We start from the raw sequence: 55,511 nt of genomic DNA on the forward strand, positions 1-55,511 counted from the left end.
TCGATAAAGCAGTTGGCGGTGGAGCCGGTGCCGACACCGACGACGCTTTTGTCGTCGAGTCTGGGAAGGATTAAATCGACAGCGGCCTGGGCCACTGCCTGTTTGAGTTGATCCTGGGTCATGCGGGCTCCGGAACGGGCGGGGAGTTATCGAGGGCGGCGAGTATAACCCAACAAAACCTCGGGATTCGTGTGGTCGTACGGCCAAAGGCCGGGTTAGACTCACCGGTCCTGTCCCACTCGCCCAGTGATTGCCGCCGATGCTTGAAGACTACGTCAAAAAGATCCTCACCTCGCGCGTTTACGACGTTGCCGTAGAAACCCCGTTGCAGATCGCCCCGCAGCTTTGCGAACGCCTGGACAACAAGGTCTGGCTCAAACGCGAAGACTTGCAGCCGGTGTTTTCATTCAAGATTCGCGGCGCCTACAACAAGCTCACCCAGCTCAGCAGCGAGGAGCGCGCACGCGGCGTGGTCACCGCGTCGGCGGGCAACCACGCCCAGGGCCTGGCCCTGGCGGCCAAGGTGCTGGGGGTCAAAGCCACCATCGTGATGCCCAAGACTACGCCCGAGATCAAGGTCGAAGGCGTGCGCTCCCGGGGCGGTATCGTGGTGCTGCACGGCGACTCCTTCCCGGAGGCGCTGGCCTACTCGCTCAAGCTGGTCGACGAGCAAGGCTACGTCTACATCCACCCCTACGATGATCCGCACACCATTGCCGGGCAGGGCACCGTGGCGATGGAAATTCTGCGTCAGCACCCGGGGCCTCTGGACGCGATTTTCGTACCGGTGGGCGGCGGCGGGCTGATCGCCGGCATCGCGGCGTACGTGAAATACCTGCGCCCGGAGATCAAGGTCATCGGCGTCGAGCCGGACGATTCCAACTGCCTGCAAGAGGCCATGGCCGCCGGCGAACGCGTGGTGTTGCCGACCGTGGGGCTGTTTGCCGATGGCGTGGCGGTGGCGCAGATCGGCCATTACACCTTCGAGATCTGCAAGGATTATGTGGATGAAGTGATCACCGTCAGCACCGATGAAATCTGCGCGGCGATCAAGGACATCTACGACGACACCCGCTCCATCACCGAGCCCGCCGGCGCACTGGGCGTGGCCGGCATCAAGAAATACGTGGAGACTCGCGGCGTCAGCGGGCAGACGTTCGTTGCCATCGACTCCGGCGCCAACGTCAATTTCGACCGCCTGCGCCATGTGGCCGAGCGCGCCGAACTGGGCGAGGGCCGCGAAGCCATTATCGCCGTGACCATCCCCGAACGGCCGGGCAGCTTCAAGGCGTTTTGCGAGGCTGTGGGCAAGCGCCAGATCACCGAGTTCAACTACCGCTACCACTCCGGCCGCGAGGCGCACATCTTTGTCGGCGTGCAGACCCACCCAGACAACGACCCGCGCAGCGCACTGATTGCCAGCCTCACCCGGCAGGGTTTTCCGGTGGTGGACCTGACCGAAAACGAACTGGCCAAATTGCACATTCGCCATATGGTCGGCGGGCACGCGGCGCATGTCAGCAATGAGCTGGTGTTCCGTTTCGAGTTCCCGGAGCGGCCGGGGGCCTTGTTCAACTTCCTTAATAAACTGGGCGGGCGCTGGAACATCTCGATGTTTCACTACCGTAACCATGGTGCGGCAGACGGCCGTGTGGTCGCCGGCCTGCAAGTACCGGCGGACGAACGTCACCTGGTGCCGGCGGCCCTAGAGGCGATTGGCTATCCGTACTGGGATGAAAGCGAGAACCCGGCCTACACACTCTTCCTCGGTTAGCGGCTACGCTGCAGGCGCGACCTTTTAAGGAATACGAGCGATGGAAACCCTGATCACCCTGAAAGTTATCCACATTGCTGCCACGGTATTGCTGTTGCTCAGCGGTATTGGCCTGGCGCTGCTGGCCTGGCGCAAACGCAGCGCAGGCCCGGCGGTGACCCTGCAGCGCCCGTGGGTGTTTGTATGGTTATTGATGGGTGTGTGCGTGGTGAGCATGCCGTTCACCGGCTGGTGGCTGGCACACTTGACGGGTTGGCCGCTGGGGCAAACCTGGATTCTGGGCTCGAGTATTGTGTATACCGTGGCCGCGCTGGCCTGGTTCTGGCTGGTGGCGCGGCTCAATCGCCTGCGCAGGGGCGAGGGTGGCAGCCTGAACGTTACGCGGGTGCTGGCAGTGGTCAGCCTGGCGGGGTTTGTGGTGATTGCCGGGTTGATGGGGGCCAAGCCGGTTTGAGCTTTTTTGTGGCGAGCGGGCTTGCCCTAATGCCGTTCAGTTAAGCGCAGATTCCCTGTGGCGAGCAGGCTTGTCCTGCGTTGGGCTGCGCAGCAGCCCCAAAACCAGGCGCTGAGGCGTATCAGGTACACCGCATTTTGCTGGATTGGGGGCGCTTCGCACCCCAACGCAGGGCAAGCCTGCTCGCCACAGGAGCCATATCAGCCGCGCAAGGTAATCACCGGCCAGCCACGCTTCTCGGCCTCAGCCCGCAGATTCGGGTCCGGGTCTACCGCCACCGGGTGTGTCACCTGCTCCAGCAACGGCAAATCATTCATCGAGTCACTGTAGAAATAGCTGTCTTCCAGGCTGTAGCCGGTCTCTTCCAGCCAACGGTCCAAACGCGTCACCTTGCCTTCGCGAAAGCACGGTATGTCGGTGCTGCGCCCGGTATAACGCCCATCAACCTCTTCGCATTCAGTAGCGATCAGCGTCTCGACCCCCAGCCGTTCGGCAATCGGCGCAGTGACGAAGCGGTTGGTCGCGGTGATGATCACCAGCTTGTCGCCGGCGGCGCGGTGCCTGGCCAGCAGCTGTTGCGCCAGCGGCAGCATCAGTGGCGTGATGCAGTCGCGCATGAAGTCGCGGTGCCATTCGTCCAACCGGGCCCGCTCGGTACGGCCGAGGATTTCCAGGCTGAAGTTCAGGTAGGCGGCATTGTCGAGTCGCCCGGCCAGGTAGTCCTGATAGAACTCGTCGTTACGCGCTTTGTAGGCCACTGCGTCGAGAATCCCGCGCTCGCACAGGTAATCGCCCCAGGCGTGGTCGCTGTCACCGCCGAGGAGGGTGTTGTCCAAGTCGAATAAAGCCAGGCGCATTGCGGTTACTCGCTGAAAAGTCTGTAAAAAGGCGTCCAGAATACGGACTTTTCACAAGAGTGCACATAAGCTAAGAAGCCTCGTTGCCGCTTGATCAACCTTTGTGGAACAATGCGGCGACATGCGTTTGCGAGGTTGTTGCCGTGATCGACCCCGATGGTTTCCGTCCTAATGTCGGGATCATTCTTACGAATGATGCCGGACAGGTGCTATGGGCTCGCCGAATCAACCAGGATGCCTGGCAGTTTCCTCAAGGCGGAATCAACCCCGACGAATCCCCTGAAGACGCCTTGTACCGTGAGTTGAACGAAGAAGTGGGCCTTGAACGCGAAGATGTGCAAATTCTGGCCTGCACCCGTGGCTGGTTGCGCTATCGTTTGCCGCAACGCCTGGTGCGTACCCACAGCCAGCCGCTGTGCATCGGCCAGAAGCAGAAATGGTTTCTTTTGCGCCTGATCTCCAACGAGCAGCGGGTGCGGATGGATTTGACCGGTAAACCGGAGTTCGATGGCTGGCGCTGGGTCAGCTATTGGTACCCGTTGGGCCAGGTGGTGACATTCAAGCGCGAAGTGTATCGTCGCGCGCTCAAAGAGCTTGCCCCGCGCCTTTTATCGCGCGACTGACGACGGAGTTCGACCCCGAGCCATGCTCAATACGCTGCGCAAGATCGTCCAGGAAGTTAACTCCGCCAAGGATCTCAAGGCGGCGTTGGGGATTATTGTGTTGCGCGTCAAGGAAGCCATGGGCAGCCAGGTCTGCTCGGTCTACCTGCTGGACCCCGAGACCAACCGTTTTGTGCTGATGGCCACCGAGGGTCTGAACAAGCGCTCCATCGGCAAGGTCAGCATGGCGCCCAACGAGGGTCTGGTGGGTCTGGTGGGCACGCGTGAAGAACCGCTCAACCTTGAACATGCAGCCGATCACCCCCGTTACCGCTACTTTGCCGAAACCGGCGAAGAGCGCTACGCGTCCTTCCTCGGCGCACCGATCATTCACCACCGCCGCGTCGTCGGCGTGTTGGTCATCCAGCAAAAAGAGCGTCGTCAGTTCGACGAGGGTGAAGAAGCCTTCCTCGTGACCATGAGCGCGCAGCTCGCCGGGGTTATCGCCCACGCCGAAGCGACGGGCTCGATTCGCGGCCTGGGCCGTGAGGGCAAGGGTATCCAGGAGGCCAAGTTCATTGGCGTGCCGGGTTCGCCGGGCGCAGCGGTCGGTACGGCCGTGGTCATGTTGCCGCCGGCCGACCTCGATGTGGTGCCGGACAAGACCGTCAAGGACATTGACGCCGAAATCAAACTGTTCAAGACCGCCCTGGAAGGCGTGCGCGCCGACATGCGCAACCTGTCGACCAAGCTGGCCACCCAGCTGCGCCCCGAAGAGCGCGCGCTGTTCGACGTGTACCAGATGATGCTCGACGACGCGTCCCTGGGTAACGAAGTCAAGACCGTGATCAAGACCGGCCAGTGGGCCCAGGGCGCCCTGCGTCAGGTGGTCACCGATCACGTCAACCGTTTCGAATTGATGGACGACGCCTACCTGCGTGAACGCGCCTCGGATGTGCGCGACCTCGGTCGCCGTCTGTTGGCCTACCTGCAGGAAGACCGCACCACCAACCTGGTCTACCCCGACAACACCATCCTGATCAGTGAAGAACTGACCGCCACCATGCTCGGCGAAGTGCCGGAGGGCAAGTTGGTGGGCCTGGTGTCGGTATTGGGTTCGGGTAACTCCCACGTCGCGATTCTGGCTCGGGCCATGGGCATCCCGACGGTGATGGGCCTGGTGGAACTGCCGTATTCCAAAGTCGACGGCATCGACATGATCGTCGATGGCCATCGTGGTGAAGTTTTCACCAACCCCAGCGAGCTGCTGCGCAAGCAGTACGCCGAGGTGGTGGAGGAAGAGAAACAGCTGGCCCTGGGCCTCGATTCGCTGCGCGAACTGCCCTGCGTGACCCTCGACGGCCACCGCGTGCCGCTGCTGGTGAACACCGGGCTGCTGGCCGACGTTGCCCGCGCGCAACAGCGCGGTGCCGAAGGCGTCGGGCTGTACCGCACCGAAGTGCCGTTCATGATCAACCAGCGATTCCCGAGCGAGAAGGAACAGCTGGCGATCTACCGTGAGCAATTGCAGGCGTTCCACCCGTTGCCGGTGACCATGCGCAGCCTCGATATCGGCGGCGATAAATCCCTGTCGTATTTCCCCATCAAGGAAGACAACCCCTTCCTCGGTTGGCGCGGCATCCGCGTGACCCTCGACCACCCGGAAATCTTCCTGGTGCAGACCCGCGCCATGCTCAAGGCCAGCGAAGGTCTGAACAACCTGCGCATCCTGCTGCCGATGATCTCCGGCACCCACGAGCTGGAAGAGGCGCTGCACCTGATCCACCGCGCCTGGGGCGAAGTGCGCGACGAAGGTTCGGACGTGCCGATGCCGCCGATTGGCGTGATGATCGAAATCCCGGCGGCGGTGTACCAGGCCAAGGAGCTGGCGCGGCAAGTGGACTTCCTGTCGGTCGGCTCCAACGACCTCACCCAATACCTGCTGGCCGTGGACCGCAACAACCCGCGCGTGGCCGACCTCTACGACTACCTGCACCCGGCAGTGCTGCAAGCCCTGCAACATGTGGTGCGCGACGCCCATGCCGAAGGCAAGCCGGTGAGTATCTGTGGCGAAATGGCCGGCGACCCGGCAGCGGCGGTGCTGCTGATGGCGATGGGCTTTGACAGCCTGTCGATGAACGCCACCAACTTGCCGAAGGTGAAGTGGATGCTGCGTCAGGTGGAGCTGGGCATGGCCAAGGAGCTGCTGGCCACGTTGATGACCATCGACAACCCGCAAGTTATCCACAGCTCGCTGCAACTGGCGCTGAAAAACCTGGGGCTGACGCGGATGATCAACCCGGGTTCTGCCAAGACGCTCTGAATGCTGCAGACGATCCAAATGTGAGAGGGAGCAAGCCCCCTCCCATATTGAATCTGTTTTGGGATTAGAGGTTGAGTTCGATTTCACCCAACCGCCCACCCTGCGGCCCGAAACTGCGCTCTACCATGCGCCGCGTACCGTCGGCATTCACAATCAGCGCCGTACTCACCCGCGTTCCGTAACTGGCGCTGGCGATGAACACGCTGGATAACAGACTCTCGGTGGCCAACCCCACGCCGGTATCCGGCAACTGCGCAAACGGTGCGGTCTGCGGGTCGCTCATGATCGCCAGCAAGGCGTGCGGCTGTGGGTCTTCCAGCAACTCGCCCAGCGCCGCCCTGGCCTTGAGCAACTTCGGCCAGGGTGTGTCCAGGCCGGCATTGGACAAGCCATAAACCCCAGGCTTCAAACGGGTTGGCTGGCTCTCGTTGGCGTTGTAGTGCCACATCTCGTCCCGCGTACCCAGCAGCAGGTTAAACCCGGCGTATTCAATCGAACGGCCATTAACTTCGGCCAAATATTGGTCAATGGGCTGCGAACCACTGAGAAACCGTGCCACCAGCTCACCGCGTGAGGTGCGTGCCGGTGGCTGGTGCGGCTCGCGGATATTGGTCAGGGCGGCAAAGCGCCCGTCGGCACTGATTCCCAGCCAGGTGCCACCGGCTTCCTGGTCACGGCCGGCGTAAACATCAGGCGCGTCCGGCCATTGGGCCAGCGGCAGCGTGGGGCGTGCGTAGAACTCGTCGCGGTTGGCCGCGACGATCAGCGGCTGGGCATGGCCCGGCCGCCAAGCGAAGACAATCAGGCACATCGGGTGATTCCCTGTTGTGTTTTTTGCCACTCTACCCACACAACCGCAGGCGTTCCATGACAACGCAGTTGGGCCGCGCACCTTCCATCCGTTAACATGCCGGGCTGTTTGGTTGTATGTGAACTTCCTGATTGATCTGGCCGCTGTAACGCAGGCTTAATCGCGCATCGGCATGGTCCGGTGCGTCATGACTAACTGTTTAACGAGGAGTCGCAATGCTGCCTTACCCGCAGATCGACCCGGTGGCCCTGGCCATTGGTCCGCTGAAAATCCACTGGTACGGGTTGATGTACCTGGTCGGCATCGGCGGTGCCTGGTTCCTGGCGTCCCGGCGCCTGAACCGCTTCGACCCGACCTGGACCAAGGAAAAGCTCTCCGACCTGATCTTCTGGTTGTCGATGGGCGTGATCGTTGGCGGGCGACTGGGCTATGTGTTGTTCTACGATCTGCCGGCGTACGTCGCCAACCCGACGCTGATCTTCGAGGTGTGGAAGGGCGGCATGGCGTTCCACGGCGGCTTTATCGGCGTGATGATCGCCGCCTGGTGGTTTGGCCGCCGCAACGGCAAGTCGTTTTTCCAACTGATGGACTTTATCGCGCCGATGGTGCCGATTGGCCTGGGCGCCGGGCGCATTGGCAACTTCATCAACGCCGAGTTGTGGGGCAAGCCGACCGACGTGCCGTGGGCCATGGTGTTCCCGCCGTTCAGCGACCCGGCGCAACTGCCGCGCCACCCGTCGCAGTTGTACCAGTTCGCGTTGGAAGGTGTGGCACTGTTCCTTATCCTTTATATCTTTTCGCGCAAGCCACGCCCGACCATGGCCGTTTCGGGGATGTTCGCGCTGTTCTACGGGATCTTCCGCTTCATCGTCGAGTTCGTGCGGGTGCCGGACGCCCAGTTGGGCTACCTGGCGTGGGGCTGGTTGACCATGGGGCAAGTGCTGAGCCTGCCGATGATCATCGCCGGCCTGGGCATGCTGTGGTGGGCCTACAATCGCCCGCAAGGCATCAAGAACGCCGCGCTTTAAATACGAATGCCGAGGCGCGCCTCGGCTTCAACGATACAGGTAAGCACATGAAGCAATATCTCGAACTGCTGAACGACGTCGTGACCAATGGCCTGACCAAGGGCGACCGTACCGGCACCGGCACCAAAGCCGTGTTCGCCCGTCAGTACCGGCATAACCTGGCCGACGGCTTCCCGCTGCTGACCACCAAGAAACTGCACTTCAAAAGCATCGCCAACGAACTGATCTGGATGTTGAGCGGCAACACCAACATCAAGTGGCTCAATGAAAACGGCGTAAAAATCTGGGACGAATGGGCCACCGAAGACGGCGACCTCGGCCCGGTATACGGCGAGCAGTGGACCGCCTGGCCGACCCAAGACGGCGGCACCATCAACCAGATCGACTACATGGTGCACACGCTCAAGACCAACCCCAACAGCCGCCGCATCCTGTTCCACGGCTGGAACGTCGAGTACCTGCCCGACGAAACCAAGAGCCCCCAGGAAAACGCGCGCAACGGCAAGCAGGCCTTGCCGCCGTGCCACCTGCTGTACCAGGCGTTCGTGCATGACGGCCACCTGTCGATGCAGTTGTATATCCGCAGCTCCGATGTGTTCCTCGGCCTGCCGTACAACACCGCCGCGCTGGCGTTGCTCACCCACATGCTGGCCCAGCAGTGCGACCTGATCCCCCACGAGATCATCGTCACCACCGGCGACACCCACGCCTACAGCAACCACATGGAGCAGATCCGCACCCAGCTGGCGCGCACGCCGAAGAAGCTGCCGGAGCTGGTGATCAAGCGCAAGCCTGCGTCGATCTACGATTACAGGTTTGAAGATTTCGAGATCGTGGGCTACGACGCCGATCCGAGCATCAAGGCTGACGTCGCGATCTAAGTGTCGTTCTCGGTCAAATGTGGGAGGGAGCAAGCCCCCTCCCACATTTGGATCTGGTGTTAATCCTGGCGGTATCAGTGCCCGTGGCTGCGGCCCACGTGCGAAGGCTGCGCTTCGCTGGCCTGCACGCTCCCGCTTACCTCCAGCCGCTGCAGAATCCCGCATTCCGGCCCGCCGCCGCAGCGCTGGCGCAGGTCGAGCAGCTGTTCCTGCAATGCCAGCAGCCCGTCGATCCGCGCTTTCACATGGTGGATGTGCTCATCAATCAACGCATTCACGTTCTCGCACTGATCCTGCGGGCTGTCGCGCAGGCCAAGCAGGCTGCGGATTTCTTCGAGGGTCATGTCCAGGCTGCGGCAGTTGCGGATGAAGATCAGCCGCTCGGTGTGCGCCTGGGTGTACACGCGGTAGTTGGCGTCGGTGCGCGCCGGCGGCGGCAGCAGGCCTTCCTTCTCGTAGTAGCGGATGGTCTCCACCGCGCAGTCGGTGTGTTTGGCCAGTTCGCCGATCTTCATTGCAGCAATCTCCAAATGGGTGCTTGACCCTATAGTGGCTACAGGGTCTTTACTTCGCAACAGGCACCTTTAAGGACGCGACAGAATGAGCGATTCCCTGCACACCCACGATCATGCACCCAAAAAACTCACGCCCGTGCACAGCCACGGTGGCGCCTGCTGTTCCGGCACGCCGGCACCGGCGCGGGTGCAACTGAGCGAGGCACCCACGGCGGGCTCGCGCCTGAGCAGTTTTCGTATCGAAGCGATGGACTGCCCCACCGAGCAAACGCTGATCCAGAACAAACTGGGCAAGCTGGTCGGTGTGCAGCAGCTGGAATTCAACCTGATCAATCGCATCCTTGGCGTCACCCATGACCTGCCGAGCACCGCGCCGATCGTCGAGGCGATCAAGTCCCTGGGGATGCAGGCCGATCCGATTGAAGAGGGCACGCCGGCCGCCGAGCCGCCGGCGAAAAAACACTGGTGGCCGCTGGCGTTGTCCGGCGTCGGTGCGCTGGGCGCCGAGGTGCTGCATTTTTCCGGCGTGGCGCCGACCTGGCTGATTGCGCTGGTGGCACTGGTGTCGATCCTCAGCGGCGGCCTCACCACCTACAAAAAGGGCTGGATCGCCCTGAAGAACCTCAACCTCAACATCAACGCGCTGATGAGCATCGCGGTGACCGGCGCCGTGTTGATCGGCCAGTGGCCGGAAGCGGCGATGGTGATGTTCCTGTTCACCGTGGCCGAGTTGATCGAAGCCAAGTCCCTGGACCGTGCGCGCAATGCCATCAGCGGCTTGATGCAGATGACGCCGGAGCAGGCGACGGTGCAGCAGGCGGACGGCAGCTGGGTCGAAAAGGACGTCAAAGGTATCGATCTCGGCGCCATCGTGCGGGTTAAACCCGGCGAGCGCATCGGCCTGGACGGTGAAGTCACCGCCGGCCAGTCCACCATCGACCAGGCGCCGATCACCGGTGAAAGTCTGCCCATCGAAAAGACCGTGGGCGACAAGGTCTTCGCCGGCACCATCAATCAGGCCGGTTCCCTGGAGTACAAGGTGACGGCCGCAGCCAACAACTCCACGCTGGCGCGGATCATCCACGCCGTGGAGCAGGCCCAGGGGGCCCGCGCGCCGACCCAGCGTTTCGTCGACAGCTTTTCGAGGATCTACACCCCCGTGGTGTTCCTGTTTGCCCTGGGCGTGGCGATCATCCCGCCGTTGTTCATGGCCGGCGTCTGGTTCGACTGGATCTACCGCGCCCTGGTGCTGCTGGTAGTGGCCTGCCCTTGTGCACTGGTGATTTCCACACCGGTGACCATCGTCAGCGGCCTGGCGGCGGCGGCGCGCAAGGGCATCCTGATCAAGGGCGGCGTGTACCTCGAGGGCGGCTACAAACTCGACTACCTGGCGCTGGACAAGACCGGCACCATCACTCACGGCAAGCCGGTGCAAACCGATTACCTGGCGCTGTTCCCCACCGTCGAAGACAGCGCCCCCGCGCTTGCCGCCAGCCTGGCCGGGCGTTCCGACCACCCGGTGTCGCTGGCAATCGCCAGCGCGGCGGTGGATAAAAAACTGTCGGTGCTCGCTGTGGATAACTTCGAAGCCCTGGCCGGTCGCGGGGTGCGCGGCGATATCAATGGCCAGACCTACCACCTGGGCAACCACCGCCTGGTGGAAGACCTGGGCCTGTGCTCGCCCGAACTGGAAGAAAAACTGTTCGCCCTGGAGAAACAAGGCAAGTCCGTGGTGCTGCTGCTCGACGCGTCCGGCCCGCTTGCGCTGTTCGCCGTGGCCGATACGGTGAAAGACAGCAGCCGCGAAGCCATCCAGCAATTGCACGCGCTGGGCATCAAGACCCTGATGCTCACCGGCGACAACACCCACACAGCGCAGGCGATTGCCGCCCAGGTCGGGATCGACCAGGCCCAGGGCGACCTGTTGCCCACCGACAAGCTGCAAGCCATCGAAACCCTCTACCAGCAGGGCCACCGCGTCGGCATGGTCGGCGACGGCATCAACGACGCCCCGGCCCTGGCCCGCGCCGAAATCGGCTTTGCCATGGCGGCGGCCGGCACCGACACCGCCATCGAAACCGCCGACGTCGCGCTGATGGACGATGACTTGCGCAAGATCCCGGCATTCATTCGGTTGTCGCGACAAACCTCGCGTATCCTCAAGCAGAACATCGCCCTGGCGCTGGTGATCAAGGCGATCTTCCTGGCCGTCACCTTCCTCGGCATGGCCACCATGTGGATGGCGGTGTTCGCCGACATGGGCGTGAGCCTGCTGGTGGTGTTCAATGGCCTGCGCCTGTTGCGCAAATAAACGATGAGGGGCGGGTGTGCTGAGTGCCGAGCTGAAAGCGTTTTTCATGGTCGCCCGCCTGGGCAGCATCACCCAGGCGGCAAAAAAGCTCGGCCTGAGCCAGCCCACCGTCACCACCCAGATTCGTCATCTGGAAAGCCAGTACGGCATTGAGCTGTTCTACCGTGGCGGGCGCCGCCTGACGGTCAGCGACGACGGCGCGCGGATGCTGCCGATGGTCAAGGCGCTGTTGCAGCAGGAAGCGGATATCGAGTTTTTCCTGCGCAACAACGGCCAGGTGCAGGGCGCTCTGAGAATTGCCGCCACGGCACCGTATTACATTCTCGACCTGGTCAAAGCCTTCCGCGAGCGCCTGCCACTGGTGGATGTGTCGGTGGAAATCGGCAACTCGCAGCAGGTGCTTGAAGCGCTGGATGACTACCGTGTCGACGTCGCCGCGTCCTCGCAACTGCTGGAAGACCCCCGTCTGATTCGTCGCGTATTGGGCAGCGACCCGCTGGTGCTGGCGGTGCATCGCAATCATCCGCTGGCTACGCTCGATCATGTGCCGCTGACGGCGCTGGCCGGGCACACCTTGTTGATGCGCGAAGCAGGCTCCACCACGCGCCGGCTGACCGAAGAAATGTTGCAGGGCGCTGGCGTGAGTTACGGCCCGCTGCTGGAAATCGGCAGCCGCGAATCGATCCGCGAGGCGGTGCTGCGCAATATCGGCATCAGCATCATTGCGCGACAGGAAGTGCCCCATGACCCGCAGTTGCGCGTGCTGACCATCGAGAATGCGCCGCAGATTCCGGAGTATCTGTACTGCCTCAAGGAGAGGAAGGGCGCGCGCTTGCCGGCGGCGTTTCTGGGGTTGGCGCAGGAGATGTCGCCGCTCTGAGGTTTTGTGGTGGCCCAGACAACTCATTCCTTAAGGCCTACCCAAACCCACCAATACCACTATCACCGTGTTTTGCCTTCCTGCCACACCCGCGACGCATTGCCGCCCTAGCATGGCCTTCATCCGTTTGATGAGGTGCCCCCATGACCACAGCCCTGAACAACCCCGGCGCGCCGATGCGCGTGCGCGGTATCCAGAAACGCTTCGGTGCCTTCACCGCGCTGGACAACGTGTCCCTGGACGTCGCCGCCGGCGAGTTGGTGTGCCTGCTGGGCCCGTCCGGTTGCGGCAAGACCACCTTGCTGCGCTGCATCGCCGGCCTTGAGCGCCAGGACAGCGGTGAGCTTTACCTGGGCGAGCGCGACGTATCGCTGTTGCCGCCCCAGGCGCGGGACTACGGCATTCTGTTCCAGTCCTACGCGCTGTTTCCCAACCTCACCGTCGAAGCGAACATCGGCTACGGCCTCACCGGCAGCGGCCGCGATGAAGTGCGCCAGCGCGTCGGCCAGATGCTCGAACTGGTGGACCTGGTCGGCAGTGAAAAGAAATACCCCGGCCAACTCTCCGGCGGCCAGCAGCAGCGCGTGGCCCTGGCCCGCGCCCTGGCCCCGGCGCCGTCGTTGCTGTTGCTGGACGAACCCATGTCGGCCCTCGACGCCCGGGTGCGCGAACACCTGTGCACCGAGCTGCGCCAACTGCAACGGCGGCTGGGCGTCACCACGCTGATGGTCACCCATAACCAGGACGAAGCCATGTTGATGGCCGACCGCATTGCCGTGATGAACAACGGCAAGGTCGAGCAATACGCCACACCCCAGGCGATCTACGACCGTCCGGCCACGCCGTTCGTGGCCGAGTTTGTCGGCCAGGGCAACTGGCTGCCGTTCAGCCGCAACAGTGCCAGCCACGCTCAGGTCGGCGGGCTGAACCTGCGCCTGGCCGACGACGCGGGCGTGGCCACCTCCGGGCGGCTGTTCTGCCGCCCGGAAGCCATCAGCGTCAACCCGCCCGTGCATGAAGAGAACCTGTTTCCGGCCAAGGTGCGCGAGATCACGTTCCTCGGCAACCGCTGCCGCATGAGCTTCGAGCTGGAGCACTTGCCCGGCCACCCGCTGCTGGCCGAACTGGCCCCGGAAGCCATGCCGCGCCTGGGCGCCCAGCACATTTGGGTGGCCCTGCCGCCGCGCAGCCTGCAGGTGTTCGCCTGAGATGGCGGCGGTCATGACGTTGCCGCGCCAGGTGTCCCGCGCTGAAATGGGCGACCGCCTGTTCGTGCTCGGCGGCAAGCTGGTGTGGTTGCTGCTGCTGGGCGTCGCGGTCCTGCTGCCATTGCTGGCGATCTTCTGGCGCGGCTTCAGCAGCGAGGCCGGGCAGGGCGGCGGGCTGGTGGCGGCGCGCGCGCTGGTCAGCAGCGACAACTTCCACTGGCTACTGGGCAACAGCCTGAAAGTCTCCCTCAGCGTGGCGGCGATTGTCGTACCGCTGGCCTACCTGTTTGCCTACGCCCTGCAACGCACGTTGATCCCCGCCAAGCCGCTCTGGCGCGGCCTGTCGCTGCTGCCGCTGATGGCCCCGTCGATGCTGCCGGGCATTGCGCTGGTCTACCTGTTCGGCAACCAGGGCCTGCTGCGCGGCTTGCTCGCGGACAATATCTACGGCTTCTGGGGGATCGTGCTGGGGGAGGTGATCTACACCTTCCCACACGCTTTGATGATTCTGCTGTCGGCGCTCTCGCTGGCGGATGCGCGGCTGTTCGACGCCGCATCGAGCATGGGCGCCAGCCCCGCCCGGGCGTTTCGCAGCATCACCTGGCCGGCCACGCGCCAGGCCGTGTTCGCCGCGTTCTGCCTGGTGTTTACCCTCACCATCACCGACTTCGGCGTGCCGGTGGTGGTGGGCGGTGATTATCAGGTGCTGGCGCTGGAAGCCTACAAAGCGGTGGTCGGCCAGCAACAGTTTGGGCGCGGCGCGTTGATCGGCATGGTGTTGCTGCTGCCGGCGCTGTTCAGCTTTGGCGTGGATACCTGGTTGCGTCGTCGCCACGGCGACGCCATGAGCGGCCGCGCCCAGGTCTTCCGGCCGGCGACATCGCGGGCACGGGACGCCTGCTACCTGGCCATCGTGGTGCTGATCTGCGCCGCGCTGTTGCTGGTGTTTGGCATGGCGGTGTACTCCTCGCTGGTGAAATTCTGGCCGTACAACCTGTCGCTGTCGCTCAGTCACTACCAGTTCGAAGACACCGCCGGCGGCGGCTGGCTGGCCTATCGCAACAGCCTGATCCTGGCGTCGTGCAGCGCATTGATCGGCAGCGTGCTGATCTTCACCGGCGCTTACCTGATGGAAAAAACCAAGGGTCAGAAGGGCCTGAACCTGGCCCTGCGCCTGCTCAGCTTCGTGCCGATGGCGGTGCCGGGTCTGGTTTTGGGCCTGGGCTACGTGTTCTTTTTCAATCTCAACGGCAACCCGCTGCATGTGTTCTACGGGACCATGACCCTGCTGGTGGTGTGCACCATTGCACATTATTTGACCACCGCGCAGATGACCGCCACCACTGCGCTGCGCCAGCTGGACGCCGAGTTCGAAGCCGCTGCCCTGTCCCTCAAGGCACCGCTGTACCGCCATTATTTGCGCGTGACCGTGCCGATCTGCCTGCCGGCGCTGCTGGACATCGTGCGCTACCTGTTTGTGTCGGCGATGACCACCGTGTCCGCCGCCATCTTCCTCTACAGCCCCGACACCATCCTCGCCGCCGTCGCCGTGTTGAACATGGACGACGCCGGCAATGTGGGCGGCGCGGCGGCGATGTCGACCCTGATTCTGTTCACCTCAGGCAGCGTCTCGCTGCTGCTGGCGTGGGCCTCACGTGGCGCGTTGCGCCGCTCTCAAGCCTGGCGCCAGAGCGCGCCCGGCCAATAACCCTTGAAGGAGGTGTTCCATGTTCAAGCCCCTGACGCTGGTCGCTGCCGTCCTCACCGCATTCAGCCTGAATGCCTTCGCCAAGACCGAACTGACCGTGTACACGGCCCTCGAAGCCGAGCAGCTCAAGACCTACAAACAAGCTTTCGAAAAAGCCAACCCCGACGTCGAGATCAAATGGGTGCGTGACTCCACCGGCATCATCACCGCCAAGCTGCTGGCCGAAAAAGCCCGCCCGCAGGCTGACGTGGTGTGGGGCCTGGCGGCGTCGAGCCTGGCGATCCTCGATCAGCAGGGCATGCTCGAGAACTACGCGCCGAAGGATCTGGACAAGATCGGCAAAAACTACCGTGACGCCGCCAACCCACCGGCCTGGGTCGGCATGGACGTATGGGCGGCGACCATTTGCTTCAACACCGTTGAAGCCGAGAAACAGGGCCTGACCAAACCGGTGAGCTGGCAGGACCTGACCAAACCCGAATACAAGGGCAAGATCGTGATGCCCAACCCGGCGTCGTCCGGCACTGGCTTCCTCGACGTCAGCGCCTGGCTGCAAACCTTCGGCGAGAAGCAGGGGTGGCAGTACATGGACGACCTGCACCAGAACATCGGCCAGTACGTTCACTCCGGCTCCAAGCCGTGCAAGCTGGCCGCTTCCGGGGAATTCCCGATTGGTATCTCGTTTGAATACCCGGCCGTGCAGTTGAAACGCCAGGGCGCGCCGCTGGACATCATCCTGCCCAAGGAAGGCCTGGGCTGGGACATTGAAGCCACCGCTGTGATGAAGGGCACCGCCCACGCCGACGCGGCCAAAAAGCTCGCCGACTTCTCCGCCAGCCCGGCGGCGATGGACCTGTACAAGGACAACTTCGCCGTGCTCGCCCAACCGGGCATCGCCAAGCCGCAGACCGAATTGCCGGCGGACTACGAGCAGCGCCTGATCAAGAATGACTTTGCGTGGGCGTCGAAAAACCGCGACGGCATCCTCACCGAGTGGCGCAAGCGCTATGACGGCAAGTCGGAGAAGGTGGCGGGCCAGTAAGGTTTTCTTTAAGGCTGATGGCCTCATCGGGAGCAAGCCCCCTCCCACATTTGAATGTGTTCGCACACCAACGGTGGGAGGGGGCTCGCCTGCGATAGCGGTCTTCAATTCAGGACATCACTCCATGACACAACACAGTGATCTGTTAATCGTCGGCGCCGGCATCCTCGGCCTGTCCCACGCCTACGCCGCCGCCAGGCGCGGCCTCAGGGTCAAGGTGTTCGAGCGCAGCGCCACGCCGCTGGGCGCCTCGGTGCGCAACTTCGGCCAGGCCCTGGTCACCGGCCAGCCGCCAGGCACGATGCTTGACCTGGCGCGGGAGAGCCGCGCCATCTGGGGGCACTGGGCCGAGGTCGCCGGGCTGCAACTCAAGCGCAATGGCGCGTACCTGTTCGCCCGCACCGAAGCCGAAGAGCACCTGCTCGAAGCCTTCTGCGCCGGGCGTGCCCGTGAGCACGGCTACAACGTCGAGCTGCTGCAGGGCACCGCGATGCGGAGCCTGTACGGCGGCCAGTTCCGTCATCACCGCGCCGCGCTGCATGGCAAGGACGATCAGCAACTGTACTCGCGCGAAGCGATCCCCGCGCTGATCCACTACCTCAGCCAGGCGCTGAACGTGGCGTTCTATTTTTCCACGCTGGTGCGCGACGTCGAACCTGGCCAGTTGCACAGCACGGCGGGGAGTTTTCGCGGTGAGCAGATCATTGTCTGCTCCGGCCACGACTACCAGACCCTGCTGGCCGAACCGATTGCCCAGCTCAACCCGCATATCTGCCGCCTGCAAATGCTGCGCGCCCGGCCTGCGCACAACCTGAACCTGCAACACGCCTTGCTCACAGGCCTCAGTTGCGTGCACTACGGCGCGTTTGCCGACTTGCCCGAAGCCGCGCCGGTGCAGGCGCAGATCCTGCGTGAGGCGCCGCACTTGCATGAACACGGCATTCACCTGCTGATCAGCCCCACGCCCCATGGCGAACTGATCATCGGTGATTCCCACGACTACGGCAGCGATGCCTCGCCGTTCAATGCCGAGCAGGTCGACGACTGGCTGATCGAACTGGCCGAGCAGACCCTGGGCGGCAAGGTCCAGGTGGTCGAACGTTGGCAGGGCGTGTATGGCTCGCGGGGGCCGGGGCCGTTTTCATTCCTGCGCGCGGCTCCGGGCGTGAGCGCGGCGTTGATGCACACCGGCGTGGGCATGAGCGTGGGCCCGGCGCTCGGCGAGCGCAATATCACTACGTTGTGGGGGAAGGCGTGATGGACCGGGAGCAGGCGATAGCCGCGGTATTCGGCTTGTACGAGCAGCACGGCACGGCGGATTACATCGGCGAGCCGGTGTCGCAGCTCGAGCACATGTCCCAGGCCGCGCAGCAAGCGATGGCCGAGGGCTTTGACGATGAAGTGGTGCTGGCGGCGTTCTTCCACGATATCGGCCACTTGTGCGGGCAGGGCGGCGAGAACATGGGCGGTTATGGCGTGGTCAGCCATGAGCGGCTGGGCGCGGACTACCTGCGCCGTGCCGGTTTCAGCGAACGCCTGGCCAAGCTGGTGGAGTATCACGTGCAGGCCAAGCGCTACCTGACCTTCACTCAGCCGCACTACTACGCGCGCCTGAGCGAAGCCAGCCTGCGCACGCTGGGTTACCAGGGCGGCGTGATGACGGCCGAAGAGGCCCAGACTTTCGAGCAGGATCCGCTCTGCGAGGTCAGCCTGCGCATGCGCCATTGGGACGAGCAGGCCAAGGCAATGCACGTGCCGGTCGTGGACCTGGAGTTATTGAAGTGCAAGGCCCGAAGGCTGCTGGGGTTGCCTGCATAAGATCGGCGCGATTCTCACGCAATACACAGCACAGGCGTCTGGAGTCAACCTTTCAGGGCTGAGTAAGGTGCTCCCTTTGAACAAGGGAGCCGTACTGATGCGTTATTTGAAAGTTTTCGTGAAGGACCAGAGTGCCAATGCTCAGGCCGACACCGTCACGTTGCTGTTTTTTCAACGAAGCCCACAGTTGCCGGACGAACTGGTGCGCAAGGCGACAGCCGTGGATATCTCGGCCGATGGCCTGGTCGATTATCAGATCACGGGAGACATCGATGGCAATGGTGTGTCCGACATGCAAGACCGCGCGCTGCTGAAGCACTTCGCCAACAGTGCATTGAAATTGGGCTGGCTCAGCCGACCCTCGATGCCGAATCGCTCGATAAACTTTTATGTGAGCCGCTTTGACACCGCCCACCACCCGGTGGATATCCGCCTGGATTTCTATCAGAACGAAAAGCCAGGGCTCGATAGGGAACGGCTCAATCTTAGCCTGACCGTCAGCGACCCTGACGGGAAGGGTGTTATGCAATTGGACGACGACACACTGCCCCATGACCAGTTCGACACGGTTGATCGGCAAGCCCTGCAACGCATGATCAACGGTTATCTGAAGCTGGGATGGCAGTAGTGGGCCGTTTCAGAGTGTGTGGGCCAGTGCTTCGACCTGTTCCTGGCGCTCGGCCTGGCTGAGCTTGGCGTAGGGGTTGAGGGACGACCACTGCGGATGGGCACGGGCCTTGTGCAGCGCGTCCGGCAGCTTGCCTTCGCGCCAGGTTTTGTCCTGGGGCGTGTCCACCTTGATGCTGTGCATCGCCGCATGGCCGCGCAGGTTCAGGGCCTTGAGCAACTGACGCTGGCGCAGGGCGAGCAGGCGCAACACGCTGTCGTCGACGGTCAGCTCGCGCTGGCCCTTGATCTTGCCCAGCAGGCGGCTGCCGTAGCTGCGCGCGGTTTGCAGCGCGCCACCGGCAATGGCGCCGGCAAGCGCGGCGGCGCCGAGGGTCAGGCCGCCGACCAGTAAATCCACGCCGGCACCCGCTGCTGCGCCGGCGGCGATCCCGCTGCCGACGCGCACGCCCAATTGCTTGAGGGTTTCCGGGTTGAACAGGTCATCGCCCCAGCGCCCGTCCAGCAGTGGCAGGTCGCTGGCGGCGGCGTCCTGGGGGCGGAAGCCGAACAGCTTGAGCAACGCCTCCACGCATTTTTGTTCGCGCTGGCGCACGGCCTTGCGCAGATCGCCGACGGCTTGCTGCTCATCTTCGGTAACCACGCTGCGTCGGCATGCGGCGCAATCAATCAACAGCTCGGCGATCAAGCGGGCGGCGCTTTGCTGGCGGGCCTGGCGTTGGGCGTCCTGGTCGAGAATCAAGCGTTCCAGTTGTGGTCGAGCGTTTTCCAGCAGCAGGGCCAGGCTTTCGTACAGGCGGCGTTCACCGTCTTCGGGCGGCGCCACGCTGTCGAAACGCACCAGCGCATGCAGGCCCAGGCGCGCCAGGGCCTCGCGCCAGTCCGGCTCGCGGTGCTCGCTGCTGCTGACAAAATTGAGCACCGGCAGCAACGGTTTGCCGCAACTGGCCAGTACCTGCAGCTCGTCGCGGTACTTGGCCAGCACCGGCTCGCGGGCGTCGATCACATACAGGCCGGCGTCCGAGGCCAGCAGTTGGCGCAGCACCTTGGCCTCCTGTTCGAAACGCTGGCGCGCTTCGCTGCCGTCGAGGAAGCGGGCCAGACGCGCCGGCCCATCAAGGCGTTCGCCGGGGCGGTCGAGGCGTTCCAGGTAGTCGAGCAGGGCGATGGCATCTTCCAGACCGGGCGTGTCGTACAGTTCCAGCAAGGCTTCGCCGTCCACCGACAGGCGCGCGCCTTCCACATGCCGCGTGGTACTGGGGCGATGGGAGACCTCGCCGAACCCCACGTCACGGGTGAGGGTGCGCAGCAGTGAGGTCTTGCCCACGTTGGTGTGGCCGACCACGGCAAGTGTCAGCGGTTTAGTCATGACCGGTCTCCAGCCAGTTCAGTGGCGCGCTGTCGGCGAAGGGCAGCTCCAACTGTTGCAGCGCGCTGTGCCAATCGCCCAGGCGCTCGGCGTCCAGCGCCTGGCCGGGCGGCGCTTGCAGCAGCCACACGCGGGTGGCGGTGGCACTGCGCGCCAGTTCGGCGATCAGCGCCAGACTGCCGCGATCCGGCGAGCGGCGCGGGTCGCAGGCGATGGCCAGGCGCGCGGGCGGGAAGCGCGAGAGTTGTTCCAGCAGCGTGTTGCGTGATTCGCGGCTGTCGAGGATGCCGGCGTGCTTAACGTTGGCGGGCAGTTTCGGCGGCCAGCTGCGCTGATCGTCCAGTTCGATGGCCACCAGCAGGGCGCCGTCGCTCGCCAGGTCGCTGATGCCGCCGGTGACGTGATGCAGCTGTTGTGGCGCGGCATCGTTGACCCCAAGGCGCTCGCTGCTCGGCATCAGCCGCTCGCGCAGTTGACTGTAGCCGGGCAGGTTGAGGTCCAGGCTCAGGGCGGCGCGCCCGTGTTTCCAGCGCCACAGGCACAGCAGGGCGAGGACCAGTCTAGGCAGCACGCCGTACACCAGCGATACACCGACCAGCCAGGCCGCCCAAGCCTGGCGGGCGCTTTCGACAGTCAGCGCGGCGTCGCCGCTGGCACGGATCATCTCGACGTTGGGCACGTTGAAACCGAGCGCGGCGGGCACGGCGCCGAGGGCCTGGGTCACGGCGACAAAGCTGTCGGCACCGAGGAGGGTGGTTTCCCACACGAAGCCGTAGCGGCGGGTGGCGAGCAGTGTCAACACAATCACCAGGGCGCTGAGCAGGGCCAGCAGCCACAGGCTGTTGACCAGCACGCCGACCGCCCAGCGATTGAGTTTGCGGCGCTGCAACAGCAGCAACAGGGCGGGCGCCAGCTGCGCGGCCTTGGCGTCGCGGGCAAGTTTTTCGCTGAGCCACAGCCACAGGCGCCCGAGGCTGGCGCTGTGTTCGCCGGCAAACAGCAGGCCCAGTGCCCAGCTCATCAACAGGATCAGGTTCAAACCAAGCAGGCTGCCCAGGGCCCAGAACACATTCACGGGCACAAGGCCGTTACCCAGCGCGGCAAACCCCAGGCCGGCGCCGCTGATCACGGCGACGATGGCCAGCAACACCAGCGCCAGACGCGCACCTTGCAGCCAGCGGGTGAGGGCGGCGCTCAGCCCGTCGCGCTCGGCCAGGTGCAGGGCGCGGTGCACAATGCGCGTCGGCAGGTCGCCACCGGCCGTGCGGGCCAGGCGGTTGGCTTCAAGGTCTTCCAGCGGGCCGGCGTGTTCTTCGCGCAGGCGCACGGTTTCCGTCAGCCAGAGTTTTTGCAGGGGGGTCAGTGCAGTCACGCGCGGTCCTGGTGTGTTCGTGAGCCTGGAGCATAACCGCTGGCTCGCACCTCTGGTATTCTCGTCGCCATGAAAAAAACTCTCCCTTTAAGCCTGATCGCAGCCCTCGGTGAAAACCGCGTGATCGGCGTCGACAACAGCATGCCCTGGCACTTGCCGGGGGATTTCAAATATTTCAAGGCCACCACCCTCGGCAAGCCGATCATCATGGGGCGCAAGACCTGGGATTCCCTCGGCCGACCGTTGCCGGGGCGCTTGAACCTGGTGGTCAGCCGTCAGACCGATCTGGCGCTTGAAGGTGCGCAAGTTTTTCCGTCACTGGAGGCGGCGTTGCAACGCGCTGAACAATGGGCGCTGGCGCAAGGTGTGGACGAGCTGATGCTGATCGGCGGCGCGCAATTGTATGCGCAGGCGCTGGAACAGGCGGATCGGCTTTATCTGACGCGAGTGGCGCTGAGCCCGGAGGGGGATGCGTGGTTTCCCGAGTTTGATCGCAGCCAGTGGAGGCTGGTGTCGACGGTTGAGAATGCGGCCGAGGGGGATAAGCCGGCGTACAACTTCGAAGTGTGGGAAAAAGCCTGACCTGGGGGAGCGGCTGGCAGTACCGCAGCGAGTAAAGGTTTCGTTGGATGACCTATGAACTCGAGTTTGATGCACGCGCTTTGAAGGAGTGGCACGAACTGGGCGATACCGTTCGTCAGCAGTTTAAAAAGAAGTTGGTTGAAATATTGATCAATCCACGCATTGAGGCCAGCCGTCTGCATGGTTTGCCCGTAGATAGGCGTGAGCGTGATGAGGTTTACCGAAAAGCGGATGATCGTTTGAGCTTGCAGGGAGTGAACTCCCTGCCCGCTTATTTCGTCAGGCCTGCGCTAACTCGGCATGCTCATCGGCCTCCAGCAAGGCCTTATCCGTCTGCCCCATGACCTGGCTGGTAATCGCACCCGCCGTCATCGAGCCGTTCACGTTCAGCGCCGTGCGGCCCATGTCGATCAGCGGTTCCACTGAAATCAGCAGCGCCACCAGTGACACCGGCAAGCCCATCGCCGGCAGTACGATCAACGCGGCAAAGGTCGCGCCGCCGCCCACGCCGGCCACACCGGCCGAACTCAAGGTCACAATCGCCACCAGGGTCGCGATCCACAGCGGGTCCAGCGGGTTGATGCCCACGGTCGGCGCCACCATCACCGCCAGCATCGCCGGGTAGAGACCGGCGCAGCCGTTCTGGCCGATGGTCGCGCCGAACGAGGCGGCAAAGCCGGCGATGGATTGCGGGATGCCCAGGCGACGGGTCTGCGCCTCAATGCTCAACGGAATCGTCGCCGCGCTGGAGCGGCTGGTGAAGGCAAAGGTCAGCACCGGCCACACCTTGCGGAAAAAACGCAGCGGGTTGACCCCGGCCAGCGACAGCAGCAGGCCGTGCACCACAAACATCAGGCCCAGCGCCAGGTACGACACCAGCACGAAACTGCCGAGCTTGATGATGTCCTGCAGGTTGGAGCCGGCGACCACCTTGGTCATCAGCGCCAATACACCATACGGCGTCAGTTTCATCACCAGGCGCACCAGGCGCATCACCCAGGCTTGCAGGGTGTCGATGGCGTTGACGACCTTGCGGCCTTTTTCCACGTCGTCCTTGAGCAGTTGCAGTGCGGCAACCCCGAGGAACGCGGCGAAGATCACCACGCTGATGATCGACGTCGGCTTGGCCCGGGCCAGGTCGGCGAACGGGTTGGCCGGCACGAACGACAGCAGCAATTGCGGGACATTCAGGTCGGCGACCTTGCCCGCGTAGTCGCTTTGGATCACTTGCAGACGCGCCATTTCCTGGGTGCCGGCCACCAGCCCTTCGGCGGTGAGGCCGAACAGGTTGGTCAGGCCGATGCCGATCAATGCCGCAATCGCCGTGGTGAACAGCAGCGTGCCGATGGTCAGGAAGCTGATCTTGCCCAGGGACGAGGCGTTATGCAGGCGCGCCACGGCACTGAGGATCGAGGCGAACACCAGCGGGATCACGATCATTTGCAGCAGTTGCACGTAGCCGTTGCCGACCAGGTCGAACCAGCCGATCGAGGCCTTGAGCACCGGGTGCCCGGCGCCGTAGATGGCGTGCAATACCACACCGAACGCAACGCCAAGCGCCAAGGCAAGCAGCACCTTTTTCGCCAGGCTCCAGTTCGTGCGACGGGTTTGTGCCAGGCCTAGCAGCAGGGCCACGAACACCAGCAAGTTGAGGATCAGGGGCAGATTCATTGAAGCTCCAATGAGAAGGCAGCCAATCGCGAGAGCCTGCGATTGCGAACCGGGGAGGCTAACACCTTGAAATATATTGATTTAATACCGATATGGAATGGTGACTGTCGTTTTTGGAATAAGCGAGTGACGTTCAAGCGTATGCGCCTGCCGCAATCACGAAGCGCGCGGTCGTGCACGACATGGGAACTGTCACAGGGATTTGTTAGGGTCGGTGTCTTTCAACTCAGGGAATCAACGCCTATGAAGCTCGCGCCGAAACTTCTTGCCGCCGCACTTTGCCTCGGTCTCGCCAGTCAGGCGTTCGCTGCCACCGAGTTGAAACACTGGCCCGCGCCGGCCGCCAAGCAACTCAACGAAATGATCGCGGCCAACGCCAACAAGGGTAACTACGCGGTCTTCGACATGGACAACACCAGCTACCGCTACGACCTCGAAGAATCCCTGCTGCCTTTCATGGAAAACAAGGGGCTGATTACCCGTGACAGTCTCGACCCCTCGCTCAAGCTGATGCCGTTCAAAGACACCGCCGAGCACAAGGAGAGCCTGTTCAGTTACTACTATCGCCTGTGCGAAGTGGACGACATGGTCTGCTACCCGTGGGTGGCCCAGGTGTTCTCCGGCTTCACCCTCAAGGAGCTGAAGGTGCAGGTGGATGAGCTGATGGCGTCCGGCAAACCGGTGCCGGTCAGCTATTTCGAAGGCGACGGGGTGAAGCAATCCGAGGTGCAGCCGCCGAAGGTCTTCACCGGCCAGGCCGAGCTGTACAACAAGCTGATGGAAAACGGCATTGAGGTGTACGTGATGACTGCCGCGTCCGAGGAGCTGGTGCGCATGGTCGCGGCCGATCCGAAGTACGGCTACAACGTCAAACCCGAAAACGTTATCGGCGTAAGCACCCTGCTCAAGGACCGCAAGACCGGCGAGCTGACCACCGCACGTAAACAGATCGCTGCCGGCAAGTATGACGAGAAGGCCAACCTCGGCCTGGAGCTCACCCCCTACCTGTGGACCCCGGCGACCTGGATGGCCGGCAAGCACGCAGCGATCCTCACCTACATCGACGAATGGAAAAAACCGGTGATCGTCGGCGGCGACACACCGACCAGCGATGGCTACATGCTGTTCCACGACGTGGACGTGGCCAAGGGCGGCATCCACCTGTGGATCAACCGCAAGGACAAATACATGACCCAACTGAACGGCATGATGGCCAGGCACGCAGCGGCGCAGGCCAAGGAAGGGCTGCCGGTGACGGCGGACAAAAACTGGGTGATTGTGAAGCCTGAGGAGATTCAGTAACTCCGGGTGTACACGGGCAACTGTGGGAGGGAGCAGGCCCCCTCCCACATTTTTGATCCTCATTGTCCGGGGATTTTCTCCAGGCAAAAAAATGCCCCGCACCTGGCGGGGCATTTTTATGGGCGAGGTTTAAAGGCCGTCGAGCATCGCCTTGTTGCGCACCGCGCCCTTGTCGGCACTGGTGGCCAACAGCGCGTAGGCCTTCAAGGCGGTGGTGACTTTGCGCGGACGCTTCTCCACCGGCTTCCAGCCCTTCTTGTCCTGCTCGACCCGGCGTGCCGCCAGTTCTTCATCGCTGACCAACAGGTTGATCGAGCGGTTCGGAATGTCGATCAGCACCTTGTCGCCATCCTGCACCAGGCCAATCGCGCCGCCGGCAGCGGCTTCCGGTGAAGCGTGGCCGATGGACAGGCCCGAGGTGCCGCCGGAGAAACGGCCATCGGTGAGCAGGGCGCAGGCTTTGCCCAGGCCCTTGGACTTCAGATAGGACGTGGGGTAGAGCATCTCCTGCATGCCCGGGCCGCCTTTCGGGCCTTCGTAGCGGATGATCACGATATCGCCTTCCTTCACTTCGTCAGCGAGGATGCCGCGTACCGAGCTGTCCTGGCTTTCGTAGATTTTGGCGCGACCTTCGAACACATGGATCGACTCATCCACGCCGGCGGTTTTCACCACGCAACCGTCGAGGGCGATGTTGCCGTACAGCACGGCCAGTCCGCCTTCCTGGGAATAGGCGTGCTCGACGCTGCGGATGCAGCCGTTTTCACGGTCGTCGTCCAGGGTGTCCCAACGGGTCGACTGGCTGAACGCGGTCTGGGTGGGGATGCCCGCCGGGCCGGCCTTGAAGAAGTGATGCACCGCTTCGTCGTCCGTCTGGGTGATGTCCCATTTGGCGATGCCTTCGGCCAGGGATTTGCTGTGCACGGTCGGCAGGTCGGTGTGCAGCAGGCCGCCACGGGCCAGGGAACCGAGGATCGAGAAGATCCCGCCGGCGCGGTGCACGTCTTCCATGTGGTACTTCTGGATGTTCGGCGCGACCTTGCACAGTTGCGGCACATGGCGGGACAGACGGTCGATGTCGCGCAGGTCGAAATCGATCTCGGCTTCCTGAGCGGCGGCCAGCAAGTGCAGGATGGTGTTGGTGGAACCGCCCATGGCGATGTCCAGGGTCATGGCGTTTTCGAACGCCTTGAAGTTGGCGATGTTGCGCGGCAATACCGAGTCATCGTTCTCGGTGTAGTAGCGCTTGCACAGCTCGACGATGGTGCGGCCGGCCTGCAGGAACAGCTGCTCGCGGTCGCTGTGGGTGGCCAGCGTCGAACCGTTGCCCGGCAAAGCCAGGCCCAGGGCTTCGACCAGGCAGTTCATCGAGTTGGCAGTGAACATGCCGGAGCACGAACCGCAGGTCGGGCAGGCGCTGCGCTCGTATTCCGCGACCTTCTCGTCAGAGGCGCTGGAATCGGCGGCGATGACCATGGCGTCGACCAGGTCCAGGCCGTGGGAGGCGAGCTTGGTTTTGCCCGCTTCCATCGGGCCGCCGGACACGAAGATCACCGGGATGTTAAGGCGCAGGGCGGCCATCAGCATGCCGGGGGTGATTTTGTCGCAGTTGGAGATGCACACAATGGCGTCGGCGCAGTGGGCGTTGACCATGTATTCGACGGAGTCGGCGATGATCTCGCGGCTCGGCAGCGAATACAGCATGCCGTCATGGCCCATGGCGATGCCGTCGTCCACGGCGATGGTGTTGAATTCTTTCGCTACGCCGCCAGCGCGTTCGATCTCGCGGGCAACCAGTTGGCCCAGGTCCTTGAGGTGCACGTGGCCGGGCACGAACTGGGTAAAGGAGTTGGCAATCGCGATGATCGGCTTCTTGAAGTCGTCATCCTTCATCCCCGTGGCACGCCACAGTGCGCGCGCGCCGGCCATGTTGCGGCCGTGGGTGGATGTTTTCGAGCGGTAATCTGGCATGGAGCACTCCGGGCGGCTAATCAGGTTCTTGAGGGGAGTGAGCTTCTATGGACGTTTGACACACTCAGAAAATGGCTGTGTGCGCAAAAGTGGCCTCTCGCGTTGCGGGATCGCCGCATGCCTGGGCCTTGAGCTCATAAACCCGCCGGGGGATGACTGGCGATGAATAGGGCCGATTCTACACCGCTGGCGGCTGGAGGGAATGGCCGTCTGCCTGTAGGCGCGAGCAAGCTCGCGCTTACAGATGATGGGGTTTCAATCAGCTATTGGGCAACAACCGGCAGGTAATGCTCTTGATATACCGCGTCTCGACAATCGCCGGGTGCACCGGGTGGTCCGGGCCCTGGCCGCCGCGTTCGAGCATCTGGATGTTGCGGTCCAGGTGGCGGGCGCTGGTGAGGAGGATGTTTTGCAGGTCGTCTTCCGGCAGGTGCATGGAGCACGAGGCGCTGACCAGGATGCCGTCCTTGCTGAGCAGGCGCATGGCTTGTTCGTTCAGGCGGCGGTAGGCGCCTTCGCCGTTTTTCATGTCTTTTTTGCGTTTGATGAAGGCCGGTGGGTCGGCGACGATCACGTCGAAGCGTTCTTCGCTGGCTTTCAGTTCTTTCAGCGCTTCAAAGACGTCGCCTTCAATGCAGGTCATCTTCTCGGCCACGCCGTTCAGCGCGGCGTTGCGCTCGACGCCGTCGAGGGCGAAGGACGAGGCGTCGACGCAGAACACTTCACTGGCGCCGAACGCCGCAGCCTGCACGCCCCAGCCGCCGATGTAGCTGTACAGGTCGAGTACGCGTTTGCCCTTGGCGTATGGGGCCAGGCGGGCGCGGTTCATGCGGTGGTCGTAGAACCAGCCGGTCTTCTGGCCCTGGATCACCGGGGCTTCGAATTTCACGCCGTTTTCTTCCAGGGCGACCCACTCCGGCACCAGGCCGAACACGGTTTCGACGTAACGGTTGAGGCCTTCGGCGTCGCGCGCGGCGGAGTCGTTCTTGAACAGGATGCCGCTGGGCTTGAGCACCTGGGTGAGGGCGGCGATCACGTCGTCTTTATGGGCTTCCATGGTCGCGGAAGCGATCTGCACCACCAGGATGTCGCCGAAACGGTCGACCACCAGACCCGGCAGCAGGTCGGAATCGCCGTAGACCAGGCGGTAGAACGGCTTGTCGAACAGGCGGTCACGCAGGGACAGGGCGACGTTGAGGCGGTGCACCAGCAGCGACTTGTCCAGCGGCAACTTGATGTCGCGCGACAGCAGGCGGGCGCAGATCAAGTTGTTCGGGCTCATGGCCACGATGCCCAGGGTCTTGCCGCCGGCCGCTTCGAGGATGGCCTGGTCGCCCGCCTGGAAGCCGTTGAGTGGGGTGGCGGCCACGTCGATTTCGTTGCTGTAGACCCACAGGTGGCCGTTGCGCAAACGACGATCGGCGTTGGCTTTGAGACGCAGGCTTGGCAGGGACATGACGTCGCTCCGGAAAAAAGAGCGGGAGTATACCGTGTTGTGCAGTAACTCGCCCCGCCGCCGGACATGTTTCAGTTCGGTATTTGGGTGTCGGCGAAGTCTTCATAAAGGTTAGAATCGCCACCTAGCCCAGAGTGTGTACTTATGTCCCAAGAGCTTTCCGCCGAGCAGATCCAGCAGGCCTTGCAAGGTATCAGCGTACCGCCCCAACCGCAGATCATGGTGGACTTGCAGATGGAGCAGTACATGCCCGACCCGGACCTGGGCGTGATCGCCCGGTTGATTTCCCAAGACCCGGGCCTGTCCGGCGCGCTGCTGAAAATCGTCAACTCGCCGTATTACGGCCTGAGCAACAAGATCGCCTCGATCCAGCGCGCGGTGAACCTGCTGGGCAGCCGTTCGATCATCAACCTGATCAATGCGCAGTCGATCAAGGGCGAGATGAGCGATGACACCATCGTCACCCTCAATCGCTTCTGGGACACCGCCCAGGACGTGGCCATGACCTGCCTCACCCTGGCCAAGCGCACCGGCTCGCAGACTGTCGATGAAGCCTATGCCCTGGGCTTGTTTCACGACTGCGGCGTGCCGCTGATGCTCAAGCGCTTCCCCGACTACATGACGGTGCTCGAGCAGGCCTACGCCAATGCCGGCGCCGACTGTCGCGTGGTGGACACCGAGAACAACGCGTTCAACACCAACCATGCGGTGGTTGGCTACTACACGGCCAAGTCCTGGCGCCTGCCGGAGCATGTGACCGACGCCATCGCCAACCACCACAATGCGCTGGCGATTTTCAGCGATGAGTCCTCGCGCACTCCGCAGCTGAAAAACCTGCTGGCGATCCTGAAGATGGCCGAACACATCTGTTCCTCCCATCGCGTGCTGGGCGGTCAGGCAGAGGACCATGAGTGGAACGCCATCGGCCACCTCGTGCTCGATCATGTCGGCCTGTCGGACTACGACTTTGAAAGCATGAAGTTGTCGATCCGCGAGCTGGGCGCGAACTGACCCGTCAGCCAGGAGCTGCCCATGCCCGAGTTACCCGAAGTCGAAACCACCCGTCGCGGGATTGCGCCGCACCTGGAGGGCCAGCGCGTCAGCCGCGTGGTGGTGCGTGAGCGCCGCCTGCGCTGGCCGATCCCGGAGGACCTGGATGTGCGCCTGTCCGGCCAGCGTATCGTGGGGGTGGAGCGGCGGGCCAAGTACCTGCTGATCAATGCCGAAGTGGGCACGCTGATCAGCCATCTGGGCATGTCGGGCAACCTGCGTATGGTCGAAACCGGACTGCCGGCGGCCAAGCACGAGCATGTGGATATCGAGCTGGAGTCGGGCCTGTCGCTGCGCTACACCGACCCGCGCCGTTTCGGCGCCATGCTCTGGAGCCAGGACCCGCACAACCATGCGTTGCTGCTGAGCCTGGGGCCGGAGCCGTTGACCGACCTGTTTGACGGCGAGCGGCTGTTCCAGATGTCCCGTGGGCGGTCGATGGCAATCAAACCGTTCATCATGGACAACGCGGTGGTGGTGGGCGTGGGCAATATCTATGCGACCGAAGCGCTGTTTGCCGCAGGGATCGATCCACGTCGCGCGGCGGGTGGTATTTCGCGGGCGCGTTATTTGAAGCTGGCGATCGAGATCAAGCGGGTGCTGGCGGCTGCCATCGAGCGCGGCGGCACCACGTTGCGCGACTTTATTGGCGGTGACGGGCAGCCGGGGTATTTCCAGCAGGAACTGTTTGCCTACGGCCGGGGCGGCGAGGCGTGCAAGGTGTGCGGGACCGAATTGCGCAATGTGCTGCTGGGGCAGCGGGCGAGTGTGTTTTGCCCCAGGTGTCAGCGCTGATTGCCGGGTGATGGCTGAGATTGCCATCGGGAGCAAGCCCCCTCCCACATTGGATCGCGTTCAACTCGATTCAGTGTGGGAGGGGGCATGCTCCCGATGAGGCCCTGCAGGGCAACCCAACTGTTCAGGCCTTGCCGGTAATCAACCGGTACTTCTCCATCAACTGCTCTTCGGTTTCAGGGTGGGCCTCATCCAGCGGAATGCAATCCACCGGGCACACCTGCTGGCACTGTGGCTCATCGTAGTGGCCGACGCACTGGGTGCACAGGTTGGGGTCGATCACGTAGATCTCTTCGCCCTGGGAAATCGCAGCGTTCGGGCACTCGGGTTCGCAGACGTCGCAATTGATGCAATCGTCGGTGATGATCAGGGACATGGAAACTCCTGCCAGGGCCGTCAGCCAAGGCAACTGAAAACGACTAATGCGCGCAATTGTGCCGCATTGGCGCCCGCAGTGCGAGCGCACATGACCTGCGGCAACAGGCTGGAGCCGCCTGGCAACCGCTACTTCTTGAAGCGCAGCGTCAACGCATCCGCCACGGCGGGGTGAACGAACTTGGTGATATCTCCGCCCAACGCGGCGATTTCCCGCACCAACGTCGAGGAAATGAACGAGTAGCGCTCCGAAGGCGTCAGGAACAGGCTCTCGACGTCCGGTGCCAACTGGCGGTTCATGTTGGCCAACTGGAATTCGTATTCGAAATCCGACACCGCGCGCAGGCCACGCAGGAACACATTGGCGTTCTGCTCCTTGGCGAAATGCGCCAGTAACGTCGAAAAGCCCACCACTTCGACGTTGGGCAGGTGCCGGGTGACCTCACGCGCCAGTTCCACGCGCTGCTCCAGGGGAAACAGCGGGTTTTTCTTGGGGCTGGCAGCGACCGCGATGATCACATGGTCGAACAGGCGAGAGGCGCGCTCGACCAGATCGCCATGGCCTTTGGTAATCGGGTCGAAGGTTCCTGGATACAACACTCGGTTCATCGCGTCGTCCTGGCGGAGTCCGTTGGGGAACCGGATGGTATCGCAGCCATCCCGGTCGGGAAAGTCGACTTCTGTAGATACATACCGCTGATCGGCGGTTTTTTCATGCCGTTTTCAGACGTTCGGCCAACGCTGTCGCCAGTTTGGCGCTCAAGCCGTATACCGATAATTGTGGATTGGCGCCAATGCTGGTGGGGAACAGCGAGCCATCGTGGATCGACAGATTGCGCAACTGGTGATGACGGCCGAGGCTGTCGACCACCGCGTTTTTCGGGTCTTCGCCCATGGCACAGCCGCCCATCACATGGGCGCTGCCCAGGGTCGTTCGGTGCAGTTCCAGGCTCAGTTCGTCGATCATGCGGCGGGCCTCGGCCAGGGTGTTCACGTAGCGCGCGTCATGGTGCAGCGGTTTGACCGACCTGGCGCCCGCCGCGAACTGAATCTCGGCCATGCTGTGAAACGCGCGGCGCAGGCCGTCCCAGGCGTAGGGCGAGACCTGATAGTCGAGCACCGGCGTGCCATCACCGCGTAAACCGACGGTGCCTCCCGGGCTGTCGGGGTGAAACCCGTCGCGCAACAGCGCAAGCATGGCGTGGGTGTTGGGCAACTGGCCCATGTCCAGCGCGTTCGCGCTGCCGTAGCCGCCAAATAGCGTGCTGGCCAATCCGGGGTGCAGGGGCGGTGCTTCCAGTTTGTAGGACATTTTGCCGGTAATGCCGTCCAGCCATTGGAAATGGTCGGAATAGATCGACTGCGGCGCGCCGTAGAACGGGTTGATCACCTCCTCGAACAGCCCCGCAGAGAAATTCACCAGGTGCAGAAAGGTGCGCTTGCCGAGCCGCGAATGCGGGTCCGGCGCGTTGGAGCGCATCAGCAGCGCCGGGCTGTTGATGCCGCCGCCGGACAGCACGTAATGCCTGGCTTTCACCGTGATCCTGCGCCCGGTCGGCGCCACGCAACGCGCGTCCATGGCCACGCATTCCAGGCTGCTGATGGCATCGCCGCTGTAGTTGAACTGCTCGGCGCGAGCGAGGTAGAGCAGCTCGCCGCCTTGCTCCAGGGTGGAGGGAATGGTGGTCACCAGCATCGACTGCTTGGCATTCACCGGGCAGCCCATGCCGCAATAGCCCAGGTTGAAACAGCCGCGCACGTTGCGCGGGATCACATGCCAGCTGTAGCCGAGTTTTTCACAGCCCTTGCGGATCACATCGTTGTTGGCGTTCGGCGGCAGCGCCCACGGCGCGATGCCCAGGCGCTGTTCCATTTTTTCGAACCAGGGCGCCATCTCGGTGCTGCTGTGGCCCGTCACCGCGTACTCGCTGGCCCAGTGGGCGAGGGTGGCGTCCGGCGTGCGAAAGCTGGAGGTCCAGTTGATCAGCGTGGTGCCGCCCACCGCCCGGCCCTGCAGGATGGTGATGGCGCCGTCCTTGCTCATGCGTCCGATGCCCTCCTGATACAGGCTGGCGTAGGCCTCGTCCTCCAGCAGCTTGAAATCGCTGCTGGTCTTGAGCGGGCCTTCCTCGATCAGCAGCACTTTGTAACCGGCGGCGCTGAGGATCTCGGCGGTGGTGCCGCCGCCGGCGCCGCTGCCAATGATCGCGACGTCGGCTTCCAGGGTCAGGTCGTGGTCGAGGGCGGCGCCGTTGTGGGTTTTCCAGCCACGGGCCAGGCCGTCGCGGAACAGATCGGGTACGGGCATAGGTGGGCACTCTTGTTTTTGTTGTGCGAAATTGCGGTCACTGTCAGATGTGAGGCGGGCCGGGGTAGCCGCAATGGGCCCAGGACGCGGGTCGGAAATACCAGGCCATGATCACTAGCTTGAGCAACGAGCCCTGACCCATGCGCAGCAGGTTGAGGTAGCTGTTCTCCCAGCGCAGCAGGAAGTGGCGGATCTGCTCGCTGCTGGCGTTTTCCCAACTGCCCCAGATGCCGGTCAGCGGGCCGCGGGTAATGCCCATGGCGAATACGTCGAACAACTGCTGGGTGAGCTTGAACATCTCCGGCGACAGGTATTGCAGGCTGTAATCGAGCTTTTTGAGCGCGTCTTCAATCCCGGCGGCAACCTCCTGGGCGCTGGCGACACCGTCGAGCAACACCGGCATCACCGCCCGTAAAAACGGCAGGTCGCTGCTGCGCAGCATGGCAAAGCCGCTGGCCGGGGCGCTGGCGGAGCAGCCGCTGAGGCTGGCGCCTAGCCCTGCGGTAGCCAGGAAAGCACTGGCGCACAGGCCGATTTTCAGGATGCCGCGCCGTGACAGCGCGGTTGAATCAGTCAGGCTGGGGTTCATTGTTATTGTTGTCCCGTAGGTGGCGGAATCAGCGAACAAACAGCTTCTGAATCAGCTTCTGGATCGATTTGCCGTAGGGCGGGTAGATCAGCTTCGCCGCGTTCAGGCGTTGCTTGACCAACACACCCTTGGCCTTGCTGAAGGTGAGAAAGCCTTCGTGGCCGTGGTAGTGGCCCATGCCCGATGGGCCAATGCCACCAAACGGCAGGTCGTCCTGGGCCACGTGCAGCAGGGTGTCGTTCAGGCAGACGCCGCCGGAATGGGTTTCGTGCAGCACCCGGTTTTGTTCGCGCTTGTTGTAGCCGAAGTAATACAGCGCCAGCGGTCGAGGGCGTTGATTGATGTAGGCAAAGGCCTGGTCGATGTCGCGATAGGGCACGACGGGCAGCACCGGGCCGAAGATTTCGTCCTGCATCACGGTCATGTCGTCGCTGACATTCAGCAGCAGGCTGTGGGCCATGCGCCGTGCCTGGCCCTGGTCATACAGGGGGACCAGCGTGGCGCCCTTGTCGGTGGCGTCCTTTACGTAGGCATTGAGCCGCGCCAACTGGCGTTCGTTGATGATCGCGGTGTAGTCCGGGTTGTCGACCAGCGTCGGATAGAACCCGCGAACCGCCTTGCCGTAGGCCTCGACGAAAGCGTCCACACGGTGCTCCGGCACCAGCACGTAGTCCGGCGCCACACAGGTTTGTCCGGCATTCAAGGCTTTGCCGAAAGCGATGCGTTCGGCGGCGTCCTTGAGCGGCACATCGGCGGAGACAATCGCCGGCGACTTGCCGCCCAGTTCCAGCGTGACCGGCGTGAGGTGCTCGGCGGCCGCGCGCATCACATGCTTGCCAATGCTGGTGGCGCCGGTGAACAGCAGGTGGTCGAAGCGCAGTCTGGAAAACGCCACGCCCACGTCGGCTTCGCCCAGCACCACGCACACCAGGTCTTCGGGGAAGATCTTCGCCAGCAGCGTTTTGAGCAGCTCGCCGGTGGCGGGGGTGGACTCGCTGAGCTTCAACATCACCCGATTGCCGGCCGCCAGCGCTCCGACCAGCGGGCCGATGGCCAGGTACAGTGGGTAATTCCAGGGCACGATCACCCCGACCACGCCGAGCGGTTGGTAGATGACTTTGGCTGACGCGGGCTGGAAGGCAATGCCTACGGCACGGCGCGACGGTTTCATCCAGCCCTTGAGGTGTTTGCTGGCGTAGTGGATGCCATGCAGACTGGGCATCAGCTCGGCGAACAGGGTTTCGTCTGCGCTGCGCTGGCTGAAATCCTCGCTGATCGCACGGATCAACGCCTGGCGTTCGGCGCTGAGCAATTCGCGCAAGGCCTTGAGCCATTGCTGGCGCTGCGCGGCGGGCGGCATCGGATTGGCGGCGTAGGCGCGGCGCTGGGCGTCGAACAGCGGCTGAAGCTGATCCAGCGCCTGGGAGTCCTGCAGGTAGGCAACAGTGGCAGACATGGTGCAGCCCCGATTGTTATTAGTCTGTCTGGATTTTTAGAGTCATTACTCTAGATTGTCAAATGCCATTGCAATCACATGTGGATTTATCCCGGCGCGGTTAGGCCGTAAGATGCCCCATTCCGTGTATGGAAGCTGATCCCCCATGGCACCACGAGTTAAGACCAGCGAACGCATTGTGCAGACCAGCCTGGAGCTTTTTAATCAGCAGGGCGAGCGCAGTGTCAGCACCAACCACATTGCCGCCCATATGGAAATTTCACCGGGCAACCTCTACTACCACTTCCCCAACAAGCAGGCGATCATCGCCGTGCTGTTCCGCGAATACGAAGCGCTGGTGGACAGTTTCCTGCGCCCGCCCCAGGGCCGCGCGATGTGTGTGGAAGATAAGCGCTTCTACCTGCAGGCCGTATTGGCCGGCATGTGGCGCTACCGTTTCCTGCACCGCGACCTCGAACACCTGCTGGAAAGCGACCCCGAAATGGCCACCGGCTACCGGCGGTTTTCCCAGCGCTGCCTGACCCAGGGCGGGGCCATCTACCAGGGGTTTGTCGATGCCGGCATTCTCAATATGGACCCGATCCAGACCGAAGCCCTGACCCTCAACGCCTGGATCATCCTCACCTCCTGGGTGCGCTTTTTGTGCACCACCAACGAAAACTCCACTCATTTGAGTGCCGAAGCGATCAAGCGCGGGGTGTATCAGGTGCTGGTGCTGGAGGCGGGGTTTGTCACGCCCCAGGCCAAAGAAGCGGTGGATGGGCTGTTCAAGGAGTTTTACGTGCCACTGAATCAGGCGCTGGATGAAGTGAAGTAGAGCCTTTCCCGAATCTGTTTACAGGAGTCTGTCATGCCGCTTGCCCAACTGATCAGCCCCCGGCACCTGGCCGAGCGCCAGACGCGCGGCGCGTTGGTGATCCTCGATTGCCGCTTTGCCCTGGAAGATCCGGATTACGGGCGTTGCAGCTATGCCGAAGGGCATATCGAAGGTGCGCAATATGCTGACCTTGAGCGTCATCTCAGCGGTCCGGTGACCAGGGGCGTGACCGGGCGTCATCCGCTGCCGAACGCGCAGACCCTCGCCGAACAACTGCGCGCGTGGGGCATCAGTGCCGACACCGAGGTGGTGCTGTATGACGACGGTCCTGGCGCCTTTGCCGCCCGCGCCTGGTGGTTGCTGGTGTGGCTGGGCAAGCGGGACGGCGTGTTTATCCTGGACGGTGGCTTGAAGGCCTGGCATGCCGCCGGCTTCCCCTTGAGCCTGGACGCGCCGGTGATCGAGCCGGGTGATTTTACCGGCACGCCCGATCATGGCCTGCTGCTGGATGCCGAGCATCTGCAAAACCGCCTGGGCCAGCCGGGCCTGACCCTGATCGATGCGCGCGCTCCGGCGCGTTTTCGTGGCGACGTTGAGCCCATCGATCCGATTGCCGGGCACATTCCCGGGGCGCAGTGCGCGGCATTCAACGAGAACCTGGGCAGTGACGGGCGGTTTCTGCCGGTCGAGCAGCTCAAGCAGCGGTTTTCCGCGCAACTGCGGGGGCGTTCGCCTCAGGAACTGGTGGCGTATTGCGGTTCCGGTGTTACCGCGTGTCATAACCTGTTCGCCCTGGGTCTGGCGGGTTACCCGTTGGGCAAATTGTATGCGGGGTCGTGGAGTGAGTGGATCACGGACCCTGCGCGGGCCATTGCCACGGGCGACTGAGTGGCCTGGCCTGTAAACCCAATCAATTGTGGGAGGGAGCGAGCCCCCTCCCACCTTTTTATTTCTGTTGTGTCAGCAGCCATTGGGGGATGCGGCGTTCGAGGTAATAGGTCGGGCGCTTGAGCGAACCGTCCACAAAGCCCACATGCCCGCCCTTGGCCAGCAATTCGAACTCGGTGCAATCCGATAACTCGCTGGCCTCGGGCAGGCTATGGGCAAACACGAATGGATCGTCCGCCGCCTGAATAATCAGTGTCGGCGTTCGGATACCGCCCAAGTAATAGCGACTCGACGCCTTGCGGTAGTAATCCTCGGCACTGATGAAACCATGCAGCGGTGCAGTCACCCGCCCATCGAAGTCCCAGAACGTGCGCATCTTTTCCAGGGAACCCAGGGCTTCCAGGGTTTTCAGGCCGTCCGTGCGGCCATCCTGCGTGAAGCGGCTTTGCTTGACGCGGATATACGCCAGCATTTCGCGCATGAAGTGCTTCTGATAGACCCGCGAAAAACCCAGGCCGATGCGGTCGGCGCACTGGTCCAGGCGGAACGGCACCGACACCGCCGCAGCGCCTTGCAGCCCTGACGCCGCGCCGGTTTCTCCCAGGTGCTTGAGCAGCACATTGCCGCCCAGTGAATAGCCCACCGCATACAACGGCGCCAGCGGCCGCTTGGCGTGCAGATGGGCAATCGCTGCCGCCAGATCCTCGCTGGCCCCGGAGTGATAGCTGCGCGCCAACAGGTTCGGCTCGCCGGAACAGCCGCGCCAGTTCAGCGCGGCACTCGCCCAGCCCTGGGCGGCGAGGGCCTTTTGCAGGCCGGCGACGTAGGGCGAGTTGGACGAACCGGTGAGCCCGTGCAACACGAGCACCAGCGGTGCCTTGGCGTCGTGAGGTCCGTGCCAGTCAATATCGAGAAAATCACCGTCGTCGAGCCACAGGCGTTCGCGTTGGCGTTCAAGGTGCGTAGTGGGGCGCCACAGCGGTCCCCACAAGGTTTGCAGGTGGGGGTTGCCGAGGCCGAAGGCGGGTTTGAACAGGTCGGGGGAGGGAGTCATTGCACTCTCTTTTTTGTGGCGAACCGGCTTACTGTGCCACAACAGCCCGCTCGTCAGGGCAAGCCCACCAGCCACAAAAAGAGACCGCCGGCTCAGACGGCGCTTTCGACCAAACGATGCCACAACGCGTAATACACCCGGCCGGACTTCTGCTCCCGGTGCAAGCGCCAACTGCCCGGCAGGCCGAGGGTGGACGGTGCGATTTCGCTCTCGGTGTAGATCCACGCATCCGGCGCCAGCCATTGGCGATCTTCGAGCAGCGTGCACACCGTCGGCAACAGGTTCTGGTTGAACGGCGGGTCGAGGAACACCACGTCGTATTCGCTGGCCGCCTGGGTTTCCAGATAGCGCAGCGCATCGGCGGTCTGCACATGGCCGTTGGTGCAGCGCAGGGTGCCCAGGTGTTCCTTGAGGCTGGACACCGCCACGTTGCTCGCGTCCAGCGCCTGAGCCTGGGACGCGCCACGGGACAGCGCCTCCAGGAACAGCGCACCGCTGCCGGCAAACGGATCCAGCACTTTGGCGCCCGCAATATAGGGCGCGAGCCAGTTGAACAGGGTTTCACGCACACGGTCGGGCGTCGGGCGCAGGCCCACGACGTCGGGGAAGCTCAGCTTGCGGCTGCCCCATTCACCGCCAATGATGCGCAGTTGGCCCACACCGTTATGCACGTTGTGGACAGGTTTTTTCGGGCGAGATGAACTGGCCATTAATGCTCCGGAACCCCGAGCGGCTGCTCGACGGGTTTATCAGTGGGGGGCGGTAGTGGCTTTTGCGCAATCGTCGGGCCGGCGGTCACGATGACCATCTTGTCGGCGCTCAAGTGTTTGTTCATGGCCGTCTTGACCTGCTCTACGGTCAGGGCCTGGGATTGTTTCATGAAATCTTCCAGATAGCTCAGCGGCAGGTTGTAGAAACCCATGGCGCCCAGCTGGCCGACGATATCGGCGTTGCTCGCGGTGGACAGCGGGAAACTGCCGGCCAGTTCGCGCTTGGCGTCATCCAGCTCCTTTTGCGTCGGGCCGGTCTTGAGGTAATCAGCCAGCACCTGCTCGACCAGGCGCAGGGTGCCGCCGCTCATTTCGGCGCGGGTCTGCAGGTTGATCATGAACGGACCGCGCACCTGCATCGGCGAGAAGCCCGAGTACACGCCGTACGTGAGGCCGCGTTTCTCGCGCACTTCGCTCATCAGACGGGTGCCAAAGCCACCGCCACCGAGGATCTGGTTGCCCAGGGACAAGGCCGCGTAGTCCGGGTCGGCCCGGTCGATGCCCAACTGCGCGAACAGCAGGTGCGTCTGCTTGGACGGAAACTCGATATGGCTCAGGCCGGCCTTCGGCTCGGTCGGCTGGGCGATCTTTGCCAGCGCCGGGCCCTTGGGCAGCGAGGCAGACACCTTGGCGGTCATGGCCTCGGCTTCGGCACGGGTCATGTCGCCCACCACTGCAATCACTGCGTTGCCCGCCGCATAGGCCTTGGCATGGAACGCCTGCAATTGCGCCTGGCTGATCTTCGGCACGCTGTCGGGGTTGCCTTCGCTCGGATGCGCGTAAGGGTGGTCGCCATACAGGCGCTTGAACAGCTCAAGACTCGCCAGTTTGGCGGGATTCTGCTTCTCGTATTCGAAGCCGGCGAGGATCTGGTTCTTGATCCGCGCCAGGGAGTCGGCGGGGAAGGTCGGCTTGCCGATCACGTCGTCGAACAGCGCCAGCGCCGCATCGCGCTTGTCGCTGGCGCTCAGGCTGCGCAGGGACACCAGCGCCATGTCGCGGTAGGCGCCATTGCCAAAGTCGGCGCCCAGGCCTTCAAAGCCGCTGGCGATCTGGCTGACGTCCTTGCCCGGCACACCTTCGTTGAGCATGGCGTTGGTCATCAGCGCCAGGCCCGGCACGTCGCCGTCCTGGCTGCTGCCGGCGGCAAACAGGATGCGCATGTCGAGCATCGGCAATTCATGGGCTTCGACGAACAGCACCTTGGCGCCTTCGGCGGTGGTCCAGCTTTGCACATCGAGCTTGCGGTTGGTCGGCGCCTTGCCGTCCAGCTCGGCCAGCGATTGCAGCTTGCTGGCGGACTGGGCTTTTTCCAGCGCCGGGCTGGCCACCGATTCACCGGGACGCAGGATGTACACCGCGCTCGCTGCCGCCAGCGTGACGGCGATCAGACCGGGCAGGATCAGGCTTTTGCGATCACTCATGAGCGGTCTCCTCGGGCAGAATATGGGCGACGCTCAGACGCTCGCGGGTGAAATAGGTGCGCGCAGCCTTCTGGATATCTTCCGGGGTCACGCTTTGCAGGTCGGCAAGCTCGGTGTCCATGAGCTGCCAGGACAGGCCCACGGTTTCCAGCGAGCCAATGGCCGTGGCCTGGCTGGTGATGGAGTCACGCTGGTACACCAGGCCGGCGATGACCTGGGCGCGAATTCGCTCCAGCTCTTCGGCGGTCGGTGGCTTGGCTTTCAAGTCTTCCAGCAGCCGCCACAGGCCGGCTTCGGCTTGGGCAATGGTTTTTTTCTTCTGCTGGTTGGGCGTGGCCGAGAGGATGAACAGGGTGTCGCCACGGCTGTAGGCGTCGTAGCGGGTGGAGGCGGCGGACACCAGCTCTTCACCACGCTCCAGTTGTGCCGAGATACGCGCGCTGTAGCCGCCGTCGAGCAGGGCCGAGATCAGGCGCAGGGCCTGCACCGAGCGCTTGTCTTCGGCGGTGGCAAGGCCTGGCACGTTGAAGCCGAGGATCACGCTGGGCAGCTGGGTTTGCACGCGCAGGGTCAGCAGACGCTCGCCGGGTTCGGCCAGCTCCATCGGGATCTTCGCCGGGGGCACGTCACGCTTGGGAATCGGGCCAAAGTAGCGCTGGGCGAGGGTCTTCACCTCGTCCGGAGTCACGTCGCCGACCACCACCAGGGTGGCATTGTTGGGCACGTACCAGGATTGGTACCAGTGGCGCAGCTCCTCGACCTTCATGCGGTCCAGGTCGGCCATCCAGCCGATGGTCGGCGTGTGGTAGCCGCTGGCCGGAAACGCCATGGCCTTGAAGCGCTCGAAGGCCTTGGACATCGGGTTGTCGTCGGTGCGCAGGCGGCGTTCTTCTTTAATGACTTCGATTTCGCGGCTGAACTCGTCGGCCGGCAGGCGCAGGCTGGCCATGCGGTCGGCCTCCAGCTCGAAGGCGACGCCCAGGCGGTCGCGGGCCAGCACCTGGTAATACGCGGTGTAGTCATCGCTGGTGAACGCGTTTTCTTCAGCGCCCAGGTCGCGCAGGATCAGCGAAGCTTCGCCCGGACCCACCTTGGCGCTGCCCTTGAACATCATGTGCTCCAGGGCGTGGGACAAACCGGTCTGGCCGGGAGTTTCGTAGCTCGAACCAACCTTGTACCAGACCTGGGAAACCACCACCGGCGCGCGATGGTCTTCGCGCACGACCACTTTGAGGCCGTTGTCGAGGGTGAATTCATGGGTGGGTTGTGGATCGGCAGCCAAAGCTGAAAGAGGCAGACAAACTGTACCGAACAGCAGGCCTGCGGCGCGGCGGGCTAGAGCATTCATTCGTTTTTAAACCTGTTGGGCTGCCCGCTTGGTCTTAGCGTCGGCGGGCGAGGAGGTGCTAGGATACTGATCGGATTTGCGGACGGCCACTGCGGCGGTCCCGTTAAGGCCCTATTTAGGCCTTACAAAATGTTGCGCATGAACGAGCTGGTTGAAAAGCAGTCTGTTACGCATCGAATTTTATTTACCGACGTGCCCCCCTGGCGCATCGCTACCTTGAGATAGCCGTCTCCATGTTTGGTTCCAACGACGACAAGAAGACCCCAGCTGCGGCTGGCGAGAAGAAAGGCCTGTTCGGCTGGCTGCGTAAGAAACCGCAGGATACCGTCGAACCGCAGCCGCAGGTTCAAGCTGAACCGATCCCCGAACCTATAGTAGAAGCCGAGCCGGTTGACCACGCGCCGGCGCCGGTGGTGTTGCCTATCGTTGAACCGGTGTTGCAGCCGGTGGCCGAGGCGGCGCCGCAACCTGAGCCGGAACCTGAACCCGAGCCGTGGCCCGAGCTGCCCGTGGCCGAAGAGCCTGTGGCGCTGGTTGAAGATGTGCACGCTGAGCACATCGCACCGCCGATTCCCGTAGTGGCTGAACCGGTACTTGAACCGGCGCCCATCGTCGAAGCCGTCGTGCCTGCCGTCATCGAGCCGGCACCTGGTGCCGTCGAAGCCGGCAAGACCGGCTTTTTCGCCCGCCTCAAGCAAGGCCTGAGCAAGACCAGCGCCAGCATCGGCGAAGGCATGGCCAGCCTGTTCCTGGGTCGCAAGACCATCGATGACGAACTGCTGGAAGACATCGAAACCCGCCTGCTCACCGCCGACGTGGGCGTCGAGGCCACAGCGGTGATCATCCAGAGCCTGACCCAGAAGGTCGCGCGCAAGCAACTTACCGACGCCGACGCGCTGTACAAATCCTTGCAGGCCGAACTGGCCGCGATGCTCAAGCCCGTGGAAGCGCCGCTGGTGATCACCCCGAACAAGCCGTTCGTGATCCTCGTGGTGGGCGTCAACGGCGCCGGCAAGACCACCACCATCGGCAAGCTGGCCAAAAAGCTGCAGCTCGAAGGCAAGAAAGTCATGCTGGCCGCTGGCGACACCTTCCGTGCCGCTGCGGTGGAGCAGTTGCAGGTGTGGGGCGAGCGCAACAAGATCCCGGTGATTGCCCAGCACACTGGCGCCGATTCCGCCTCGGTGATCTTCGACGCCGTGCAGGCCGCCAAGGCGCGCAATATCGACGTGTTGATCGCCGACACCGCCGGTCGCCTGCACACCAAAGACAACCTGATGGAAGAGCTGAAGAAGGTGCGCCGCGTGATCGGCAAGCTGGATGCCGACGCCCCTCATGAAGTGCTGCTGGTGCTCGACGCCGGTACTGGTCAGAACGCCATCAGCCAGGCCAAACAATTCAACCAGACGGTGCAACTGACCGGCCTGGCGCTGACCAAGCTCGACGGCACAGCCAAGGGCGGTGTGATCTTTGCCCTGGCCAAGCAGTTCGGGTTGCCGATTCGTTATATCGGCGTCGGTGAGGGCATCGACGACCTGCGCACCTTTGAAGCCGAACCCTTTGTACAGGCACTGTTTGCCGAGCGGGAGCGTTCATGATTCGATTCGAGCAAGTCGGTAAACGCTATGCCAACGGGCATGTGGGCTTGCATGAGCTGAGCTTTCGGGTGCGGCGCGGCGAGTTTCTTTTCGTCACCGGTCACTCCGGTGCCGGTAAAAGTACGTTGTTGCGTCTGCTGCTGGCCATGGAGCGCCCGACCACGGGCAAACTGCTGCTGGCCGGCCAGGACCTGGCCACCATCAGCAATGCGCAGATCCCGTTTCTGCGCCGCCAGATCGGCGTAGTGTTCCAGAATCACCAGTTGCTGTTTGATCGCACAGTGTTCAACAACGTTGCCCTGCCCTTGCAGATTCTCGGGCTGTCCAAGGCCGAGATCATCAAACGCGTGGATTCGGCCCTGGAGCGCGTGGCGCTGTCGGACAAGACCGACCTCTACCCCGGTGACCTCTCCACCGGTCAGCAACAGCGCGTCGGCATCGCCCGCGCCATCGTGCACCGTCCGGCCCTGCTGCTGGCGGACGAACCCACCGGCAACCTCGACCCGCGTCTGGCGGCCGAGATCATGGGCGTGTTCGAGGACATCAACCGCCTGGGCACCAGCGTGCTGATCGCCAGCCACGACCTGGCGCTGATCGCGCGCATGCGCCACCGCATGCTTACGTTGCAACGCGGTCGCCTGATTGGTGACGGGGAGGCTGGCGTATGAGTGCTACACGCAGTCCAAAAGTATCCGAACGCGTGGCGCCGAAACCGGCCGACCCGCAACCGAACAAGAAAAAACGCGACGACGATGACGGCCCGGACTTCAGCACCCTGCTGCACGCCTGGATCGAAAGTCATCGCGCCAGCCTGCTCGACAGCCTGCGTCGGCTGGGCAAGCAGCCGGTTGGCAGCTTTTTTACCTGCATGGTGATGGCCGTGGCCCTCAGCCTGCCGATGGGCTTGTCGCTGTTGCTCAATAACGTGGAGCGCCTGGGCGGCTCCTGGCAGCGTGCGGCGCAGATTTCGCTGTACCTGAATCTGGATGCCAGCACCCAGCAGGGTGAAGCGTTGCGCGATGAAATCAAGAACATGCCGGGCGTGGCGGATGCCGAGTACGTCAGCCGCGACCAGGCCCTAGAAGAGTTTCAGCAGCAGTCCGGCCTGGGCGAGGCGCTCAAGGAGCTGCCGCAGAACCCGCTGCCGGGCGTGGTGCTGGTGACGCCCGATGAAGTCGACAAGCCGACCCTGGAGGCCCTGCGCCAGAAACTGGCGCAGATGCCCAAGGTGCAACAGGCGCAACTTGATCTGGTCTGGGTAGAGCGCCTGGCCGCGATCCTCAAACTGGGCGACCGCTTTGTGTTCGGTCTGACGGTGTTGTTGGTGTCTGCATTACTTTTGGTGATAGGTAATACCATTCGTCTTCATATTGAAAACCGTCGCACCGAGATAGAAGTGATTAAACTTGTCGGCGGCACGGACAGCTATGTGCGTCGTCCTTTTCTGTACATGGGCGCGCTTTATGGCCTGGGCGCCGGGTTTTTGTCCTGGGGCGTGCTGGCTTTTGGCTTGGACTGGCTGAACGATGCGGTGACAGGGCTTGCCGGGTTATACGGCAGTGATTTTGCCCTTGCCGGGGTGCCGGTGGCCGATGGCCTCTCACTCTTGCTTGGTGCGGTGTTGTTGGGTTATATCGGTGCCTGGATTGCCGTGGCGCGGCATTTGCGTGAGCTGGCGCCCAAGTAGTTAATGCCAGATTAATGTGGTTTCGTTTGTATTGACCGTGTCAGCGGTATAGGGAACTTGTCCTACGGTTCCCCGGTCAATTTTCGCAGTGCTGAACGGCACGAGTTTCGTGAGTCGGAGGTTTTTTCGTATGACCACTTCTTTGCAACCTGCGTATGCCCTGGTTCCGGGTGGAAACCTGGAAGCCTATGTGCACACGGTCAACAGCATTCCATTGCTGACGCCCGAGCAGGAGCGTGAACTGGCCGAGAGTCTCTACTATGAGCAGGATTTGGGGGCGGCTCGGCAGATGGTGCTCGCCCACCTGCGTTTTGTCGTACATATCGCCCGTAGCTATAGCGGCTACGGGCTGGCCCAGGCCGACCTGATTCAGGAAGGCAATGTCGGCCTGATGAAAGCGGTCAAGCGCTTCAACCCCGAGATGGGTGTGCGCCTGGTGTCGTTTGCCGTGCACTGGATCAAGGCGGAAATCCACGAGTTCATCCTGCGCAACTGGCGCATCGTGAAAGTCGCGACCACCAAAGCCCAGCGCAAGCTGTTCTTCAACCTGCGCAGCCAGAAAAAGCGCCTGGCGTGGCTGAACAACGAGGAAGTCCACCGCGTGGCCGAAAGCCTCGGTGTGGAGCCCCGTGAAGTGCGCGAGATGGAAAGCCGCCTGACCGGCCATGACATGGCCTTCGACCCGGCCGCCGAAGCGGACGACGACAGCGCTTTCCAATCGCCGGCCAACTACCTGGAAGACCATCGGTACGACCCAGCGCGTCAACTGGAAGACGCCGACTGGAGCGACAACGCCAATCACAACCTGCACGAAGCGCTGGAAGTGCTGGACGACCGCAGTCGTGACATTCTCTACCAGCGCTGGCTGGCGGAAGAAAAAGCCACGCTGCACGACCTGGCGCAGAAGTACAACGTGTCGGCCGAGCGGATTCGTCAGCTTGAGAAAAGCGCGATGAACAAGCTGAAGCTGTCGATCGCCGCTTAAACATGTGGGAGGGGGCTTGCTCCCGATTGCAGTGGGTCAGCTACAGACAAGCTGACTGATCCACCGCTATCGGGAGCAAGCCCCCTCCCACATTTGTTTAGGTGTTGTGTCAGTCGGACCAGGGTGCCTTGCGGGAGTTGTTCAGCTCAATCAGGTAGCCATCGCCACCAAGTTGATTCATCTGCTGACGAATCCACGCCGCCCGCCGCGCCACATACGCCGTTGGATGGCTGGCACTCCACACCCGTGGGTTGGGCAACACCGCCGCCAGATAGCTGGCCTGCTGGCGCGAAAGCCCTTTGGCACTCACCCCAAAATGATGCCGCGCCGCCGCCTCTGCGCCAAACACGCCGTCATCCCATTCCACGCTGTTGAGGTACACCTCAAGAATCCGTTGCTTGGGCCACAGCACCTCGATCAGGCCGGTAAACCAGGCCTCCAGCCCCTTGCGCAGATAACTGCGGCCAGACCACAGAAACAGGTTCTTCGACACCTGCTGGCTCAAGGTGCTGGCACCTCGAATCGATCCACCGCGCTCGTTGTGCACGATGGCCGCCTGGATCGCGCCGAAATCGAACCCCCAATGCTGCGGGAAGCGCTGGTCTTCACCGGCCATCACCGCCAGCTTGAGGTCGTCGGAAATGGCGTCCCACGGCACCCAGCTGCGTTGCAGGTCGATGGGTTCGCCGTCGAACCACGACTCGACCTTGCGCTCCACCATCAGCGCCGTGAACGGCGGCGGCACCACGCGCAACAGCAGCACCAGCAAAACGCTGCCGATGGCAAACCATTTCACGACTTTGAGAAAACGACTGAAGAGGACACGCAGCATAGAGATGGCTTGGCCGAACCCGTTGAGCGGGCCATTATACAGACCCTGCCCGATGCGTCTGATTGGAGTTCCACATGCTGCGTAGCTTTCTGATGTTGGCTGCCTTTTTTGGCTTTACCGGCGTGGCCCTCGGGGCCTTTGCTGCCCATGGTCTGAAAAATCGCCTGAGCGCCGAGTATCTGGCGATTTTCCAGACCGGCGTGACCTACCAGCTGGTGCACGCCCTGGCGCTGTTCGGCGTGGCGCTGCTGGCCGCCCATATCCCCGGCCGCATGGTGACCTGGGCGGGCCTCGCGTTTGTGGTCGGCATTCTGCTGTTCTCCGGCAGCCTGTACGCACTGACCCTGACCGGCATCAGCAAGCTCGGTATCATCACCCCGTTCGGCGGGCTGGCATTCCTGCTCGGCTGGTTCTTCCTCGGTCTGGCGGCGTGGCGCTTGCAGGCGATCTGACCGAGGGGCTTGGGCCGGCAACGCCAATCAAGCTAGAATGCTGGCCCCTAAAAACGATGGCGGCCCCTGGCATGCGCATTCAGTTGAACGGCGACCCCTTTGAACTGCCCGACGGCGCCTCCGTCGAGGCCCTGCTGACCCGCCTGGAACTGACCGGGCGCCGTGTCGCAGTGGAGCTCAATCAGGATATCGTCCCGCGCAGTCAGCACGCCGCCACTGCGCTCGCCGACGGTGACCAGGTCGAAGTGGTCCACGCCATCGGCGGCGGCTAGTCGCCCCCTCGCATTCTGCAGAACCTCACCCCATCACGAGGATTTCCCATGAGCATCGTTCGTAGCGACAAGCCCTTCGTCCTGGCCGGTCGTACCTACCAGTCCCGCCTGCTGGTCGGCACCGGCAAATACCGCGACATGGAAGAAACCCGCCTGGCCATCGAAGCCTCGGGCGCCGAAATCGTGACGGTGGCCGTGCGCCGCACCAATATCGGCCAGAACCCGGGCGAACCGAACCTGCTGGATATCCTGCCGCCGGATCGCTACACCATCCTGCCCAACACCGCCGGTTGCTACGACGCTATCGAAGCCGTGCGCACCTGCCGCTTGGCCCGTGAGCTGCTGGACGGCCACAACCTGGTGAAGCTGGAAGTGCTAGCGGACCAGAAAACCCTGTTTCCCAACGTGATCGAAACCCTCAAGGCCGCCGAAACCCTGGTTAAGGAAGGCTTCGACGTGATGGTCTACACCAGCGACGACCCGATCATCGCCCGCCAACTGGCCGAAATCGGCTGCATCGCCGTGATGCCGCTGGCCGGCCTGATCGGCACGGGCCTGGGGATCTGCAACCCGTACAACCTGCAGATCATCCTCGAAGAAGCGAAAATTCCGGTGCTGGTGGATGCCGGCGTGGGCACCGCCTCCGACGCCACCATCGCCATGGAGCTGGGCTGCGAAGCGGTGCTGATGAATTCGGCCATCGCCAATGCCCAGCAACCGATCATGATGGCCGAAGCCATGAAACACGCCATCGTCGCGGGCCGTCTGGCTTACCTCGCCGGGCGCATGCCGAAAAAACTCTACGCCAGCGCCTCTTCGCCGCTGGATGGTCTGATCAAGTAAGAGCCATTGATGACTGAATCAAACGAAACGCCGAACACCTTGGACGCTGCCGACGACGCCAAACACCGCCGCATCAAGAGCTTCGTGATGCGCGCCGGCCGCATGACCGAAGGCCAGCAGAAGGGCCTGGAGCAGGGCACGCCGTTGTTCGTGCTGCCCCTGGCCGATGCGCCGGTGGACTACGACCAGGTGTTCGGCCGCTCGGCCCCGCGTTCCCTGGAAATCGGCTTCGGCATGGGTCACTCCCTGCTGGAAATGGCCGCCGCCGCGCCGGAGCAGGACTTCATCGGTGTGGAAGTGCATCGCCCGGGTGTCGGCGCGCTGCTCAACGGCGTGCTCACCCAGGGCCTGACCAACCTGCGCGTCTATGACTGCGACGCGATCGAAGTGCTCAACCGCTGCATCGCCGACAACAGCCTCGACCGCCTGATGCTGTTTTTCCCCGACCCCTGGCACAAAGCACGTCACCACAAGCGCCGCATCGTCCAGGCTTCCTTCGCGGAACTGGTGCGCAGCAAGCTGAAAGTCGGCGGCATCCTGCACATGGCCACCGACTGGGAGCCCTATGCCGAATACATGCTGGAAGTGATGAACGTCGCGCCGGGCTATCGCAACCTCGCTGAAGACGGCAAATGCGTACCCCGCCCGGCCGAGCGGCCGATCACCAAGTTCGAACGTCGCGGCGAGCGGTTGGGGCATGGGGTATGGGATTTGAAGTTCGAAAAGCTGGCGTGACCCGCCGGCCCTGACTTGAAATGCAATCCAATGTGGGAGGGGGCTTGTATCTCTGTGTTGAGTTGGCGGTCAGCGGCGGTCCGCCACAACCCCAATCAATACCAGCACCACCACCAGTACCGGCGCCAGGCTGTAGTTATTGAACTGGCCCAGCCCGCGCACAATCCACGGCGTGGCGTAGATCAGCGCGGCGCCGCTGCCGATCAGGCACAACAACGCCATCAAGGGCACGCGCAGGGCGCCAGCAATGCTGCCCAGGCGGCCTTCCACCCAGCCTTTGATGTCGGCGCCGAACAGCACCAGCAAACAGCCCACAAGGGCCAGGGATATCTCCGACAGGTTGCTGCGGCTCCAGCGGGATGCGGTGGCGAGCAGGTCGAGTACCAGATCCATTCGATTTCCTTAAGAAGCGTCAGCTCAGAAATTTCTGCAGCAGGTCATTGAGAAAGAGTTGCCCACGGTCGGTCGCCGCCAGGCGTGACGGTTCGACCTGCATTAAGCCACTTTGTTCTGCCTCGCGACGCGCCGTGTCGAGGCTGGCCAGGTCGAGGCCGGTGCGTTCGGCGTAAAGCCGGGCGTCGACACCTTCGGTGAGGCGCAGGGCGTTCATCAGAAACTCGAACGGCAGCTCGTCGTTGGTCAGTTCTTTCGCTCCGGCCTGGAAGCTTTTGGCCGGGTTGAGGTAGTCCTTCGGCGCGCGGGTTTTCCAGGTGCGCACGATGCGCCCGTCCGGGTGGCTGAGCTTGCCGTGAGCGCCGGCACCGATGCCAATAAAGTCGCCAAAACTCCAGTAATTGAGGTTATGTCGCGCCGGGCGGCCCGGTTGGGCATAGGCCGACACTTCATATTGCGCATAACCGTGCTCGGCGAGCAGCGCCTGACCGGCTTCCTGGATATCCCACAGCGTGTCGTCTTCCGGCAACGCGGGCGGCTGGTTCCAGAACACGGTGTTGGGTTCCAGGGTCAACTGGTACCAGGACAGGTGCGTCGGTTTCAGCGCAATGGCCTGGCGCAGGTCGCTCAACGCATCGTCCAGAGACTGATCAGGCAGGCCATGCATCAGGTCCAGGTTGAAGTTGTCGAACCCGGCCTGGCGCGCCATACCCGCCGCGCGTACCGCTTCGTCGCCATTATGGATGCGGCCCAGGGCCTCGAGTTTTTGCTGCTGAAAGCTCTGGATGCCGATGGACAGGCGATTGATCCCCAGTTTGCGGTATGCCACGAACTTCTCTTGCTCGAACGTGCCGGGGTTGGCTTCCAGGGTGATCTCGATATCGCTGGCAAACGGGATGCGCGCCTGCACGCCTTCGAGCAGGCGTCCCAGCGCCGCCGCGCTGAACAGGCTGGGCGTGCCGCCGCCGAAGAAGATCGAACTCAGTTCCCGGCCGTAAACGGCGTGCAGGTCCTGGTCGAGGTCGGCCAGCAGCGCGTCCACGTACGCCTCTTCCGGTAGCACGGTGCTCGCGGTGTGGGAGTTGAAATCGCAATACGGGCATTTGCGCACGCACCACGGAATGTGGATGTACAGCGCCAGGGGCGGCAGCACCGGCAAGGCCGCCCGGGGTGTTTGCGCGCCGCCGTGGATCAGTGGTTGCGCAGAGGTGTTCTGCGTCATTTCAAGCCCAGGCGCTGACGCAGCAACACCATGGCCCGGGCGCGATGGCTGATCTGGTTCTTGTCGGCCGGGCTCAGCTCGGCGCTGGAGACATTGCGCTCCGGCACCCAGAACAGCGGGTCATAACCAAAACCGTGCTCGCCGCTGGCCGCATGCAGGATGCGCCCGTGCCACAGGCCTTCACACAGAATCGGCAACGGGTCATCGGCATGGCGCACCAGCGCCAGCACGCAGACGAACTGCGCGCCACGCATCGCGTCCGGCACCTCCTTGAGGGCATCCAGCAGCTTGGCGTTATTGGCTGCGTCGCCTTTACCGTCGGCGTAGCGCGCCGAATAGATGCCCGGCGCGCCCCCCAGGAAATCCACCGCCAGCCCCGAATCATCCGCCAGCGCCGGCAGGCCCGAGAGGCGTGCCGCGTTGCGTGCCTTGAGGATGGCGTTCTCGACGAATGACAGGCCGGTTTCTTCCGGCTCGACCTGGCTGAATTCGCCAACCGAGCGCAGTTGCACGGATTCGCCGAGCATGGCCTGGAGTTCTTTGAGTTTGCCGGCGTTATGGCTGGCCAGTACGAGTTGGGTGAGGTTCATCATTCGGCCGGGAAAAGTTCTTGGACAAAGTTGAAACTGTGGGCCTTGCCGCCGGTTTCAACGTTGATCGTGAACGTCTTGTATTCCTGTTGCGGCACCGAGTAGGGCGCGAGGTAGTTGGTCGCGCCCTTTTCGGTGATCTGCTTGAACGTCAGCACTTCGCTCTTGCCGCTCAAGTCCTTGACGGTGCCCGTCACCTGCGCCGTCACCGGGGTCACGCCCTTGAACACCGAGACGTTGATCAGCCCCTTGTTCTTGCTGCGCACCACGCCCACGGCCTGGGCGGTTTCAGGTTGCAGGAAGCTGGAAGTGAAGGTGTTGTAACGCACGGTGATATCGCCGAATTCCTTGGTGCGATTGGGATCGATAACGTCGGCGGCCATGGCGCTGGCGCCCAGGCATGCGGTCAATAGAAAAACAGCCAGGCGACTCATGAGCGTTCCTCTTGAAAATGATTAGACGGCAATCTTGTGGTCGGTCAGGCCAGGACTGCTGACCCGGTAGATACCAATTTCGCCCAACAGGTTGGGCCATAGCTTGCTCGCCCAGCCGTGGCGGTGCTGTTGATCGACGGCAAGGCGGTTGATCACCTTGGCTTCACGCTCGCTGCACAGCGCTTCGAAGTCTTCGAAGGTGCAGAAGTGGATGTTCGGCGTGTTGTACCAGGTGTAGGGCAGGAAATCCGAGACCGGCATGCGGCCTTTTGTGGCCAGGTACCAGCGACAGCGCCAGTGGCCGAAGTTGGGGAAGGTGATGATGCACTGGCGGCCGACACGCAGCATTTCGTCGAGAATGCGGTCCGGGTAGTGCACCGCCTGCAGGGCCTGGGTCATTACCACGATGTCGAAGCTGTTGCTGGCAAAGTTGCCCAGGCCCTTGTCCAGGTCCTGCTCGATCACGTTGATGCCCTTGGCCACGCACTGGGCGATGTTGTCCGGGTCGTTTTCCAGGCCGTAGCCGGTGACTTGCTTGTGGTCGCGCAGCCAGCTCAGCAGTTCGCCATCGCCGCAGCCCAGGTCGAGCACGCGGCTGCCGGCGGGGATCCAGTCTTGGATGATGTCCAGGTCGGCTCTCATGGCGTTCTCACAAAATGATGCGGTTCATGTAGTTGCTGAAGGCCTGCAAGTAACGCGGGATCGGAATCAGGAAGGCGTCATGGCCTTGCGGTGCGTCGATCTCCAGGTAGCAGACGTCCTTTTTGGCGGCCATCAAAGCGTCCACCAGCTCGCGCGAGCGCGCCGGCGAGAAGCGCCAGTCGGTGGTGAACGACATCACGCAGAAGCTGGCGGTGACGTGCTCGAAGGTTTTCGCCAGGTCATCGTCATGGTTGGCCGCCGGGTCGAAGTAGTCCAGGGCCTTGGTCATCAGCAGGTAGGTGTTGGCGTCAAAGCGTCCGGAGAACTCCTCGCCCTGATAACGCAGGTAGCTTTCCACCTGGAACTCGACGCTGTGGAAGTCGTAGTTGAGCTTTTCGCTCTTGAGGCCCCGGCCGAATTTCTCGCCCATGGAGTCATCGGAGAGGTAGGTGATGTGCCCGACCATACGCGCCAACATCAGGCCGCGTTTGGGAATCACGCCGGCTTCCTGGAACGAACCACCGTGGAACTCGGGATCGGTGAGGATTGCCTGGCGTGCCACTTCGTTGAAGGCGATGTTCTGCGCCGACAGTTTTGGCGCCGAGGCGATAGCCAGGCAGTGGCGCACGCGATCCGGGTAAGTGATGGTCCATTGCAGAGCTTGCATGCCGCCCAGGCTGCCGCCGATGACCGCTGCCCACTGCCCGATGCCGAGCCGGTCGGCCAGGCGCGCCTGGCTGTGCACCCAGTCTTCCACGGTGAGTACCGGGAAGTCGGCGCCGAATGGCTTGCCGGTTTCCGGATTGAGACTGCTCGGGCCGGTGGAGCCGTTGCAGCCGCCGAGGTTGTTGAGGCTCACCACAAAAAACTTATGGGTATCGATGGGCTTGCCGGGCCCGATGCAGCTGTCCCACCAGCCGGGCTTGCGCTCATCGGCGCTGTGGAAGCCGGCGGCGTGGTGATGGCCGGACAGGGCGTGGCAGATCAGCACGGCGTTGCTCGCCGTGGCGTTCAGCTGGCCGTAGGTTTCATAGATCAGGTCATAGGCCGGCAGCGACCGGCCGCAGGCCAGGGCCAGCGGTTCGCTGAAGTGCGCCACTTGGGGCACGACCAGTCCAACAGAATCGGGGGGGAAGGCAGCTGGCATCGACCCTGCTCTCGTTTAAATGAGGCGTAAGTCTAAAGAGCGGGGGGGCCAGCGGCAAGCGAAGGCCTGCGCCCGCGCGCAGATATCAAATGTGGGAGGGGGCTTGCTCCCGATAGCGGGGTGTCAGTCACCTGTATTTCAACTGACACTCCGCCCTCGGGAGCAAGCCCCCTCCCACATTTTTTGCCGCGGTCGTTCAGATCAGGCCGAACAGCTCCTTGGGCATGAACGCATAGAACGCCAGGCGCGGAATCACCCAGCTTTGCAGCAGCTGGATTGCGATAAACGCAAAGATCGGCGAAATATCCAGGCCGCCCAGGTTGGGAATCAGGCGACGGAACGGCGCCAGCACCGGCTCGGTGATCTGGTACACCAGCTCCGCGCCCGGGCTGCGGCTGCCCGGTGCAACCCACGAGAGGATCACGCTGATGATCATCGACCAGAAAATGATCTTCAAAAACAGCGAGAACACCCCGATCAGCGCCCACGGCAACAGCAGCGGTGTGAAGGCCTGATAGCCACTGAGCATCAGGATCACCACGAACAGCAGCATTTGCAGCAGCAGTGCGAGCACCAGCGACGACATGTCCAGGCCGAACAGGCTCGGGATCACCCGGCGCAGTGGCTTGAGCAGCGGTTGCGTGGCCTTGACCACGAACTGGCACAGCGGGTTGTAGAAGTTCGCGCGCACCAGTTGCAGGATAAAGCGCATCAGCACGATCAGCAGGTACAGGCTGCCCAGGGTCTGGATGATGAAGATGGCAGCGTCATTGATTCCGAGCATGTTTGATTACCTTGGTAAGGGACGACTATTTGCCCAGTTGCTCGGCCATCTCGGCCGAACGATGTGCCGCAGCACCCAGTGCTGTTTCCACCAGGGCTTCAAAGCCACCGGCCTGGAATGATTCGATGGCCGCTTGGGTGGTGCCGCCTGGCGAGGTCACGCGACGACGCAGTTCGGCGGCGTCCACCTCGCTGGCGACGGCCATTTTTGCCGCGCCCAGCGCTGTTTGCTCGGCCAGTTGTTCCGCCACGTCATGGGGCAGGCCCAGTTTGACGCCAGCGGCGGTCATGGCTTCGATCAGCAGGAAAAAGTACGCCGGGCCGCTGCCGGACACGGCGGTGACCGCATCCAGTTGCTGCTCCTGCGCAAGCCATACAGCGATGCCCACGGCAGACAGCAACGCCTGGGCCTGGTCGCGCTGTGTGGCGCTGACTTCGGCGGTGGCGTACAGGCCGCTCACGCCCTGGCGCAGCAGCGACGGGGTATTGGGCATGCAACGCACGATCGGCTGGGCGCCGAGCCAGTGGTGCATGCTGGCACAGGTGATACCGGCGGCAATCGATACCACAAGCTGATGCGGCTGCAGGCTTGGCCGCAGGCTTTCGCACACCGCCTTCATGGCCTGTGGCTTGACCGCCAGCACGATCACGTCGACGCCATGGATGGCCTCGGCATTGTCGGCGAAGGTCTCGATACCGTGCTCGGCGCTGACGCGCGCGCGCGTCTCTTCGCCCGGGTCGCTGGCGCGGATCTGCGCGGCGTCCAGGCCCTTGGCCCGCAGGCCGCCGATCAGGCTGGCCGCCATGTTACCGGCGCCGATAAAGGCAATACGCGTGTCTTTCATGACAGGTCCTTAGCTAAATGAGCGTCAACCATGTGTTGGCTGGCCGTAGTCGCGGGCGCCAAACAGCGCGGTGCCGACCCGCACCCAGGTGGCGCCCTGGGCGATGGCCGACGCGAGGTCGTGGCTCATGCCCATGGAAAGTGTGTCCAGCGCCAGATTCAGGCTGGCTTGCAACTCGCGCACGCTGGCGAACGCGGCGTCCTGTGCGGCGCGGTCTTCAGTCGGCTCAGGGATCGCCATCAGGCCTCGCAGCGTCAGGTGCGGCAGGGCGCTGATGGCGTTCGCCAGGGCCGGCAGGTCGGCGGGCGTGCAGCCGGACTTGCTGACTTCGCCACTGACGTTGACCTGGATGCAGACATTCAGCGGCGGCAGGTCGGCCGGGCGTTGTTCGGACAGGCGTTGTGCGATTTTCAGGCGGTCCACGGAATGCACCCAGGCGAAGTTCTCGGCGATGGCGCGAGTCTTGTTCGATTGAATGGGGCCGATGAAGTGCCAACTCAAGGGCAGGTCGGATAATTGCGCCTGTTTGCTCAATGCTTCCTGCAGGTAGTTCTCGCCGAAGTCGCGCACGCCGGCGGCATAGGCTTCGCGCACGGCTTCGGCGGGTTTGGTCTT

At 63.0% G+C, this 55,511-nt stretch carries 56 protein-coding genes and 1 pseudogene (2 of these 57 only partly in view); 29 read left to right on the forward strand and 28 right to left on the reverse strand.

Going from position 1 to position 55,511, the window contains the following annotated elements:
- Window positions 1-122 carry the 5' portion of a ribose-5-phosphate isomerase RpiA gene (rpiA, locus tag TU79_RS02070; protein WP_057006471.1) on the reverse strand. Its footprint begins 550 nt before the window's first position, so only the first 122 of its 672 coding nucleotides appear in the window; the start codon lies at window positions 120-122; its stop codon lies beyond the left edge, outside the window.
- Window positions 123-259: 137 nt separating this feature from the next.
- On the opposite strand from rpiA, the gene ilvA reads away from it, so the two are divergent.
- Window positions 260-1,774, forward strand: coding sequence for a threonine ammonia-lyase, biosynthetic (gene ilvA / locus TU79_RS02075; RefSeq protein WP_057006472.1), 1,515 nt, complete (start codon window positions 260-262; stop codon window positions 1,772-1,774).
- A gap of 40 nt (window positions 1,775-1,814) precedes the next feature.
- The gene (locus TU79_RS02080; protein WP_057006473.1) at window positions 1,815-2,228 is read left to right on the forward strand and encodes a DUF2269 family protein; all 414 of its coding nucleotides are present in this window, start codon (window positions 1,815-1,817) and stop codon (window positions 2,226-2,228) included.
- 200 nt (window positions 2,229-2,428) lie between these two features.
- On the opposite strand, the gene TU79_RS02085 is transcribed toward TU79_RS02080, so the two are convergent.
- Window positions 2,429-3,085 carry a histidinol-phosphatase gene (locus TU79_RS02085; protein ID WP_057006474.1) on the reverse strand — a complete coding sequence of 219 codons (657 nt, stop codon included), beginning with the start codon at window positions 3,083-3,085 and terminating at the stop codon, window positions 2,429-2,431.
- Window positions 3,086-3,228: 143 nt separating this feature from the next.
- Between TU79_RS02085 and TU79_RS02090 the strand changes: the two genes are divergently transcribed.
- The gene (locus tag TU79_RS02090; RefSeq protein ID WP_003234706.1) at window positions 3,229-3,708 is read left to right on the forward strand and encodes an RNA pyrophosphohydrolase; all 480 of its coding nucleotides are present in this window, start codon (window positions 3,229-3,231) and stop codon (window positions 3,706-3,708) included.
- Window positions 3,709-3,730: 22 nt separating this feature from the next.
- Window positions 3,731-6,010, forward strand: a complete 2,280-nt coding sequence (gene ptsP / locus TU79_RS02095) for a phosphoenolpyruvate--protein phosphotransferase (protein WP_057006475.1) — start codon at window positions 3,731-3,733, stop codon at window positions 6,008-6,010.
- A 64-nt stretch (window positions 6,011-6,074) separates the two neighbouring features.
- Here ptsP and TU79_RS02100 read toward each other — a convergent pair whose 3' ends face one another.
- Window positions 6,075-6,821, reverse strand: a complete 747-nt coding sequence (locus tag TU79_RS02100) for an NRDE family protein (RefSeq protein ID WP_057006476.1) — start codon at window positions 6,819-6,821, stop codon at window positions 6,075-6,077.
- 215 nt (window positions 6,822-7,036) lie between these two features.
- Here TU79_RS02100 and lgt point away from each other — a divergent pair, with 215 nt between their 5' ends.
- Both lgt and TU79_RS02110 read left to right on the forward strand, forming a co-directional pair.
- Window positions 7,037-7,849, forward strand: a complete 813-nt coding sequence (gene lgt / locus TU79_RS02105) for a prolipoprotein diacylglyceryl transferase (protein WP_057006477.1) — start codon at window positions 7,037-7,039, stop codon at window positions 7,847-7,849.
- A 47-nt stretch (window positions 7,850-7,896) separates the two neighbouring features.
- Window positions 7,897-8,730, forward strand: coding sequence for a thymidylate synthase (locus TU79_RS02110; RefSeq protein ID WP_057006478.1), 834 nt, complete (start codon window positions 7,897-7,899; stop codon window positions 8,728-8,730).
- A gap of 74 nt (window positions 8,731-8,804) precedes the next feature.
- Here the strand turns inward: TU79_RS02110 and cadR are convergent, their stop codons facing one another.
- Entirely contained in the window at window positions 8,805-9,245 is a 441-nt protein-coding gene (gene cadR / locus TU79_RS02115) for a Cd(II)/Pb(II)-responsive transcriptional regulator (protein WP_057006479.1), read from the reverse strand.
- Between the two features lie 85 nt (window positions 9,246-9,330).
- Here cadR and TU79_RS02120 point away from each other — a divergent pair, with 85 nt between their 5' ends.
- The 8 genes from TU79_RS02120 (at window position 9,331) to TU79_RS02155 (ending at window position 18,840) form a co-directional block, all read left to right on the forward strand.
- Window positions 9,331-11,556, forward strand: coding sequence for a heavy metal translocating P-type ATPase (locus tag TU79_RS02120; RefSeq protein ID WP_057006480.1), 2,226 nt, complete (start codon window positions 9,331-9,333; stop codon window positions 11,554-11,556).
- A 16-nt stretch (window positions 11,557-11,572) separates the two neighbouring features.
- Window positions 11,573-12,436, forward strand: coding sequence for a LysR family transcriptional regulator (locus TU79_RS02125; protein WP_057006481.1), 864 nt, complete (start codon window positions 11,573-11,575; stop codon window positions 12,434-12,436).
- 143 nt (window positions 12,437-12,579) lie between these two features.
- On the forward strand, window positions 12,580-13,644 hold the full coding sequence (locus TU79_RS02130; RefSeq protein WP_057006482.1) for a putative 2-aminoethylphosphonate ABC transporter ATP-binding protein: 1,065 nt from the start codon (window positions 12,580-12,582) through the stop codon (window positions 13,642-13,644).
- A gap of 1 nt (window position 13,645) precedes the next feature.
- Window positions 13,646-15,352: a putative 2-aminoethylphosphonate ABC transporter permease subunit gene (locus tag TU79_RS02135; RefSeq protein WP_057006483.1), complete on the forward strand. Its 1,707-nt coding sequence runs from the start codon at window positions 13,646-13,648 to the stop codon at window positions 15,350-15,352.
- 19 nt (window positions 15,353-15,371) lie between these two features.
- Window positions 15,372-16,394 (forward strand): putative 2-aminoethylphosphonate ABC transporter substrate-binding protein, encoded by a 1,023-nt coding sequence (locus tag TU79_RS02140; protein ID WP_057006484.1) that lies wholly within the window; start codon window positions 15,372-15,374, stop codon window positions 16,392-16,394.
- Window positions 16,395-16,518: 124 nt separating this feature from the next.
- Entirely contained in the window at window positions 16,519-17,652 is a 1,134-nt protein-coding gene (locus TU79_RS02145) for a TIGR03364 family FAD-dependent oxidoreductase (protein ID WP_057006485.1), read from the forward strand.
- Entirely contained in the window at window positions 17,652-18,212 is a 561-nt protein-coding gene (locus TU79_RS02150) for a phosphonate degradation HD-domain oxygenase (protein WP_057006486.1), read from the forward strand. Before TU79_RS02145 ends, TU79_RS02150 begins: the two co-directional genes overlap by 1 nt.
- A 97-nt stretch (window positions 18,213-18,309) precedes the next feature.
- Complete coding sequence (locus tag TU79_RS02155; RefSeq protein ID WP_057006487.1) at window positions 18,310-18,840, forward strand: thiol-disulfide oxidoreductase DCC family protein; 531 nt, start codon at window positions 18,310-18,312, stop codon at window positions 18,838-18,840.
- 9 nt (window positions 18,841-18,849) lie between these two features.
- Here the strand turns inward: TU79_RS02155 and TU79_RS02160 are convergent, their stop codons facing one another.
- Entirely contained in the window at window positions 18,850-20,208 is a 1,359-nt protein-coding gene (locus TU79_RS02160) for a DUF3482 domain-containing protein (protein WP_057006488.1), read from the reverse strand.
- A complete protein-coding gene (locus tag TU79_RS02165; protein ID WP_057006489.1) occupies window positions 20,201-21,580 on the reverse strand; it encodes a DUF2868 domain-containing protein in 1,380 nt (459 codons plus the stop codon). The genes TU79_RS02160 and TU79_RS02165 overlap by 8 nt, the downstream gene beginning before the upstream one ends.
- Before the next feature lie 69 nt (window positions 21,581-21,649).
- On the opposite strand from TU79_RS02165, the gene TU79_RS02170 reads away from it, so the two are divergent.
- Window positions 21,650-22,162, forward strand: a complete 513-nt coding sequence (locus tag TU79_RS02170) for a dihydrofolate reductase (RefSeq protein ID WP_057006490.1) — start codon at window positions 21,650-21,652, stop codon at window positions 22,160-22,162.
- A gap of 47 nt (window positions 22,163-22,209) precedes the next feature.
- Window positions 22,210-22,404, forward strand: a pseudogene (locus TU79_RS24980) (type II toxin-antitoxin system RelE family toxin); the annotation flags it as partial.
- Window positions 22,405-22,441: 37 nt separating this feature from the next.
- Here TU79_RS24980 and TU79_RS02175 read toward each other — a convergent pair.
- Entirely contained in the window at window positions 22,442-23,833 is a 1,392-nt protein-coding gene (locus tag TU79_RS02175; protein ID WP_057006491.1) for an L-cystine transporter, read from the reverse strand.
- Window positions 23,834-24,076: 243 nt separating this feature from the next.
- On the opposite strand from TU79_RS02175, the gene TU79_RS02180 reads away from it, so the two are divergent.
- Entirely contained in the window at window positions 24,077-25,135 is a 1,059-nt protein-coding gene (locus TU79_RS02180; RefSeq protein ID WP_057006492.1) for a hypothetical protein, read from the forward strand.
- Window positions 25,136-25,264: 129 nt separating this feature from the next.
- Here the strand turns inward: TU79_RS02180 and ilvD are convergent, their stop codons facing one another.
- Both ilvD and TU79_RS02190 read right to left on the reverse strand, forming a co-directional pair.
- Window positions 25,265-27,106: a dihydroxy-acid dehydratase gene (ilvD, locus tag TU79_RS02185; protein WP_057006493.1), complete on the reverse strand. Its 1,842-nt coding sequence runs from the start codon at window positions 27,104-27,106 to the stop codon at window positions 25,265-25,267.
- Between the two features lie 259 nt (window positions 27,107-27,365).
- Window positions 27,366-28,562: a class I SAM-dependent rRNA methyltransferase gene (locus TU79_RS02190; RefSeq protein WP_057006494.1), complete on the reverse strand. Its 1,197-nt coding sequence runs from the start codon at window positions 28,560-28,562 to the stop codon at window positions 27,366-27,368.
- A 144-nt stretch (window positions 28,563-28,706) separates the two neighbouring features.
- Here TU79_RS02190 and TU79_RS02195 point away from each other — a divergent pair, with 144 nt between their 5' ends.
- Together TU79_RS02195 and mutM are read left to right on the forward strand one after the other, a co-directional pair.
- A complete protein-coding gene (locus TU79_RS02195) occupies window positions 28,707-29,573 on the forward strand; it encodes an HDOD domain-containing protein (protein ID WP_057006495.1) in 867 nt (288 codons plus the stop codon).
- 21 nt (window positions 29,574-29,594) lie between these two features.
- A complete protein-coding gene (mutM, locus tag TU79_RS02200; protein ID WP_057006496.1) occupies window positions 29,595-30,407 on the forward strand; it encodes a bifunctional DNA-formamidopyrimidine glycosylase/DNA-(apurinic or apyrimidinic site) lyase in 813 nt (270 codons plus the stop codon).
- Between the two features lie 124 nt (window positions 30,408-30,531).
- Here the strand turns inward: mutM and TU79_RS02205 are convergent, their stop codons facing one another.
- From TU79_RS02205 to TU79_RS02225, 5 genes are all read right to left on the reverse strand, one after another.
- A complete protein-coding gene (locus tag TU79_RS02205; RefSeq protein WP_003213796.1) occupies window positions 30,532-30,783 on the reverse strand; it encodes a YfhL family 4Fe-4S dicluster ferredoxin in 252 nt (83 codons plus the stop codon).
- Window positions 30,784-30,911: 128 nt separating this feature from the next.
- On the reverse strand, window positions 30,912-31,391 hold the full coding sequence (gene coaD / locus TU79_RS02210; protein WP_003234650.1) for a pantetheine-phosphate adenylyltransferase: 480 nt from the start codon (window positions 31,389-31,391) through the stop codon (window positions 30,912-30,914).
- A 103-nt stretch (window positions 31,392-31,494) separates the two neighbouring features.
- On the reverse strand, window positions 31,495-33,090 hold the full coding sequence (locus TU79_RS02215; RefSeq protein ID WP_057006497.1) for a GMC family oxidoreductase: 1,596 nt from the start codon (window positions 33,088-33,090) through the stop codon (window positions 31,495-31,497).
- A 43-nt stretch (window positions 33,091-33,133) separates the two neighbouring features.
- Window positions 33,134-33,679 carry a hypothetical protein gene (locus TU79_RS02220; protein ID WP_057006498.1) on the reverse strand — a complete coding sequence of 182 codons (546 nt, stop codon included), beginning with the start codon at window positions 33,677-33,679 and terminating at the stop codon, window positions 33,134-33,136.
- Between the two features lie 28 nt (window positions 33,680-33,707).
- Complete coding sequence (locus TU79_RS02225; RefSeq protein WP_057006499.1) at window positions 33,708-35,135, reverse strand: coniferyl aldehyde dehydrogenase; 1,428 nt, start codon at window positions 35,133-35,135, stop codon at window positions 33,708-33,710.
- A gap of 145 nt (window positions 35,136-35,280) precedes the next feature.
- On the opposite strand from TU79_RS02225, the gene TU79_RS02230 reads away from it, so the two are divergent.
- Together TU79_RS02230 and TU79_RS02235 are read left to right on the forward strand one after the other, a co-directional pair.
- Window positions 35,281-35,952 carry a TetR/AcrR family transcriptional regulator gene (locus TU79_RS02230; RefSeq protein ID WP_057006500.1) on the forward strand — a complete coding sequence of 224 codons (672 nt, stop codon included), beginning with the start codon at window positions 35,281-35,283 and terminating at the stop codon, window positions 35,950-35,952.
- Window positions 35,953-35,985: 33 nt separating this feature from the next.
- The gene (locus TU79_RS02235) at window positions 35,986-36,840 is read left to right on the forward strand and encodes a sulfurtransferase (protein ID WP_057006501.1); all 855 of its coding nucleotides are present in this window, start codon (window positions 35,986-35,988) and stop codon (window positions 36,838-36,840) included.
- A gap of 58 nt (window positions 36,841-36,898) precedes the next feature.
- On the opposite strand, the gene TU79_RS02240 is transcribed toward TU79_RS02235, so the two are convergent.
- From TU79_RS02240 to TU79_RS02255, 4 genes are all read right to left on the reverse strand, one after another.
- Complete coding sequence (locus TU79_RS02240) at window positions 36,899-37,894, reverse strand: hydrolase (protein ID WP_057006502.1); 996 nt, start codon at window positions 37,892-37,894, stop codon at window positions 36,899-36,901.
- Window positions 37,895-37,986: 92 nt separating this feature from the next.
- Window positions 37,987-38,604 carry a 16S rRNA (guanine(966)-N(2))-methyltransferase RsmD gene (gene rsmD, locus TU79_RS02245; RefSeq protein ID WP_057006503.1) on the reverse strand — a complete coding sequence of 206 codons (618 nt, stop codon included), beginning with the start codon at window positions 38,602-38,604 and terminating at the stop codon, window positions 37,987-37,989.
- Complete coding sequence (locus TU79_RS02250; RefSeq protein WP_057006504.1) at window positions 38,604-40,088, reverse strand: M16 family metallopeptidase; 1,485 nt, start codon at window positions 40,086-40,088, stop codon at window positions 38,604-38,606. The genes rsmD and TU79_RS02250 overlap by 1 nt, the downstream gene beginning before the upstream one ends.
- Window positions 40,081-41,436 carry a M16 family metallopeptidase gene (locus tag TU79_RS02255; RefSeq protein ID WP_057006505.1) on the reverse strand — a complete coding sequence of 452 codons (1,356 nt, stop codon included), beginning with the start codon at window positions 41,434-41,436 and terminating at the stop codon, window positions 40,081-40,083. Before TU79_RS02255 ends, TU79_RS02250 begins: the two co-directional genes overlap by 8 nt.
- A 233-nt stretch (window positions 41,437-41,669) precedes the next feature.
- On the opposite strand from TU79_RS02255, the gene ftsY reads away from it, so the two are divergent.
- The 4 genes from ftsY (at window position 41,670) to rpoH (ending at window position 45,706) form a co-directional block, all read left to right on the forward strand.
- The gene (ftsY, locus tag TU79_RS02260) at window positions 41,670-43,034 is read left to right on the forward strand and encodes a signal recognition particle-docking protein FtsY (RefSeq protein WP_057006506.1); all 1,365 of its coding nucleotides are present in this window, start codon (window positions 41,670-41,672) and stop codon (window positions 43,032-43,034) included.
- Entirely contained in the window at window positions 43,031-43,702 is a 672-nt protein-coding gene (gene ftsE, locus TU79_RS02265; protein WP_003176700.1) for a cell division ATP-binding protein FtsE, read from the forward strand. Before ftsY ends, ftsE begins: the two co-directional genes overlap by 4 nt.
- Entirely contained in the window at window positions 43,699-44,721 is a 1,023-nt protein-coding gene (gene ftsX / locus TU79_RS02270) for a permease-like cell division protein FtsX (protein ID WP_057006507.1), read from the forward strand. The genes ftsE and ftsX overlap by 4 nt, the downstream gene beginning before the upstream one ends.
- A 130-nt stretch (window positions 44,722-44,851) precedes the next feature.
- On the forward strand, window positions 44,852-45,706 hold the full coding sequence (gene rpoH, locus TU79_RS02275) for an RNA polymerase sigma factor RpoH (protein ID WP_003234621.1): 855 nt from the start codon (window positions 44,852-44,854) through the stop codon (window positions 45,704-45,706).
- A 109-nt stretch (window positions 45,707-45,815) separates the two neighbouring features.
- Here rpoH and mtgA read toward each other — a convergent pair whose 3' ends face one another.
- On the reverse strand, window positions 45,816-46,538 hold the full coding sequence (gene mtgA / locus TU79_RS02280; protein WP_057006508.1) for a monofunctional biosynthetic peptidoglycan transglycosylase: 723 nt from the start codon (window positions 46,536-46,538) through the stop codon (window positions 45,816-45,818).
- A 74-nt stretch (window positions 46,539-46,612) separates the two neighbouring features.
- On the opposite strand from mtgA, the gene TU79_RS02285 reads away from it, so the two are divergent.
- From TU79_RS02285 to trmB, 4 genes are all read left to right on the forward strand, one after another.
- Window positions 46,613-46,990 (forward strand): DUF423 domain-containing protein, encoded by a 378-nt coding sequence (locus tag TU79_RS02285; RefSeq protein ID WP_057006509.1) that lies wholly within the window; start codon window positions 46,613-46,615, stop codon window positions 46,988-46,990.
- A 71-nt stretch (window positions 46,991-47,061) separates the two neighbouring features.
- Entirely contained in the window at window positions 47,062-47,262 is a 201-nt protein-coding gene (gene thiS, locus TU79_RS02290; protein WP_057006510.1) for a sulfur carrier protein ThiS, read from the forward strand.
- 48 nt (window positions 47,263-47,310) lie between these two features.
- The gene (locus TU79_RS02295) at window positions 47,311-48,105 is read left to right on the forward strand and encodes a thiazole synthase (protein ID WP_017845016.1); all 795 of its coding nucleotides are present in this window, start codon (window positions 47,311-47,313) and stop codon (window positions 48,103-48,105) included.
- A 9-nt stretch (window positions 48,106-48,114) separates the two neighbouring features.
- Window positions 48,115-48,840 carry a tRNA (guanosine(46)-N7)-methyltransferase TrmB gene (trmB, locus tag TU79_RS02300; RefSeq protein ID WP_057006511.1) on the forward strand — a complete coding sequence of 242 codons (726 nt, stop codon included), beginning with the start codon at window positions 48,115-48,117 and terminating at the stop codon, window positions 48,838-48,840.
- Window positions 48,841-48,909: 69 nt separating this feature from the next.
- On the opposite strand, the gene TU79_RS02305 is transcribed toward trmB, so the two are convergent.
- From TU79_RS02305 to TU79_RS02345, 9 genes are all read right to left on the reverse strand, one after another.
- A complete protein-coding gene (locus tag TU79_RS02305) occupies window positions 48,910-49,233 on the reverse strand; it encodes a DUF3392 domain-containing protein (protein WP_057006512.1) in 324 nt (107 codons plus the stop codon).
- A gap of 19 nt (window positions 49,234-49,252) precedes the next feature.
- Window positions 49,253-50,455: a radical SAM family heme chaperone HemW gene (gene hemW, locus TU79_RS02310; protein WP_057006513.1), complete on the reverse strand. Its 1,203-nt coding sequence runs from the start codon at window positions 50,453-50,455 to the stop codon at window positions 49,253-49,255.
- Window positions 50,452-51,048 carry an RdgB/HAM1 family non-canonical purine NTP pyrophosphatase gene (rdgB, locus tag TU79_RS02315; RefSeq protein WP_162276075.1) on the reverse strand — a complete coding sequence of 199 codons (597 nt, stop codon included), beginning with the start codon at window positions 51,046-51,048 and terminating at the stop codon, window positions 50,452-50,454. The genes hemW and rdgB overlap by 4 nt, the downstream gene beginning before the upstream one ends.
- Window positions 51,045-51,479, reverse strand: coding sequence for a DUF4426 domain-containing protein (locus TU79_RS02320; RefSeq protein WP_057006515.1), 435 nt, complete (start codon window positions 51,477-51,479; stop codon window positions 51,045-51,047). The genes rdgB and TU79_RS02320 overlap by 4 nt, the downstream gene beginning before the upstream one ends.
- A gap of 21 nt (window positions 51,480-51,500) precedes the next feature.
- A complete protein-coding gene (gene metW, locus TU79_RS02325) occupies window positions 51,501-52,121 on the reverse strand; it encodes a methionine biosynthesis protein MetW (RefSeq protein ID WP_057006516.1) in 621 nt (206 codons plus the stop codon).
- Window positions 52,122-52,128: 7 nt separating this feature from the next.
- Entirely contained in the window at window positions 52,129-53,268 is a 1,140-nt protein-coding gene (metX, locus tag TU79_RS02330) for a homoserine O-succinyltransferase MetX (RefSeq protein ID WP_057006517.1), read from the reverse strand.
- Between the two features lie 196 nt (window positions 53,269-53,464).
- Window positions 53,465-54,052: a YggT family protein gene (locus TU79_RS02335; RefSeq protein ID WP_057006518.1), complete on the reverse strand. Its 588-nt coding sequence runs from the start codon at window positions 54,050-54,052 to the stop codon at window positions 53,465-53,467.
- Window positions 54,053-54,077: 25 nt separating this feature from the next.
- Entirely contained in the window at window positions 54,078-54,896 is an 819-nt protein-coding gene (proC, locus tag TU79_RS02340) for a pyrroline-5-carboxylate reductase (protein WP_057006519.1), read from the reverse strand.
- A 24-nt stretch (window positions 54,897-54,920) separates the two neighbouring features.
- Window positions 54,921-55,511, reverse strand: the 3' portion of a protein-coding gene (locus TU79_RS02345; protein WP_057006520.1) for a YggS family pyridoxal phosphate-dependent enzyme. 105 nt of this gene lie beyond the right edge of the window; only the last 591 of its 696 coding nucleotides appear in the window; its start codon lies beyond the right edge, outside the window; it ends in the stop codon at window positions 54,921-54,923.

It is taken from the genome of Pseudomonas trivialis (assembly GCF_001439805.1).
GTDB classification, from domain to species: domain Bacteria; phylum Pseudomonadota; class Gammaproteobacteria; order Pseudomonadales; family Pseudomonadaceae; genus Aquipseudomonas; species Aquipseudomonas trivialis.

Coding starts and splice junctions, on each gene's coding strand:
- ilvA (WP_057006472.1), top strand. CDS start 260: ATGCTTGAAGACTACGTCAAAAAGATCCTCACCTCGCGCGTTTACGAC.
- TU79_RS02080 (WP_057006473.1), top strand. CDS start 1,815: ATGGAAACCCTGATCACCCTGAAAGTTATCCACATTGCTGCCACGGTA.
- TU79_RS02085 (WP_057006474.1), bottom strand. CDS start 3,085: ATGCGCCTGGCTTTATTCGACTTGGACAACACCCTCCTCGGCGGTGAC.
- ptsP (WP_057006475.1), top strand. CDS start 3,731: ATGCTCAATACGCTGCGCAAGATCGTCCAGGAAGTTAACTCCGCCAAG.
- TU79_RS02100 (WP_057006476.1), bottom strand. CDS start 6,821: ATGTGCCTGATTGTCTTCGCTTGGCGGCCGGGCCATGCCCAGCCGCTG.
- lgt (WP_057006477.1), top strand. CDS start 7,037: ATGCTGCCTTACCCGCAGATCGACCCGGTGGCCCTGGCCATTGGTCCG.
- TU79_RS02110 (WP_057006478.1), top strand. CDS start 7,897: ATGAAGCAATATCTCGAACTGCTGAACGACGTCGTGACCAATGGCCTG.
- cadR (WP_057006479.1), bottom strand. CDS start 9,245: ATGAAGATCGGCGAACTGGCCAAACACACCGACTGCGCGGTGGAGACC.
- TU79_RS02120 (WP_057006480.1), top strand. CDS start 9,331: ATGAGCGATTCCCTGCACACCCACGATCATGCACCCAAAAAACTCACG.
- TU79_RS02130 (WP_057006482.1), top strand. CDS start 12,580: ATGACCACAGCCCTGAACAACCCCGGCGCGCCGATGCGCGTGCGCGGT.
- TU79_RS02135 (WP_057006483.1), top strand. CDS start 13,646: ATGGCGGCGGTCATGACGTTGCCGCGCCAGGTGTCCCGCGCTGAAATG.
- TU79_RS02140 (WP_057006484.1), top strand. CDS start 15,372: ATGTTCAAGCCCCTGACGCTGGTCGCTGCCGTCCTCACCGCATTCAGC.
- TU79_RS02145 (WP_057006485.1), top strand. CDS start 16,519: ATGACACAACACAGTGATCTGTTAATCGTCGGCGCCGGCATCCTCGGC.
- TU79_RS02150 (WP_057006486.1), top strand. CDS start 17,652: ATGGACCGGGAGCAGGCGATAGCCGCGGTATTCGGCTTGTACGAGCAG.
- TU79_RS02155 (WP_057006487.1), top strand. CDS start 18,310: ATGCGTTATTTGAAAGTTTTCGTGAAGGACCAGAGTGCCAATGCTCAG.
- TU79_RS02160 (WP_057006488.1), bottom strand. CDS start 20,208: ATGACTAAACCGCTGACACTTGCCGTGGTCGGCCACACCAACGTGGGC.
- TU79_RS02170 (WP_057006490.1), top strand. CDS start 21,650: ATGAAAAAAACTCTCCCTTTAAGCCTGATCGCAGCCCTCGGTGAAAAC.
- TU79_RS02175 (WP_057006491.1), bottom strand. CDS start 23,833: ATGAATCTGCCCCTGATCCTCAACTTGCTGGTGTTCGTGGCCCTGCTG.
- TU79_RS02180 (WP_057006492.1), top strand. CDS start 24,077: ATGAAGCTCGCGCCGAAACTTCTTGCCGCCGCACTTTGCCTCGGTCTC.
- ilvD (WP_057006493.1), bottom strand. CDS start 27,106: ATGCCAGATTACCGCTCGAAAACATCCACCCACGGCCGCAACATGGCC.
- TU79_RS02190 (WP_057006494.1), bottom strand. CDS start 28,562: ATGTCCCTGCCAAGCCTGCGTCTCAAAGCCAACGCCGATCGTCGTTTG.
- TU79_RS02195 (WP_057006495.1), top strand. CDS start 28,707: ATGTCCCAAGAGCTTTCCGCCGAGCAGATCCAGCAGGCCTTGCAAGGT.
- mutM (WP_057006496.1), top strand. CDS start 29,595: ATGCCCGAGTTACCCGAAGTCGAAACCACCCGTCGCGGGATTGCGCCG.
- TU79_RS02205 (WP_003213796.1), bottom strand. CDS start 30,783: ATGTCCCTGATCATCACCGACGATTGCATCAATTGCGACGTCTGCGAA.
- coaD (WP_003234650.1), bottom strand. CDS start 31,391: ATGAACCGAGTGTTGTATCCAGGAACCTTCGACCCGATTACCAAAGGC.
- TU79_RS02215 (WP_057006497.1), bottom strand. CDS start 33,090: ATGCCCGTACCCGATCTGTTCCGCGACGGCCTGGCCCGTGGCTGGAAA.
- TU79_RS02220 (WP_057006498.1), bottom strand. CDS start 33,679: ATGAACCCCAGCCTGACTGATTCAACCGCGCTGTCACGGCGCGGCATC.
- TU79_RS02225 (WP_057006499.1), bottom strand. CDS start 35,135: ATGTCTGCCACTGTTGCCTACCTGCAGGACTCCCAGGCGCTGGATCAG.
- TU79_RS02230 (WP_057006500.1), top strand. CDS start 35,281: ATGGCACCACGAGTTAAGACCAGCGAACGCATTGTGCAGACCAGCCTG.
- TU79_RS02235 (WP_057006501.1), top strand. CDS start 35,986: ATGCCGCTTGCCCAACTGATCAGCCCCCGGCACCTGGCCGAGCGCCAG.
- TU79_RS02240 (WP_057006502.1), bottom strand. CDS start 37,894: ATGACTCCCTCCCCCGACCTGTTCAAACCCGCCTTCGGCCTCGGCAAC.
- rsmD (WP_057006503.1), bottom strand. CDS start 38,604: ATGGCCAGTTCATCTCGCCCGAAAAAACCTGTCCACAACGTGCATAAC.
- TU79_RS02250 (WP_057006504.1), bottom strand. CDS start 40,088: ATGAGTGATCGCAAAAGCCTGATCCTGCCCGGTCTGATCGCCGTCACG.
- TU79_RS02255 (WP_057006505.1), bottom strand. CDS start 41,436: ATGAATGCTCTAGCCCGCCGCGCCGCAGGCCTGCTGTTCGGTACAGTT.
- ftsY (WP_057006506.1), top strand. CDS start 41,670: ATGTTTGGTTCCAACGACGACAAGAAGACCCCAGCTGCGGCTGGCGAG.
- ftsE (WP_003176700.1), top strand. CDS start 43,031: ATGATTCGATTCGAGCAAGTCGGTAAACGCTATGCCAACGGGCATGTG.
- ftsX (WP_057006507.1), top strand. CDS start 43,699: ATGAGTGCTACACGCAGTCCAAAAGTATCCGAACGCGTGGCGCCGAAA.
- rpoH (WP_003234621.1), top strand. CDS start 44,852: ATGACCACTTCTTTGCAACCTGCGTATGCCCTGGTTCCGGGTGGAAAC.
- mtgA (WP_057006508.1), bottom strand. CDS start 46,538: ATGCTGCGTGTCCTCTTCAGTCGTTTTCTCAAAGTCGTGAAATGGTTT.
- TU79_RS02285 (WP_057006509.1), top strand. CDS start 46,613: ATGCTGCGTAGCTTTCTGATGTTGGCTGCCTTTTTTGGCTTTACCGGC.
- thiS (WP_057006510.1), top strand. CDS start 47,062: ATGCGCATTCAGTTGAACGGCGACCCCTTTGAACTGCCCGACGGCGCC.
- TU79_RS02295 (WP_017845016.1), top strand. CDS start 47,311: ATGAGCATCGTTCGTAGCGACAAGCCCTTCGTCCTGGCCGGTCGTACC.
- trmB (WP_057006511.1), top strand. CDS start 48,115: ATGACTGAATCAAACGAAACGCCGAACACCTTGGACGCTGCCGACGAC.
- TU79_RS02305 (WP_057006512.1), bottom strand. CDS start 49,233: ATGGATCTGGTACTCGACCTGCTCGCCACCGCATCCCGCTGGAGCCGC.
- hemW (WP_057006513.1), bottom strand. CDS start 50,455: ATGACGCAGAACACCTCTGCGCAACCACTGATCCACGGCGGCGCGCAA.
- rdgB (WP_162276075.1), bottom strand. CDS start 51,048: ATGATGAACCTCACCCAACTCGTACTGGCCAGCCATAACGCCGGCAAA.
- TU79_RS02320 (WP_057006515.1), bottom strand. CDS start 51,479: ATGAGTCGCCTGGCTGTTTTTCTATTGACCGCATGCCTGGGCGCCAGC.
- metW (WP_057006516.1), bottom strand. CDS start 52,121: ATGAGAGCCGACCTGGACATCATCCAAGACTGGATCCCCGCCGGCAGC.
- metX (WP_057006517.1), bottom strand. CDS start 53,268: ATGCCAGCTGCCTTCCCCCCCGATTCTGTTGGACTGGTCGTGCCCCAA.
- TU79_RS02335 (WP_057006518.1), bottom strand. CDS start 54,052: ATGCTCGGAATCAATGACGCTGCCATCTTCATCATCCAGACCCTGGGC.
- proC (WP_057006519.1), bottom strand. CDS start 54,896: ATGAAAGACACGCGTATTGCCTTTATCGGCGCCGGTAACATGGCGGCC.